Source organism: Microvirga pakistanensis, from assembly GCF_004458765.1.
Classification (GTDB): Bacteria; Pseudomonadota; Alphaproteobacteria; order Rhizobiales; family Beijerinckiaceae; genus Microvirga; species Microvirga pakistanensis.
This window is the reverse complement of the sequence record NZ_SPJX01000491.1, coordinates 1-56,065: the sequence shown is the minus strand read 5'-3', so window position 1 is coordinate 56,065 and position 56,065 is coordinate 1. Positions and strand designations below refer to the sequence as shown.

The following is a 56,065-nucleotide window of genomic DNA, read 5'->3' as shown; positions in this document are numbered from 1 at the left end:
CCGACATCACGGCGTAACTCATTGAACCTCTTAGGCTCACCCCCAAGCTGCACCACAACCTGGACGCTCCACTTGTCGCCGACCCGGGAGAGAATTTCCGTGACCGTGCGGCAGTCGGTGGGCACATGGATGTGACTGGGTGTCATGAAAGTGCCTCCTTGCAAGGAACCCGGCAAGTTACCTAATGAGCCTCGGTTACGTAAGGTAACCTAAGGCCTGTTCCCGCCGCTTGCAAATTCAGGATATCAGATGACGCTCAAGCTTCACACCATCGTGGCCAGCACGCGCCCCGGCCGCATCGGTCCCGGCATCGCGCAGTGGTTCAACGACTTTGCCGCCGAGCACGGCAAGTTCGACCCTGTCCTGGTTGATCTCGCTGAGTTCAACTTGCCCGTCTTCGACGAGCCTGAGCATCCGCGTCTGAGACATTATCACCATGCCCATACCAAGGCCTGGAGCGAAAGCGTCGCCTCTGCGGATGCGTTCGTGTTCGTCACGCCCGAATACAATTTCGGACCGCCGCCGTCGCTCCTGAATGCCCTGAACTATCTGGCGCTTGAGTGGAACTACACGCCCGCCGGCTTCGTGAGCTATGGCGGCATCTCGGGCGGCATGCGCGCCGTCCAGATGACCAAGCAGATTCTCTCAACGTTCAAGGTGATGCCGATTCCGGAAGGCGTGCCGATGCCGATGGTGTTCCAGAACCTGGAGAACGGGAAACTGAAGCCCGCCGACATCTACAATACCTCTGCCGCCACGATGCTGGACGAGTTGCACCGGTGGGCTGAAGGCCTGAAGGCTCTTCGCCGACAGCACAAGGCGTCTCTGGAAACCAAGGCTCAGGCGGCTTGACGCAGCCATCGACATGCAAGGCGTAAGAGGCCTCGCTGACGCGTCAGCGAGGCCTTTTCACGATCAAACCCGCCCGGCGAGTGCATCATCGAAGAGCTTGCGGGCGCTGTCCCTGGTGATCGGCACCGGGTTTCCGCCAGCCGTGGGATCGTTGGGCGCCATTTCCGACATCTCGTCGAAGCGTGCGCTGTCGACTTTCAAGCCCTCGAGCGTGTGGGGCACGCCGAGATCCTTGCGCAGTTGCAGCACCCAGTCGAGGAAAGCCTGGAACGAGGGCTCGAGACCGATATAGGCGGCGAGGCGCTCGATCCTCTTTTCGATGGCCTGGCGGTTATAGACCAGCACATAGGGCATGAAGACCGCGTTAGTCAGTCCGTGATGCGTGTCGTAGAGCGCCCCGGTCGGATGCGAGAGCGCATGGATCGCGCCAAGCCCCTTCTGGAACGCGGTGGCGCCCATGGCGGCGGCCGACATCATCTGCGCCCGTGCCTCGATGTCCTTGCCGTCCCTGTAGGCGCGCGGGAGATATTCCTTCACGAGGCGAATCCCCTCGACGGCGATGCCGTCCGCCATCGGGTGATAGCCCGGTGCGCAATACGCCTCGATGCAATGGGCGAGCGCGTCGAGACCGGTGCCGGCTGTGATGTGCGGCGGCATTCCGACGGTGAGCTCCGGGTCGCAGATCACGATCTTCGGCATCATGAGCGGATGGAAGATCACCTTCTTGGTGTGGGTGGCCTCCTGCGTGATCACGCCCGCGCGCCCGACTTCGGAGCCTGTGCCTGCGGTGGTCGGCACGGCGATGATCGGCTGGATCCCCTTGGGGTCAGCCCGGGTCCACCAGTCGCCGATATCCTCGAAATCCCACATGGGACGGGTCTGGCCCGCCATGAAGGCGATGACCTTGCCGGCATCCAGCGCCGAGCCGCCGCCGAAGGCCACGACACCGTCATGACCGCCCGCCTTCAAGGCCTCGAGACCCCTGTAGACGTTCGTTTCGACCGGGTTCGGCTTGATGTCCGAGAAGATCGCAGCCTTCAGGCCTGCGCCGGTCAGCTGATCCAACGCCGCCTTCGTCATGGTTTGCGTGGCGAGAAACGGATCCGTGACGATGAGCGGGGCCTGCATGCCCACGGCCTTGCAGGCCTCGGCCAGTTCCGCAATGCGGCCTGCGCCGAAGCGGACGGCGGTGGGGTAGTTCCAGTTGGAGCGGGGAGAGGTGGTCATGATGGGTTCGATCAGATCTGACGGAGGTGGTAGGATTTCGGACGGGTGAGCGACTCGTAGGCCAGCCGCGACAGGCTTGCGCCGCGGCCCGTATCCTTCACGCCGGTCCAAGCGAGAGCGGGATCGAGATAGTCGCAGCGGTTCATGAAGACGGTGCCGGTCTCGAGCTTCTCGCCGATGGCTTCGGCCGCATCCACGTCGGAGGTCCAGATCGCCGCCGAGAGGCCATACGCCGAGTCGTTCATGAGGCGGATCGCCTCCTCGTCACCCTTCACCTTCATGATACCGACGGTGGGGCCGAAGCTCTCCTCGCGCATCACGCTCATGGCGTGATCGACGTTGGTCAGAACCTGCGGCGCGAGATAGGCCGTGCCGCCCACGTCCGCCGGGAATTTTCTGGCATCGATATGCGCCGTCGCGCCCTTCGCGACGGCTTCCGCGTTCTGTTCCCGCACGAGATCGGCGAAGCGCTTGTGCGCCATCGGCCCGAGGGTCGTTGCCTCATCCAGCGGATTGCCGAGCACGTATTGGCTCACGAGATCGACGGCGCCTTCGACGAACCGGTCATAATGCTTCTCATGCACATAGATGCGCTCGATTCCGCAGCAGCATTGGCCCGAATTGAAGAAGGCGCCGTCGACCAGGTTCTCGATGGCATGATCGATGTTCGCATCCTCGCGCACGTAAGCCGGGTCCTTGCCGCCGAGTTCGAGGCCAAGCGACGTGAAGGTTCCGGCCGCCGCACGCTCGATGGCGCGACCGCCGCCCACGGAGCCGGTGAAATTGCAGTGATCGACGAGGCCGCCGCTCAGGATGCGAGCCGTCTGATCGTGACTGAGATGCAGGTTCTGGAACAGGCCCTTCGGCAGCCCCGCGCGATCCATCGCCATCTGGAAGCGCTCGCCCGCCAGAACGGTCTGCGAGGCATGCTTCAGAAGCACCGCGTTACCGGCCATGAGAGCCGGCACGATGGTGTTGATCGCCGTGAGATACGGGTAGTTCCAGGGTGCGATCACGAGCACGAGACCGACGGGCTCGCGCTTGATCATGCGGCGGAAGCCCGGCTTCTCGTCGTCCGCGGGGATGCTCTGGAGGCTCCTCTCCGCGATGCGGATCATGTAGCGGGCGCGCTCCTCCACGCCGCGGAACTCGCCGCCATAGCGCACCGGACGTCCCATCATCTGGGCAATCTCGGGCACGACCTCCTGGTTCATGGCGAGCAGCGCGTCGAGGAAGGCCGAAACCTTGCTCGCACGCTCCGCCAGCGGCACGTTGCGCCATGCCACTTGCGCGCTGCGGGCGGAGGAGATCGCCGTATCGATGGCGGCCTCGGACATGACGGGGCGCCGAACCAGCTCGCGCCCGTCGACGGGGGAAATACAGACGATATCGGTATCAGCCATGATCTTTGCATTGAAGGACGATGGTTCGGTGAGAACCATCGTCTTCTCCTGTGTTGAACGTCAAAAAGGCTTTTAGATGATTTCGAAGTAACGGGCGAGCTGCCAGTCGGTGATGGCCTTGCGCGCCTCCCGCTCCTCCCATTCGCGCGTTGCCGCGTAATGATCCACGAAGGTATCGCCGAAGAGCTGGCGCGCGGCCTGCGAGTTCCTCAGCCGCTCGGCGGCCTCGCCCAGGGAGCGCGGCAGGGCCCGCTCTTTGGGGTGTTCCACCGTATAGGCATTGCCCTGGATCGGCTCGCCGGGATCGACGCGGTTCTCAATGCCCCAGAGGCCGGAGCCGATGGCGGCGGCAAGGGCGATATAGGGATTGATGTCGGCGGCGGCGACCCGGTACTCCACGCGCTGCGACTTCTCGGAACCGGGGATGACGCGCAGCGCCGTAGTGCGGTTTTCCACCCCCCAGGCGGAGTCGGTGGGAGCCCAGAAACCCGGAATGAGACGGGTGTAGCTGTTCACCGTGCAGGCCACCATGGCGAGGATCTCGGGCATCAGCTGCTGCTGGCCTCCCACATACCAGCGCATGGTGTCGGACATGCCGTGCTTCGCCTGCCCGTCATAGAACGCGCCCTTGCCCGTCAAGCGGTCGCGCAACGACGAATGCAGGTGGCCCGACTGGCCGGGCCAGTCAGAAGACCATTTGGCCATGAATGTGGCCATCCAGCCGCGCCGCTGGGCCAGGATCTTCGTATAGGTCTTGAACAGAACCGCCTTGTCGGCCGCACGCAGCGCATCGTCGACCCGGATCGCGGCTTCGAGCACGCCGGGGCCGGTTTCGGTGTGCAGACCCTCGATCTCGAAATCCATCCTGTTCGCAAGATCGAGGAGCTCATGGTAGAAATCCGCGTGCACGCCCGAGCGCAGCACCGAATAGCCGAAGAAGCCTGGGGTGATGTTCTTCAGGTTCCGGTAGTCCTTCTCGCGGACGGAATGAGGCGTTTCCTCGAAGAGGAAGAACTCGAACTCCGCTGCGGCCGACACGGCAAAGCCCATATCCTCCGCCTTCTTCAGCACGCGCCGCAGCACGCCGCGTGGACAGGCGGGCTCCGCATAGCCGTCGAACTCCGCCAGGAAGAACGGCAGGTCGTTCTCGAACGGGATGAGGCGCATCGTCTCGGGCAGAACGCGCGCGGTCGCGTCCGGATAGGCGGTGTGCCAGCCGGTCAGCGTGGTGTTGTCGTAGAGCTGATCGTTGGAGTCCCAGCCGAGAACCACGTCGCAGAAGCCGAATCCTTTCTCGAGCGCGGATTCGAACTTGTCGCGGGCCATGTATTTGCCGCGCATGATGCCGTCGACATCGGTCAGCCCGATCTTCACGAAAGGCAGGTCGCGGCTGCGCACATATTCCACGGCATCGGCAGCGTTCTTGATTGTGGGAGCGGTCATGCTCGAAAATCCCAACGAAAAGGTGGAGGGAGCGCACATCGTGCGCGCTCCCGGACTGCGATCAATAGGACCTGTACTCGGCCTCGCCCTTTGTGAGAGCGAACTCCTCCTCCGGCGAGAGGATGAGCTTATGGCGCCCGATCAGCAGGAAATAGGCCATCATCACGGCGTAGTAGATCGCCACGCCGAACACGGCTGTCCGGAACACCGGATCGGTGAACTGGAAGTACAGGGTGACGGCGGCGATCACCATGCAGACGACCGCGCCTGCGATGCCGAACGGGCTCCTGTAGGGCCGCGCCAGATGCGGGAACTTCTTCTTGAGGACGACGTAGGACATGCCCTGCATGAAATAGGCCAGCATGGCGCCTGCGACAGCCATGTTGAGCAATGTGCCGCCGATGACCGTGGCGCCGGCCTCCGATCCCCTGACGAACCAGATGATCAGCATCACGGCAAGGCCCAGCAGCGCACCCGTGATGAGCGCCACATGCGGCGACTTGCGTGTCCCGTGGGTGACCGACAGGAAGGACGGGAAGTAGCCGGCCCGCGAGAGCGAGTAGATCTGCCGCCCGAAGGCGAAGATGATCGTGTGGAACGAGGCGATGAGGCCGATCACGGCGACAGCCGCCAGGATCTTCGCGATATCCGTTCCGAAGAGGGTGCGGAAGCCATCGAGCAGCGGCTCGCCGGATTTCGCGATCCCGAACGACCCCGGTGCGATGCCCGAGTTCAGGAACACCACGCAGAAGGCGGAGACGATCAGCGTGAGGATACCGGCGATGATGCCCTTGGGCATGTCGCGCTGCGGATCGTGGGATTCCTCGGCCGCCAGCGGCAGCTGCTCGATGGCGAGGAACAGCCACACGGCGAACGGCATGGTGGCGAAGATGCCGGCGATGCCCATCGGCAGGAACGGCCCGCCGCCGTTCGGCAGCTCGGCGCCATCGGGGCCGATGTTGAGCGCCCAGCGCGAGAAGTCGAACTGCCCCGAGAGCAGCACCGACACGTAGAACACCACGAGGCATGCCAGGGCCAGCACCGTCACCGTGACGGTCACCTTGAACGAGAGCTCGACGCCGACGATGTTGAGGCCCACGAACAAGGCATAGCAGAGCACCCAGTAGACCGGCTGGAACTCCGGGGCCGTGCCGAAGATCGCCGACAGATACGAGCCGATGAAGAACACGATCACCGCCGGGGTGAGCACGAACTCGATGTTCTCGGCGATACCCGTGATGTATCCCGCCCAGGGCCCCATGGAGGTGCGCGCGAAGGAATAGGCGCCGCCCGTATGCGGCAGGGCCGGCGACATCTCGGCGATCGAGAAGGTGAGGCCCAGATACATGATGGCGATGATGATGGTGGCGAAGAACATGGAGCCGAAACCATTGGCCAACCCGAGGTTCCAGCCTGAGTAATGGCCCGAGATCACGGCCCCGACGCCCAGCGCCCAGAGCGACCAGACGCGCGCGTGGCGCTTGAGACGCCGCGCCTCGAAATAGGTTTCATCCACGGTCGTATAGGTGACGCCGGCGGCATTCTGCGCTCCGGCTGGCGGGGCATGAACCCCTGAACTTCCTTGTCCCAATGACATCGACTCTTCCTCCACGAATAGTCTGCCTCTCGAACCAAAGCGCCTCATGCGCCATGGCATTCCGTTACAGCCTTTGCGCCCCCTCCCTCAAAAGTGGCGCAAGGCGGCGAGCCCACGACGCCTGTCCGTCTTCCGTGCGGATCAGATCATTGCGGATTTCGATCATCAGCGGCGCGAGCCCGCGCCTATCGGCATGGCGCTCGAGGGTGTGGAACACCCGGTCCGCTGGCGAATAGGGTTGGTTCATGCCCACGACGAGCATCGGGTCCTGGCGCAGCCCGCCCTCCACGCTGCGCGCGAAGCGCTCGTCGCGATCGAAGATGAGGCCCACATGCCAGGGACGCGGCACATCGCGGTAAACGGGCGTGAACGAATGGATGGTGACGACGCTGCGCGTCTGCCCCGTCCCCGCGCGAGGCTCGATGAACCGGTCGACTATCCCGTGAAACGCCTCGTACACCTCTCGAACACGATAGGCGCGCTCGGCCGGGTCGAGGTTCTGGTTACCGGGGACGACCGTGCGCTCGCTCAAGGTCCAGATGGAATCGGGCGCCGCCGGATCGCGGTTCAGGTCGAGCACCAGCCGCGAAACGCCCGCATGGATCAGCGGCGCATCGAGAAGCCGCGACAGCTCCTTCGCGACCCCGAGGGCGCCCGGGTCCCAGGCGATATGGCTCTCGAGCTGTTCGGGATCGAGTCCGAGTGTGCCATAACGGCCCGGAAGATGCCTGGAGGCGTGCTCGCAGATGAGGAGAATGGGCGAGCTCCCTTCAGGGTTCTCCACCAGGGCGACCGGCTCGGCCGCCTGGGCGGGCTCGTGGCCGGCCACCATCCGACTCGCATGCATCATGCGGTGCTCCCTTGCTCTGCCGAGGCAGGCCGGTATCCCCCATTCCGACGCTTGGTACGTTTCTTACAGGTTTTGCTTGTTTGAAATTTTTGGTACAGCTTTTGGGTGGCGTCAAGGAGGGAACTGTAACAATCCATCATGAAAAGCGACAGCTCCGTTCCCCATGTCGACCCGCCGAGCCTTGCCGAGCGCATTCGCCTCGAGATGGATTCCTTCACCCCGAGCGAGAAACGGGCGGCGCACATGCTGCTCAGCCATTATCCGTTCGCCGGGCTCGACACAGTCGCGGAGTTCGCCTCCCGGGCCGGAATTTCGGCGCCGTCCGTCCTCCGTTTCGTCACGCGGCTCGGGTTCAGCGGCTTTCCGGAGTTCCAGAAGCACCTGCGCGAGGAGCTGGAGGCGCAACTCCTTTCACCGCTCGCCAAGGCGAGCCCGTCCGACAAGACTCATGGCGCCCCGGCACTGGCCTCCTTCGCCGAATCCGTCATCGGCAACCTGCGCGCGACCGTGGAGAACATCGCCCCCGCCGAGTTCGATGCCGTCGTGGAACTCCTGAGCGATCAGCGTCGCCCCATCCACTTCACGGGCGGCCGCTTCACCGGCGCGTTGGCGCGCTATGCGGAAAGCCATCTTCGCATCGTGCGCAGTCACGTGGACTACATCGAGGGCCAGCCTGTGCTCTGGCGGGACCGGATGATCGAGATCGGCAAGAAGGACGTGATCGTCGCGTTCGACATCCGCCGCTACCAGGAGGACGTGACCGCCCTGTGCGAGGCGGGGGCCAAGCAGGGCGCAACCGTCATCCTGCTGACGGACCCCTGGCTCTCGCCGATCGCCCGGGTGGCCCGCCACGTTCTGCCGGCGCATATCGTGGCGCCCTCGAACTGGGATTCGTCCGCCGGCCTTCTCCTGATCACGGAAGCTCTCGTGGCCGCCGTGACGAAGCGCCTGTGGGAGACCGCGAAGCCCAGAATGGAAGCGGTCGAGCGGCTGCGAAACGAGAAGCCGTAAGCCTCACGCGGCCTTCGTCGCAAGAGACTTGTGCTCGGAAGTCACCGATCCAGCCGATCATGCCCGCCTCTGCAGCCAGCCGATCAGAAACGGCAGAACCAGGCCGATGCCGAGGAAGCGGACGAGATGGTGGATGCCGACGTAAAGCGGATCCAGGCCGAGCACGAGCGCCAGCACGGTCATGGCTTCGAGGCCGCCGGGCGCAAAGGCCACGAGGCTGTTGGCGAAGCTCACGCCCGCGACCCAGGCCGCGAGGGCGGAGAAGATCACGGCAATGGCCATGCCGACGGAAAACGAGCCCAAGGCCGCGACGATCGCGCGCTTCAAGGTGGAGCGTCGGATGTTGCGGAAACGCTCTGCGATGAAGAGGCCGATCAGCACGAGGCCGCCGGTTGCAATCACGGGCGGAATGACGCCGGTGACGATTTCGGTTCCGTGACTGACCGAGCTGACGATCATCGCGCCCAGCAGAATGGGAGCGGCAACCTTGAGCCTCCTGAGGAGGAAACCAAGGGCGAGCCCGCCGAACAGGATGATGGCCAACCCGCCCGGGCTTTCGATAGGCATGCCCTGGCCAATCAGCGCATTCGTCTGCCCACCTCCCCCGATTGCCACGATGACGCTCGGCAGAAGCGCGATCAGCACGAAAAGACGCACGTTCTGCACAATCGCGACGGAGGGCACGTCCGCCTTGCGATTCGCGGCAACGGCGAGCACCGTCGAGAGGGCGCCGGGCACCGAGGCCAGCAGGGCATCGGCCGGCCGCCAGCCTAAGACGCGCGTCAGCCAGAGCGTGGACGTCAACGAGATCGCCGCAACGCCGGCAACCAGCAGCACGAGACTGCCCGGATAGCGCCCCATGGCGTCGATGGCGGCCGGGGTCACCCCGGCCCCCATGGCCGCCCCGGAGATGAGCATCGCCGCATCGACGAGCGCCCGCGGCATGGGGACGGAGTACCCCGACAGGCCCCACAGGGTTGCCGCGATGGCGGCGCCCGAAAGCCATGCGGCCGGCACGCCGAGCCAGTAGAAGAGGAGCCCGCCGCATCCGGCGATCAGGATCTGAGCAATATGTGCGAGAATATGAGGCATATCGTGAACGGTCGGAAGCCTTGAAAGGCCTGACCGCTCAATGAAGCCCCCCGGTCTTCAGGTCAATCGCCGGATTCGCCGACGGGGTATGCATGGCCGGCCTCCTACGCCCGGTGCTCAAGCGACGAGCTTCGGCAGGGCCGCGGCGATGCGCTTCACCGCCTCCTCGAGATCCTCGGCCTTGCGGAGATAGCACAGGCGCAGATAGCCCTCTCCCGCGTCGCCGAAGGCGTTTCCCGGGGCAAGGCCGACATTCGCCTCGTCGATGAGACGGAAGGCGATGGCCTTGGAATCGGTCGCCCCCTTGATCCTCAGGAAGGCATAGAACGCGCCGGTCGGAGCCGGCAGCTCGATCAGACCCGTCTCCGCGAGCCGCTCGACGATGCTGCGGCCGCGCTTGGCGCGGGCGATCTGGTCTGCCAGGAACTCTTCGCCCTGGTCGATGGCCGCGACGCCCGCCCGCTGGATGAAGGTGGGCGTGCCGGAGGTCTGGTACTGAACCAGGTTCTCGATCACCTGACCCAGCTCGGGCGGCGCCTCGAGCCAGCCGAGCCGCCATCCGGTCATCGCCCAGTTCTTCGAGAAGGTCTGGACGAACAGAACCCGGTCCTCCGGCGCCATGACATCGCGGAAGGACGGCGCGCGCCCCTCGACCGCCAGCACGGGGTCGTGGATGAACCGACCATAGATCTCGTCCGCCACGATCCACAATCCACGGCGGCGCGCCATGTCGAGCACGGCGCGCAGATCGTCGTGGCTTGCCGTCCACCCGGTGGGGTTGGAGGGGGAGTTCAACACGACGACGCGGGTGCGAGGGGTGATGGCCTGCTCCAGCCGCTCGACATCGAGGTGCCAGCCCCGGGCATCGATCCTCATGGGCACGGGAACCGGGCGCGCGCCCGCAATCGTGATGGCGCCGACGAAATTCGGCCAGGCGGGGGTCGGGATCAGGACCTCGTCCCCGGTGCCGCATACCATGCGGAAGGCGATCTGCATGGCTGGCATGCCGCCGGACGTGACGAAGAAACGCTCCGGATCGAACGCCTTGCGGTAAACCTTTTCATGATAGCCGGCGATGGCCTGGCGCAGTTCGGGAATGCCGCGCTGATACGTGTAAAAGGTTTCCCCGTCCTTCAGCGAGCGGGCGGCCGCCTCGCAGATGAAGGACGGCGTCGCAAGATCGCCCTCGCCCACCCAGAGCGGAATGATGCCGGGACGCCCTCGTCCATAGGAGAACACATCCACGATGCCGCTGGTGGGAGCCTGCTGGGCTTCCGGCCGGAGGTTTAAGGTCGAGGGTACCGAAACGGATGCGTTCATCTGAGGCTGGTCCTTGCCATGCGGGTGCACAGGGATGGCCCGTCCACCCGCCGAAGGCAAGCCTTCAGGGGACATCCATGACAAGAAGCGAAGAATTCCATCGAAACCTGTGATGGATCACAGGGTGCGGCCCGTTTTCATCAGATCGCGGATTTCCGTGAGCAGCTTCACGTCGGCCGGGATTTCCGGCGGCTTCTCGGCCGTGCCGGTTTTGGCATCCTCTGTGCGGCGCAGGCGGTTCATGCCCTTGACCAGCAGGAACAGAATCCAGGCAATGATGATGAAGTTGATGGCGACCGTGATGAAGTTGCCCCAGGCCAGCACGGCGCCCTGGTTCTTGGCTTCGCTCAAGGCCGTGGCGGTGACCGTGCCGGAGAGAGGCGTGAAGTAGTTCGAGAAATCGAGGCCACCCGTGACGGCTCCGATCATGGGCATGAAGATGTCGCCGACCAGGGAATCGACGATCTTGCCGAAGGCCGCGCCGATGATGATGCCGATGGCCAGATCGACTACATTGCCCCGCAAGGCGAATTGCTTGAACTCGTTCCACATGGCTGGATCCTCTTCGTATGCCTGTCAAGTGGAATAGGTGTCCGGTGGCATGAAGCCGTCAAGGTTGAGGAGCCGGGAGGCGCTGCCAACCCGAGGGCAGACGACCATCGGCAACTCCCTGCCGGCGTACGGGGCCATGGATCCTCGGTTCAGCCCGGCATGCATGGATGGTGGAACGGAGCGGTCGTCACCAGGATGGACGACCGATTCACACCGGCGGAGTGAAGCGCCTTTCCCTGCGCTGTCCTGCCAGTGGCGCTGAGCCTTTCCAGGAGGTAAAGCTGGTTTCCGGATTTCTTGTAAGGGTTCAGGGCATATGGTCGCCACCTGGGCGGTTGTCTTATCGGCGCTGGTCTATCTCTGCTTCCTGTTCACCGTCGCCTATTGGGGCGACAATGCGGGCAGGCGCTTCGTCCAGGGGCCTTGGCGCTCGACCATCTCGGCCCTGGCGCTCGCCGTCTACTGCACCTCCTGGACCTTCTTCGGCTCGGTAGGGCTCGCGAGCCGCTCCGGCCTCGATTTCCTGGCGATCTATATCGGCCCCATTCTTGTGATCACCGTCGGGCATGCTCTCGTCGGACGGGTGATCCACGTCGCCAAGACACAGAACATCTCCTCCATCGCCGACTTCGTCGCGGCCCGCTACGGCAAGAGCGAGCGCGTCGCCGCGATCGTCAGCCTGATCGCGCTCGTGGGCTCGATTCCCTATATCGCGCTCCAGTTGAAGGCGGTCTCGGCCTCGCTCGACGTGTTCATCACGAAATCCAACGGCATGCCCCCGCCGAATCTGCCGTTCATCGGCGATCTCGCGCTCGTCGTCGCTCTCGTGCTCGCAGGCTTCGCGGTCGCCTTCGGCACGCGTCATCCCGACGCCACCGAGCATCAGGACGGGCTCATCATGGCCATCTCGGTCGAGTCCGTCGTGAAGCTCGTGGCGTTTCTCACCGTCGGCGGCTACGTGACCTTCGTGATGTTCGACGGCTACGAAGGCATCACGGAGCGCCTCATCGCGCTCGGGACGACCGACAGCCTGATCGAGCGGACCTCGGGCTTCGGCAGCTACATCACGCTCATTCTTCTCTCGAGCTGCGCCACCCTACTGCTGCCGCGCCAGTTCCATGTGACCGTGGTGGAAAACCACTCCATCCGGGATCTGAAACGGGCGGCCTGGATGTTCCCGCTCTATCTCGTCCTCATCAATCTGTTCGTCATTCCCATCGCCCTTGCGGGACTTGCGATGTTCCCGAGCGACGGGATCGACCGGGACATGACCGTCTTGGCGCTGCCGCTCGCCGACCAGGCCGGCACGATCGCCGTCCTGACCTTCCTCGGCGGGTTCTCCGCCGCCACGGCAATGGTGATCGTCGATTCCGTGGCCGTGGCCGTGATGATTTCCAACCACCTCGTCATGCCGGTCGTTCTGCGCCGGAGGGCTTTCGCGGGCATCGATCCGGGCAACTTCGTCATCGTGGTGCGCCGCATCTCCATCGTGCTCGTGATCCTGCTGGGCTACGCCTATTACCGCGTCTCCGGCGAGGCGGCGCTCGCGGCCATCGGCCTTCTCTCCTTCGCCGCCGTGGCGCAGGTGGCCCCCGCCTTTCTCGGAGGCCTCATCTGGTCGCGCGGCACGGCGCTCGGTGCGAGCGCGGGCCTCATCGTCGGCTTTCTCACCTGGCTTTACACGCTCCTGCTGCCGAGCCTCGTCTGGGACGGCGTGTTCTGGTCGGATGTGGTGGTGTCCGGCCCCTTCGGCATCCAGGTCTTGAAGCCGACCGCCCTCTTCGGCGTGGACCTGCCCCAGCTCACCCACGGGGTCGTCTGGAGCCTGACCCTCAATATTATCTGCTATGTCGCCTTCTCCTTGTGGCGTCCAGCAACGGCGATGGAGCAGATCCAGGCGAATGTCTTCGTGGGCGAGCCGCATGCCTCCGCCGCTCCGAGCTTCCGGCTCTTCCGGGCCAGCGTGACCGTGGACGAGCTGCGCGCAACCGTGTCGCGCTATCTCGGCGAGGAGCGCACGACGCGCTCCTTCGAGGGCTTCAGCCACAGCCGCGGGCAGGCCCTGGAACCCAGGGCTGAGGCCGACATCCATCTCCTGCGCTATGCGGAGCACCTGCTGGCCTCCGCCATCGGCACGGCGTCCTCGCGCCTCGCGCTCTCGCTTCTCCTGCGCCGCCGCACCGTCTCGACCGAAGCCGCACTCAAGCTGCTCGATGATGCATCGGCGGCGATCCAGCACAGCCGCGACCTCCTTCAGCACGCGCTCAATTATGCCAAGCAGGGTATCACGGTGATCGACCGCGACCTGCGGCTTCTCGCCTGGAACCAGGCCTTCATCGATCTCTATGATATGCCGCCCAACTTTGTTCAGGTCGGCATCGGCATGGAGCGCATCGTCCGCTACAACGCCGCACGCGGCTCCTATGGCCCCGGCAAGATCGACGAGCAGGTGGCCGCGCGCCTGCACTCGTTCCAGCATGACGTGGAGCCGGTGCGCCTGAAGCTCTATCCGTCCGGCAAGGTGATCGAGATCCGCTCGAACCTCCTGCCCGACGGCGGTCACGTCACCACCTACACGGATGTCACCGACGCGGTTCTGGCGGAAGAAGAGAGCCGCCGCGCCAACGAGACGCTCGAGCAGCGCGTTCGTGAGCGTACGGAAGAACTGACGCGCCTCAACGAAGCGCTCCGCAGCGCGAAGGCCGAGGCCGACGAGGCCAATATCTCCAAGACACGCTTCCTCGCCGCGGCCTCGCACGACATCCTGCAACCGCTCAATGCCGCCCGCCTCTACGCGACTTCTCTCGTGGAGCGCGACCGCGAGGCTGGCGACGCCACGCTTGCCGAGAACATCGACGCCTCGCTTGATGCGGTGGAGGAAATCCTCACGGCGATTCTCGACATCTCGCGCCTCGACACGGGCGCCATGAAGCCGCAATGGTCGAGCTTCCGCATGGACGAGCTGCTCCGCCAGCTCCAGCGTGAGTTCGACCCCATCGCGAAAGAGAAGGGCCTGAAACTCACCTTCGTGCCCACGTCGCTCACGGTCCGCTCCGACCGGCGCCTGTTGCGCCGTCTGCTGCAGAACCTCATCTCCAACGCCATCAAGTACACCCCGGCCGGCCGCGTCCTCGTGGGTGCACGGCGGCGCGGCTCCCATCTCGTTCTGGAGGTTTGGGATACGGGCCTCGGCATTCCCCCCTCGAAGCAGCGGATCGTCTTCCGGGAATTCCAGCGTCTCGATCAAGGCGCGAAGGCGGCGCGGGGCCTGGGCCTCGGCCTCTCCATCGTGGAGCGCATTGGGCGCGTGATCAAGCACCCGATCAGCCTCAAATCCGAAGTCGGACGCGGCTCGGTGTTCCGCGTCGAGGTGCCGGTCGTGGCGGCGCTGCCCGAGACCGTTGCGGCACCCGAGCCACCAAAGACCATGACGACCGTCCTGTCGGGTTTGCGTGTGCTCGTGATCGACAACGAGCCGGCCATTCTGGAGGGAATGCGGCTTCTGCTCTCAGGCTGGAGCTGCGAGGTGTGGACAGCGTCAGACCTCGAGACGGCACACCAGGTCCTTCGAAACAATAAGGCTCTGCCCGAGGTGATCATCGCCGATTACCATCTCGACGACACCGATGGCCTCGAACTCATCAAGGCTTTGCGCTGGAAGACGCAGGTCAACACGCCTGCGGTTCTCGTCACTGCGGACCGGACGCCGGTGGTGCGCGACGCCGCCGCCGCCATGCACGTCCATGTCCTCAACAAGCCGCTGAAGCCTGCGGCCCTGCGCGCCTTGCTCACGCAGTGGCGCGCCACGCGCGTGGCGGCCGAGTAATCCGATGAAGGATCACGCGCCGAGCGCGTGGTCGACGGCCGCGATCGCGTGGATCGTCGTGGTGTCGAAGAGCGGCACCGCGCTGTCCTCCTCGGACACCAGAAGCATGATCTCGGTGCAGCCGAGAATGACGGCCTCGGCCCCCTTCTGGATCAGGCGCGCGATGATCGCACGGTAGGCCTCCCGGGACTTGGCGTTGATCGTGCCGAGCACGAGTTCCTTGTAGATGACGTCGTGCACCATCTGCCTGTCGGCCGCATCGGGCACGATCACCTCCAGGCCGTGCTTGGCCTGCAGGCGTCCCTTGTAGAAGTCCTGCTCCATGGTGAAGGCGGTGCCGATAAGGCCCACGCGCCTGAAGCCCGCGGCCTTGATTCTCTCGGCGGTCGGGTCGGCGATATGCAGCAGCGGGATACTGACGGACGACGTGATCGCATCCGCCAGACGATGCATCGTGTTGGTGCATAACACGATGAAATCGGCGCCTCCCCGTTCCAGGTGGAGGGCGGCAGTTTTCATCACGTCCGCGAGCTTGTCCCACTCGCCTGCGTGCTGGAGCTGCTTGATCTCGTCGAAATCGACGGACCATAGGAGGCTGCGGGCCGAATGAACGCCGCCCAGGCGCCTGTGCGTCTCCTGGTTGATGATGCGATAATACTCGGCCGAGCTCTCCCAGCTCATCCCGCCGATGAGCCCGATAATTCTCTGCTGCATGTTGGCCTCACACCGCCGGCGTATAAGGTGCGCGGCCGCTGGTCAGGGCATCGTCGAGCAGCTCGAGACGGTCCTGTCCCCAGAACACCTCGCCGTCGAGGACGTAAGCCGGTGACCCGAACACGTCGCTGGCGACGGCATTCTCCAGGTTGAGCGCATAGATCGCCTCGGTCGTGCTTCCGGTGGCGATGTCCATGAGCGCCGAGGAATCGAGGCCCGCCTGCTCGGCCAGCTCCGACAGCACGAGCGGGTCGGCAAGGTTGCGCTCCTCCTCCCAAACCGCCGAGAACGCGCGGCGCAGGAACGCATCCGGGCTTCCACCCGTGGTGGTGATCGCGATGACGTACCGGTCGGGCAGATTCACGTCGAAGGGCCAATGCTTCGGACTGATGTTGAAGGACAGGCCGCGCTTCTCGCGCCAGCGCTGGAGTTCCAAAAGCCTATACCGCTGCCGGGCCGGATGGCGCTGCGCGAGGGGCAAGCCGCCGGTCTCGGAAAAGACGCGCCCCAGGAACACGGGCTTGAAATTCACCTCGATCCCGTGCCGCTGCGCGATCTCAATGAAGGGTGCATGGCCGATATAGGCCCAGGGGCTCACGAGTGAAAAATAGTAGTCGATGACACGAGGCATAGGTCTTAAGCTTCCCTGTTGAGGGCTGGTGGCGTAACCTTGGACCATCACGCCGCTCTCTTCAACGTTTCTTCTGCGTGAAGAAAGGCCTCGACTTCGGGCGCGGCAACCGGCGGTTCGGCCCGGAGACCGATTTCCCCCAGCAAGCGCCTCACGGCGACGAAGCTGCGCCCCTTCCGGTCGTAGAGACCTGCCTTCACGAGCGCGATGGCGTTGAGAATCGCCTGTCCGTCCCTGGTCGCCGAGATCAGCCGATGCTCCATCACCACATGGGTTTCGGACCAGGTGAGGATGCGTGTCTCCAGAGTGAAAGACTGGAACAGCCGCATCTCGCGCCGGAAGCGGATCTGGCCGGCGCTCACCACCGGTACCCAGCCATGCTTGAAGATGGGCCGCCACAGCCCTGAGCGGATCATGACATCGGTGCGCCCCAGATCCATTAGGGTCCAATAGCGCCCGTTGTTCATATGCAGCGACGTGTCGAGATCGTGCGGCCACACGCGAAATGTCAGGCGCGAGACATCTCCCACCGGATCGATCTTCGGCCTGAAGAGCGACACGATGACGAGGTGAAGAATGCGCAGCCAGAGATTCATGTCATGCCCATGCCGCTCGCACGCTGGAATGCGACGAGGTCGAGAACGGGCGCATCGAGACCAAGACCCGTCAACAGGCCATGAACCTGTCCACGATGATGGGTCTGGTGGTTGAAGAAATGGGCCAGGACGGGACCAAGCGGCTGCTCGATCTCGGTAGGATTCGTGAGGCTACGGTAGCGAATCGGACTTGCGAAATCGGTCTCGGACAGGCTTTCGACATAGGCAATGATCCGCCTGTCTTCAGTCCGGCGCGCCGCCAGAAGATCGGCGAAGCTCTCGAACAGGATTGCATCGAGCCGATCCGGGGCCTCGCCCTCGGCCGTGAAACGCTTGAGCCAGATCCGGTCTGCGGCGAGAAGATGGTTGAGCGTTCCGCTCACCGACTTGAAGAACGCTCCCCGGTCCGCGTGGTAATCCGCCTCGGACAATTGCGCGGCAGCCGTGTAGATGCGTTCGTTGCACCACGCGTTGTAAGCCGCCATCATGGCAAAGTGCTGCTTCATGAGCAGGCTCCGTCGTCACTGTTTCCTCTGTGATGCGACGCGGCACAGCATGGGTCAAGGCTGTGTCTTCATATGCTCTTTGGTCATGACCATCGCGGTTGAAGAAACCTCGTGCATCTCGAATTGAAATCCCCGGCGCAAGGCCGGGGATGACGAAGCCCGATGATGCTCACGCTGCCTTCTTCGCCGCGGCGCGGCCGTAGAAGGTCTCTCCGGACGCCGCCATGTCGAGGAGCAGGCGCGGAGGGGCGAAGCGGTCGCCATGCGTGGCCTGCAGCGTCTGGCAGAGTTCGACGAAGGCCTTCGCGCCCATGAAGTCGATGTAGGACAAGGCGCCGCCCGTGTAGGGCGCAAAGCCGAATCCAAGAATGGAGCCCACATCCGCCTCTCGCGGATCGGTGATCACGCCCTCCTCGACCGTTCGCGCAGCCTCGAGCGCTTGGGTGACCAGAAGGCGCTGCTTCAGCTCCTCCATGCTCACGAATTCAGGCTCCACACGGGCGGTCTGCAGGTCCTTGAGGCCAGGCCAGAGACGCTTCTGGCCCGCTTCCGGGTAATCGTAGAAGCCCTTCCGATTCTTGCGGCCGAGACGACCTTCCTTCTCCACCAGACGGGTGAGCAGTTCCTCCTGCTGGGGAACGATCGCCGTTTCTCCGAGCTGTGCCTTCGTGGCCTTCAGGATCTTGAGGCCCAGATCGACACCCACCTCGTCATTCAGCGAGAGCGGCCCCACCGGCATGCCGGCCTGCTTGCCCGCCTGCTCGATCATGGATGCGGGCAGGCCTTCAGTAAACATCAGATGCCCTTCGAGGATGTAGGCCAGCACGCAGCGATTGGCGAAGAAGCCGCGGGAATCATTGACGACGATGGGCGTCTTCCTGATCAGGCGCACGTAATCGAGCGCGGCTGCGAGCGCCTTGTCGCCCGTTTCCTTGCCAAGGATGATCTCTACGAGCATCATCTTCTCGACCGGCGAGAAGAAGTGGATGCCGATAAACTGGCCCGCATTCCGCGCGCTCTTGGCAAGGCCCGAGATCGGGAGCGTCGAGGTGTTGGACGCGAAGATGCAATCCGGACGGATGGCGGCCTCGACCTTCTGAATCACCTCGGCCTTCACGGCCGGATCCTCGAACACAGCCTCGATGACGAGGTCGCAATCGGCGAGGTCGTTGTAATCGGCACTCGTTTTGATGCGCTCGAGCAGCGCATCCCGGTCCGCCGTTTTGGCGCGTCCCTTCATGATTTGATCGGACATGAGCTTATGAGAATGGGCTTTGCCCTTTTCCGCCGCCTCCACGTCGCGGTCAATCAGCACGACTTCGAGGCCTGCATTGGCCGTGACATAGGCGACGCTCGCGCCCATGAAGCCTGCACCGACCACGCCCACCTTCCTGATCGCGGTCGGCGGCACGTCTTTGGGGCGGCGCGCGCCCTTGTTGAGATCCTGCATGGAGATGAAGAGCGTGCGGATCATCGCCGCCGCCTCCTTCGACCGCAGGATCTTGGCGAACCAGCGCGATTCGACCTTCAGGGCCAGATCCATCGGGAGCTGAAGACCCTGATACACCGATTCTAGGATTGCACGGATCGCCGGGTAATTGTCCTGCGTCTCGCGGCGGTAGATGGCGTTGGCGGGAGGCCAGATCTGCATGCCGGCGGCGGAATAGACCTTGTTCGACGGCAGCTTGAAGCCTTTCTGGTCCCACGGCGCGACAGCCGAACCGCCGTTCCTGATCCAGTCCTTTGCGGTCTGCACGATCTGATCGCGCGGGGCGACCGCGTGGGCGAGGCCCATGTTGCGTGCCATGAGCGGGCGGATCTGCTCGCCCTTGAAGAGCATCTGCAGCGCGTCGCCCGTCTGCATCAGCCGCGCCACGCGCTGCGTGCCGCCCGCGCCCGGGAAAAGCCCTACCTTCACCTCCGGCAGGCCGACGCGCGTGGAATCCACATCCGACAGAACACGGAAGTGACAGGCGAGCGCCAGCTCGAAAGCGCCGCCGAGGCAGACGCCATGAACGGCGGCCGCGAAGGGCTTGCCGCAGGTCTCAAGACGACGATAGAGCAGCGAGAGCTTGCGGGACTCCTCGAAAAGGAAGGACGTGGCCGCCTCCTCGCCCTTGTCCTTGGCCACGCGCATGTACTCCGCGTTGGAGGCCTGGAGCATGGTGAGGTCGGCGCCGCCCGAGAAGGATTCCTTGCCCGACGTGATGACGCAGCCCTTGATGGCCTCGTCGGACGCGACCGTCTCGATGATCTGGGACAGTTCGTCCATCACCTGATTGGTGATGACGTTCATGGAACGGTCCTTCATGTCCCAGGTGACGAGCGCAATACCGTCGGCATCGACCTCGAAGCGGAAATTGGTGAAATTCGTCATGGATTGTCTCCCCTTTCCGCCGTTCTCAAACCCGCTCGATGATCGCGGCCGTGCCCATGCCAGCCGCCACGCACAGGGTGATGAGGGCCGTCTGCTTGTTCGTGCGCTCCAGCTCATCGAGAACCGTGCCGAGAATCATGGCGCCGGTGGCTCCGAGCGGATGGCCCAGGGCAATGGCGCCGCCGTTCACGTTGACCTTCGCGGGATCGAGATCGAGTGCCTGAATGTAGCGCAGCACCACGGCCGAGAACGCTTCGTTGATCTCGAAGAGGTCGATGTCGTCCTTCGTCATGCCTGCCTTGCGGAGCGCAAGCTCCGACACGTCGATGGGGCCGGTGAGCATGAGGGCGAGATCGGATCCGATGGACGCGAAGCCCTTGATGCGCGCGCGGGGCTTTGCTCCGATCTTCGCGCCGCCCTCCTTCGAGCCGACCAGGACGGCCGCGGCACCGTCCACGATGCCGGAGGAGTTGCCCGCATGGTGCACGTGGTCGATGAACTCCACGTCCGGATGCGCCGCGATCGCCACCGCGTCGAAGCCGCCCATCTCGCCCATCTGCACGAAGGCGGCCTTGAGTTGGCCCAGCGACTGCATGTCGGTGCCCGGCCGCATGTGCTCGTCTTTGGCCAAGATGGTAAGGCCGTTGACGTCCTTCACCGGCACCACGGACTTGGCGAAGCGGCCCTCGTCCCAGGCCTTCGCGGCGCGCTTCTGCGACTCGACCGCATAGGCGTCGACATCGTCGCGCGTGAAGCCGTATTTCGTGGCGATCAGGTCCGCCGAGATGCCTTGCGGCAGGAAGTAGTTGGGGATGGCGAGACCGGGATCGACCGGCCATGCGCCGCCGGACGCGCCCATGCCTACCCGGCTCATGGACTCGACACCGCCGCCGATGGTGATGTCCTTCATGCCGGACATCACCTGTGCCGCCGCGAGGTTCACCGCGTCGAGGCCCGAGGCGCAGAACCGGTTGATCTGCACGCCGGGCACTTCCTTTCCAAACCCGGCCTTCAACGCCGCCGCGCGCGCGATGTCGCCGCCCGCCTCGCCGACGGGATCGACGCAACCGAGCACCACGTCCTCCACCAACACCGGATCGAGATCGTTGCGGCGGCGGATCGCATCGAGCGCCGTGACAGCCAGGTCGACGGAGGGCACTTCGTGAAGAGAGCCGTCCGGCTTGCCACGTCCGCGCGGCGTGCGAACGGCGTCATAGATGAAAGCATCGGCCATGGGGGCCTCCTGGTCTAGGTGTCCTCCGGAAGCAACGCGCTCCGGGACGGTGTTCAGAACTGGGCTCGTCGCCCGCCTCGCGAATCCCTGCCCCGTGCACGGCACGGGGCAGGACGAAACTGCACAATCAGAACGCTTCCACCGGCATCGCCATGGTGATATCCGCGCCGGACGAGATGCGGGCCAATCGCATGCCGGTTTCCGGCATCATCCGCTCCATGAAGAAGCGGCCCGTCAGCAGCTTGGCATCCATCCTCTCGGCGACACCATTGCCTTGAGCTTTCTTGGCATGAGCCGCCTTCGCCATCCTGGCCCACATGTAGCCCATCGCGACGATGCCGAAGAGGTGCATGTAATCGGTGGCGCCCGCGCCCGCATTGTCGGGTTTCGCCATGGCGTTTTGCATGAACCACATGGTGGCCTGCTGCAGATGTCCGAGCCCCTGCTGCAAGGGTGCGACGAAGCCCTTCAGAGTGTCGTCGGCCGCGTTCTCCTGGCAGAATGAGCCGACCTCGTTGAAGAAGCCCATGATCGCGCGGCCGCCGTCCTTGCCGAGCTTGCGGCCGACGAGGTCCATCGCCTGGATGCCGTTCGCGCCTTCGTAGATCATCGCAATGCGGGCATCGCGCACGAACTGCGACATCCCCCATTCCTCGATATAGCCGTGGCCGCCGAACAATTGCTGAGCCTTCACGGCGTTCTCGAAGCCGAGGTCGGTGAGCACGCCCTTCACCACCGGCGTCATCAGGCCCATGTGGTCGTCCGCCGACTGGCGCTCCGCCTCGTCGGAGGAGCGATGCGCGATGTCGCTGTTCAGCGCCGTCCAGACGAGGAGCGCGCGGGCCGCCTCGTTGAAGGAGCGGATGGAGAGAAGGGTGCGGCGCACGTCCGGATGCACGATGATCGGATCGGCGGGCTTGTCCGGGAACTTCGCGCCCGTCAGCGAGCGTCCCTGCAGGCGGTCTTTCGCATAGGCCACCGCGTTCTGGTAGGCGACCTCGGATTGCGAGAGCCCCTGCACGCCGACTGCAAGGCGGGCCTCGTTCATCATCACGAACATGGCGTTGAGGCCGCGGTTCTCCTCGCCTACGAGCCAGCCCTTAGCGCCGTCATAGTTCATGACGCAGGTGGCATTGCCGTGAATGCCCATCTTGTGCTCCAGCGAGCCGCAGGCGACGCCGTTCCTCTCGCCCAGCGAACCGTCTTCGTTGACGAGGAACTTGGGCACGACGAACAGCGAAATGCCCTTGGTGCCGGCAGGAGCGCCTTCGATGCGGGCCAGGACGAGATGCACGATGTTCTCCGCCATGTCGTGCTCGCCGGCGGAGATGAAGATCTTTGTGCCCGAAACAGCATAGGAGCCGTCGCCGTTCGGAACGGCCTTCGTCTTGAGCAGGCCCAGATCCGTGCCGCAATGGGGCTCGGTGAGGTTCATCGTGCCGGTCCAGGCGCCCTCCACCATCTTCGGCACGTAGATCTTCTTCTGTTGCTCGGTGCCATGAACCAGGAAGGCCGCGATGGCGCCTTGCGTCAGCCCCGGATACATGCCAAGCGACAGGTTGGCGGAGGAGACGAACTCCTGCATGACGGTGTTCAGGGTCGATGGCAGCCCCTGGCCGCCATATTCCTCCGGCATCGACAGGCCCATCCAGCCGCCGGCCGCATAAGCCTCATAGGCCTCCTTGAAGCCCTTCGGAGTGGTCACGGAGCCGTCCGGGTTGCGGGTGCAGCCCTCGAGGTCGCCCGAGCGGTTCAGGGGAGCGAAGATCTCCTCGCAGAGCTTGGCGCCCTCGGTGAGGATCGCCTCCACCACGTCGGGGGTGGCATCGGCGAAACCCGGCAGATTATTGTGACGCTCGATCGAGAAGACATCGTTCAAGAGGAACATGACGTCTTCGACGGGGGCCTTGTAAACCGGCATTCGCTCTTCCTCCAGAATCGGCGGCCAGTCGCAGCCTTCAGGTGCGCGAACCGGCCCAGCAGATAGTTCATATATAAACTATCTCGGTCTTTTGGAAAGAGGTAGGGCGTAAAATCTCCCAGAACACAGACGAACGCTCAGGGTTCGGCCAGACTCCCGCGGCCGCTCGCCCATCGGGCTGTTTCTACAACACGCCGCGTGATCGCAGCCGCTTATCAAATAGCGGAACACCCACAAGGCGACGGGCGGCAACCGCCCTCGCCCGTTTCAGGCGCTCTGTCAGGCTCGGAAAAGGAGGAGCTTCGAGACGGCCGCCGGCCTTTAGGCCGCGATGGCCAGAGTGGCGCGGCGTGCCTTGAGTTCCTCAAGCGCTTCCGCGATCTCGGCCTTCTGCTGCTCGAGATGGCGGATTTGATCCTCGATCTGATCGAGGGAAAGCCTGAGATCCATGGCGGGCCCCTCGGCGGAGCGCTCCTCGGCCAACATGGCGCGGATCTCCGTCAGGGTGAAGCCAAGCTGCTTGCCCTTCAGGATGACGGACAGGCGTTCACGGTCGCGGGCATCGTAGATCCGGGCAGTGCCGTCGCGCCGGGGGGAAAGAAGACCCCGGTCCTCGTAGAAGCGCAAGGTGCGCAGCGTCACGCCGAACTCCCTGGCCAGGTCACCGATCGAATAGAACTTCACACCCTCACCCATTTCATTGGGATTGGAACTCGTCTTGTCTTGGTGCATCGAATACCCCGTCGTAAATGTCGCTGTGAATCAGCATCTCCGTTCGTAACGTTATGATAGAACACTGAACATGCTGGTTGCAAGTCCTCCAGGGCATGCTCGATCTGTAGGCAAGGCAGGCGGTTTTTCTTGCGCTTTTCCCTAGTGGAACCTGTCCGTCCGGAGGGGCTCTCTCGAGCTAAGCCAAAGCGGCTTAACGGGTTTTTTACTACGTTCGCCGAAAGCTTCACGGGCGGCCGGATGACGTGGCGGACAAGTGATTCGCTTCAACCCCAGGTTTCACGACCGCCACGGTGGGCCTAAGCGGGGGCTTATGGCTGGCCGGGAGTGCAAAGTACCCCCTGAGCGCGACCATGCGACACCACGTCCCTTCGAACCTCGACGAGCCGGATCTCGACGCCCGTGACCTGGCCCGAGCCGCCGCCCGCCGGGCAGGACTGAGCCTTGAGGAATGGGCGGCTGCCATTCGGGCCGCAAAGGAGGAGGGAAGTCTGCCCCCAGCCCGCGAGCGAGAGCCTTCGGGCCATAAGCCACCCGGGGCCACGTCGCTCCGATCCGGACCCGCTCGGCCCGAAATCGAGCGGACGTTCGAGACCCTCATGACGGCCGTTTCGACCCAGAACGAGCGTCAGGCTCGGGATGATGCCTCGCGCACCGCCATCGCGCTCGAGTCGATGGCAAGCTGGATCGAGCAGACCGAGGAGCGCCTGAACGAGACTGCCCGCGCCTCGGCGGACCACCAAGACCGCATCGCCGCCGCCCTTTCGCAGGCGCTTTCCAGCCTGAGGGAGCGGCTCGACTCCGCTGAGCGCCAAGCGACGGCCGAGCGGCCCCCTCAGACCGACAGGACGTGCGCGCCCGCGATCGGCGTGATCCGCAGCGAGATCGAACGGCTTCGCGCGACCATGGATCACCTAGCCACGCGCGAGCAGGTTGCCGCCCTCGACCAGGCCCTCAAGGACATCGCCCGGGAGATGGGGCACGAGCCCCCCAACAAGGACCTCCTGATCCTCGCCCAGGCCACGGCCGCCGTGTACCGGCAGATCCAAGCTCTGACCGAAGAGGTGAGCGAGGGTGTCTATGGGCGTATCGGCCGCGAGATCGATGCCCTGAAGGGCAAGATCGACCGGATCGCGGAGACCGGCGTGGACCGCACCGTGATCGAGTTTCTCAGTAGCCAGATCGTGGACATGCGTCACGACCTCTCGCAGCGCGCCGAGCCGCGCCAGATCGAGCAGCTGTCGGAGGAGGTGACTACACTCGGCCGGCAGATTGCCGACCTGCGCCTTCATCAGGCAAGCCGCAGCGACTTCTCCGCTCTCAAGACCTCTCTCGAGAATGTCTGCGCAGCCCTGAACCGGACCATCGCCATGCAGGAGGCAAGCGACCTGCCGTCGCAGATCGACAGCATGAGCCGTGATATCGCGGCCCTCGCGCGCCGTCCCACGCCCGAGCCCGTCAACCTCGACCCGATCACCGATCAACTGGCGGTTCTGACCGAGCGCATGGCCGGTTTGCCCGAGAGCCGCCTGCCGCCGAGCCAGGCGCTGGGCGAGATGATCGAGCGGTTGTCCGCCCAGGTCCAAGCCGCCATCGACAGGGAGGCTCTCTCGCAGGAACCGCTGATGCGGCGGTTCGACAGGATCGAGGAGGAGCTCCGCCAGGTCGGCCAGCAGGCGGACACCTCGTCGGTGGCGGATAAGCTGCGCAGCATCGACGAGAAACTCGACCGCGTCCCGCTCAAACCCTTGAGCCTCGACGTGCTGGACGAGCAGATCGCCTCCCTTGCGGAGCGGCTGGCGCAGCAATCCGACGAATCCCTGCACCAGGTTCTCGACGAGGCTACGAGCCATCTCCGCAACCTTCAGAACGATGCGGCCGGAATTGCCGAACGCGCCGCGAAGGCCGCCCTGAAGGACCTTCAGGTGAACTTGCCCGATGCCACCGATCTCGATGCCCTCAAGCAGGGTTTCGTGGAGCTGAAGGCGCTGCAGACCCGAACCGACAGGACAACCCAGGAAACGCTGCGCGCTGTCCAGACTGCCCTCGAGACGCTCGTTTCCCGCTTCGCGGAACAGGGCGGGCCTGCGCCCCGGTCGGGTCCGATATCCCATGCTCTTCGCGAGATTTCACCTGAGCCGATGGCTCCCGCGGACCGGCTCGAAGCGGCGGTGCGCCGCCTCCATGCCGTCACCCTTCCGCAGATCGAAGAGGCTGCCACGACGCGCCCTGACGGGAATCCGGAACCCGCGACGTCCGGACCCGTCGTGACGGCGCCTGTCGACGAGGCGGATCGCGGCAGCCTGCGGGCGGACCTCATCGCAGCCGCTCGCCGCGCGGCGCAGGCGGATCAGGCCGCCGCCCCACGCGATGTCGAGGAGGGCCGCGATGCCGAAGAGGACCTGGCGCCCGACATGTTCGGACCGCCCGATGTGGACGAGACGTCGCCCGCGTCCCTCATGGAGCGCATCCGGCGAAAGCTCCACAGACATCGTGGCTCGCTCCTGCTCGGCCTTGGCTTCGTGCTCCTGGCGATGGGAACGGCACACGTCATCTCGACCGGCTTCGTCCCCTCCCCACTCTCGCTGATCGCATCCGGCAGCCCATCGCAGCCGGCCCCGGATGCGCAGGCGCAGACTCCCGCGGACGCCGCCGCGACGGGCGGCATTCCGGCAGACGCCGAGAAGGCGAACCTCTTCCAGCCGTCGAGCTTCGCCACGACGGTTGAGCCAGCTCCAATTGCGACGCCGAAGTTCCTTGTCGATGCCGCAAGCGTCGGGGATATTCCGGCCATCGTTCCGCCTGCTCTCCGGAAGGCCGCGCTGGCAGGCGACGCGAGCGCGATTTACGAGATTGCATCCCGGGCCGCCGAAGGACGCGACATCCCGCAGGACATGAGCTTGGCGCTTCGTCTTTATGAGCGCGCGGCTCAGGCAGGGCTCCCTCCGGCGCAGGAGAAGCTCGCCATGCTGATGGAAAAAGGCATCGGCACCGAGCGCGATACGAGGCAGGCGGCCCTTTGGTACGAACGCGCCGCACAGGGCGGCAACGTGCGCGCCATGCACAATCTCGCCACGCTTCTCGCCTCGGGCTCGAACGGCAAGCCGGACTATCCGGCGGCTCTGCGCTGGTACGGCGAAGCCGCCCAGTCCGGCTTTGCGGACAGCCAGTTCAACATGGGGGTTCTCCTCGCCCGCGGCATCGGCACCAGGCAGGATCTTGCAAAGGCGTATCTATGGCTCGCTCTCGCGGCCGCCCAGGGCGATGACGATGCCGCCAAGAAGCGCGACGAGCTCGCCGGCCGCCTCGGCGCTGCCGAATTGAAGGCCCTGCAGGCCTCCATCAAGCAATGGCGTCCCCGCCCCGTCGATCCCATCGCCAACGAGACTCCCTCTTCCGCCGGCGCGCAATCGGCGGCTCTGGCGGGAACTCAAGACAAAAGGAGTTGATGGCTGAACCCAAAGCGGTCAGCTTACGTTCATCGCTCGTCAGCTAAACCGCTCCGCGCATCAATCTCCCCGCGTCATGGCTGCACCGGCCAGGAGGATCCGGATTGCAAATCTATCTGCCCATCGCCGAGATGCCTGTAAGCGTTCTTCTCATTCTCGGAATGGGTGCGGCGGTGGGTTTCATCTCGGGCCTCTTCGGCATCGGCGGCGGCTTCCTGATGACGCCGCTGCTCATCTTTCTCGGCATTCCTCCTGCCGTTGCCGTGGCGACCCAATCGGCCCAGATCGTCGCCTCCTCCACCACGAGCGTGCTCGGCGCGATCCGCCGCAACGCCCTCGACCGCAAGCTCGGCGCGATCCTCGTCGGCGGCGGCCTCGTCGGATCGGCCCTCGGCGTCTGGTTCTTCGCCGCCGCACGACGCGCCGGCCAACTCGATCTCGTGATCGTCCTCTCCTACGTGACGCTCTTTTCCGTGGTGGGAAGCCTGATGCTCAAGGAAAGCATCCGGGAGTTCTGGACCAAGCGGCGCGGGGGCACGGTGCGCCTGCGGCGGCAAGCGGGCGAGCATGCGCCGTATCTGGGCTGGCCCCTGCGGATGCGGTTTTACCGCTCCAAACTCTATGTGAGCGTGATCCCGATCCTGCTGCTGTCACTCTTCATCGGCTTCGCGGGCGCCGTGCTCGGCATCGGCGGCGGCTTCATCGTGGTGCCCGCCCTGCTCTATATCTTCCGCGTCCCTACCAACGTGGTCGTGGGCACCTCGCAGTTCCAGATCGTCTGCACGACCCTGGTCGCCCTGATCCTGCATGCGGTGATGAACCAGGCCGTCGACATGGTGCTGGCGCTCCTGCTGATCGTCGGCGGCGTGTTCGGCGCCCAGTTCGGCGCGCGCATCGGCCGCAACCTCCGTGCGGAGCTGTTCCGTTTCCTGCTGGCCATCCTGCTGCTGGCCGTGGGCCTGCGGTTCGGTCTCGAACTCGTCCTTCAGCCCGAGGAGCCGTTCTCGCTCACCGCGCAGGAGCAGCGCCAGTGAAACGCCTCCGCCTCGTCCTGATGGGCCTCATGCTGATGGTGCCTGCCTGGTCGGGTCCGGTCTCGGCCGAGACCCTGATCACCTCGCTGTCGAACCACCGGGTGCTGATCAACTCCAACTATACGGGCACATCCATCGCCGTGTTCGGCGCCATCGAGCGGGATGCGCAGACCATCGCCCGCGCCACGGGCTATGACGTGGTGGTCACGGTACGCGGTCCGCGCCAGCTTCTCACCGTGCGCGAGAAGCAGAAGGTGGGGCCGATCTGGATCAACCAGGAACAGCAGAAGTTCCCCAGCGCTCCGGCTTACTTGAGCGTTCTGACCTCGAAACCCATCGCCGAGATCACGAGCGATCAGCTGCGCCAGCGCCAGAAGATCGGCCTGCGGGCGATCATCAGCGCCCCGGACTTCACCTACGTGCGCGGCGGCGGCGCCGACAGGGAGTTCCGCGAGGCGCTTTATCGCCTCAAGGCGCAGGAGGGGCTGTACCTGGAGGAGGAGCGCGGGGTGACGTTCCTGACCCCGGACATCTTCCGCGCCAGCATCCCGCTGCCGGCGACGGCCCCGCCGGGCGAATACGACGTTCAGGTGGTGCTGTTCGCCGACACGGTGATCCTGGCGAGCACGACCACCCATTTCGAACTGGTCAAGACCGGGTTCGAGGAGCAGGTCGGCGCCGTCGCGCGCGACTGGTCGCTCCTCTACGGCCTTGCCACCGCCCTGCTCGCCCTCGCGTTCGGATGGCTCGCCAACATCATCTTCCGAAGGGACTGAGGCCTCAATCCCGGCAGAGCATCGTCTTCGCGATTGCGAAGATGCGCTCCGTTCCGATGAGATGCGCGGTAAATCCGTTCGGAAAGAGCGGCTTGAAAGCGGCATCGCAGGCGTTGAGCCCACCGGCATAGGCCCCGAGGGCAGGCATGATGCAGCGGGTGCCGTCGGTCAGGAAGCAGCGGCGGCGCGTCGCGCGCCCGCGCATCACCACCTTGCCGACGGGATGCAGATGCCCGGCCACCTCCGCCTGGTCTCCGGCGACGGGCTCATGGCGCAGGGTGAGCGAGCCGAGCGTCATCTCCTCCACGACCTGGCCGCCGATGGTTTCGGGCAGGATGCGGTCGTGATTGCCCGTCACCCAGATCCACTCGCGCCCGGCCTGAACGCCCGCGAGGGTGGAGCGCTCCTCGTCGCCGAGCCGTTCCGGCCCGCCGATATCGTGAAAGCTGTCTCCCAGCGCGATGACGACGCGCGGATCGAGGCGCGACACCACGTCGGCGAGGGCGTCCAGGGTCTCGCGCGTGTCATAGGGCGGCAGCATCATGCCCCGGCGAGCGAAGGAGGAGCCCTTCTCGAAATGCAGGTCGGCCACGAGCAGGGCATCGTGCGCCGGCAGGTAAAGGCCGCCGGACAGGTCCAGGATGGCCAGTTGTCCCGCCAGCTCGATTTCGTGGGTTGTCTGTTTGTTCTTTCGCAAAGCCGTCACGCCAAAGCCTCGTCGAGAAGCGCCGCCTCCGCCTCGGCCAGAATCTCGTCCGCATTGTCGCTATAGACGCGCTCGCGGCCGATCTCCAGCATGACGGACACGCTTAAGGGAGATACCCGGTCGAGCGGCTTGTGGATGATTCGCCCCCGGATGCGCTGAAGCATCACGCCGAGGCGCCTGACGTCCAGGAGTCCCGTTGCCGCATCCGCGCGGGCGGCGCGCAGGAGCACGTGATCGGGCTCGTGCTTGCGCAGCACGTCATAGACGAGGTCGGTGGAGATCGTGACCTGCCGCCCGGTCTTCTGCTCCCCCGGGAAGCGGCGTTCAATCAACCCCGCGATCACGGCGCATTGGCGGAACGTGCGCTTCATGAGGGAGGATTCCGCCAGCCAGTCCTCCAGGTCGTCGCCCAGCATGTCCTCCGAGAACAGCTCGTCCATGAAGCCGGGCTCCCGCGCCGCCCGGGTGGCGATGTCGCCCGAGGCATAGACGGCGATCCCGTAATCGTTCGCCACGAAGCCGAGAGGCTTCAGCCGCGCACGCTCCAGGCGCCGGGTGAGCAGCATGCCGAGCGTCTGATGCGCGAGGCGTCCCTCGAAGGGAAAGCACGTCATGTAGAAGCGGTTGCCGCGCGGAAAGGTCTCGACCAGAAGGTCTCTGGCCCCTGGCAGAAGAGAGCGACGGCGCTGCTGCAGCAGCCATTCCGTCATCTGCGGCGGCAGCCGGTCCCATTCGAAGGGATCGGCCAGGATTTCGCGGACCCGGGCGGCCAGAAAGGTGGACAGGGGGAACTTGCCGCCCTCGTAGGACGGGATCATCGGGTCCGTTCCGGATCCCGCGCGCGTGACCAGCACTTCGTCCTCGGCAATGGCCTCGAAGCGCAGCACCTCGCCCGCGAAGAGAAAGGTGTCGCCGGGCGTCAGCGTTTCGGCGAAGTATTCCTCGATCTCGCCGAGAAGACGCCCGCGCGGCAGCACCGTTCCGGGCCTTGAGCGCGACGTCTTGCCGAGCCGGACCTTGATCATGGTGGATTCCACGATGGTGCCCACATTCAGCCGGTATTGCTGCGCGACCCTGCCGTCGCGCACGCGCCACAAGCCGTCGTTGCCCTTCACGATCTTGGCGAAGCGCTCGTAGGCGCGAAGCGCGTAGCCGCCGGTGGCCACGAAGGCGACGCAGGCCTCGAAATCCTCATAAGAAAGACCCGCATAAGGCGCGGCCGAGCGGACTTCCTCGTAGAGATCCTCGAGCCTGAACGGATCGGCGCAGGCGCGCCCGAGAATGTGCTGGCAGAGCACGTCGAGCGCGCCGGTCCGGGCGTCGGGCGTGTCCTGCGCGGCTTCATGCACGGCGTCCAGCGCAGCGCGGCATTCCAGGATCTCGAAGCGGTTGGCCGGCACGAGATAGGCCTGCGACGGCTCGTCCATGCGGTGGTTCGACCGACCGATGCGCTGCATGATGCGGGATGCGCCTTTCGGCGCGCCCACATTGACCACGAGGTCCACATCGCCCCAATCGATGCCGAGATCGAGGGTCGCCGTACAGACCACCGCCTTGAGCCGTCCCGCCGCCATGGCCTCCTCGACGCGGCGGCGCTGCGCCACGTCGAGGGAGCCGTGATGAAGCGCGATCGCCAGACCGTCATCGTTGAGCTTCCAGAGTTCCTGGAACGTGTATTCGGCCTGCAGACGCGTGTTGACGAAGACCAGCGTCGTCTTGTGCTGCTTGATCAGTTCATAGATCGCCGGCATCGAGAGAGAGGCCGTATGACCCGCAAGCGGCAGGCGCTCGTCGAGCTCCAGCATGCGGATGTCGGGCTGTGCGCCGCCCTTCACCACGACGAGGTCGGCGAGGGTACCATTTGCATCTGTTTGCCCGGCAGCCTCCATTCTGCGCAACGTTTCCCCCTCCCCCTTGTGGGGAGGGTGGGGGTGCCGGCGCTTTCCTGGTTCCAGATTGGCGCTTACACCCCCCTCTCCATCTCTCCCCCACAAGGGGGGAGAGGGTTCATGGCGCTGCGGCACCAGGTAGCGCCGGAGATCGTCGGGCTCGCGCACCGTGGCCGACAGGCCGACCGCGGTCGCCTGGGGAGCGAGGCTCATGAGCCGGGCGAGCCCAAGCGCCAAAAGGTCCCCGCGCTTGGAGGTGACGAGGGAATGCAGTTCGTCCAGGACGACGCGGCGCAGGTCCTGGAAGAACTCCGTCGCCTCGCGATGGGCGAGAAGAAGCGCCAGCTGTTCCGGTGTGGTCAGCAGAATGTCCGGCGGCCGCTCGATCTGTCGCGCGCGCTTATGGGACGGCGTGTCGCCGGTGCGGGTCTCGATCCGGATGGGAAGGCCCATCTCCTGCACGGGCGTCTCGAGATTGCGGGCGACGTCGGTGGCGAGCGCCTTCAGGGGCGAAATATAGAGGGTGTGAAGCCCCCGCTTGTCTTTGGCCGTGCCGCGGCCCGGCCCCCGCTCCGCGAGTTCGACGAGGCTCGGCAGGAAGCCCGCGAGGGTCTTGCCGGCTCCCGTGGGCGCCACGAGCAGCACCGAGCGGCCTGCTTTCGCCTTGGCCAGGAGCTGCAGCTGATGCTCGCGGGGCTCCCAGCCTCGACTCTCGAACCAGTCCCGGAAGGTTTTAGGAAGACGGGATGCGGACGTTTTGGACATGCCTCTCCAAGATAGGCTCCGTTGGAGAGTTTCGCCACGGCGGATGAAAGCCGGGCCTTGACCGTGATGCTCCCCTCCCCTTAGCTCGGATGACCGGAGGGCATCATGGGCGATGGCATCAGAACGGCTCGACGGGATGAGCTCAAGGAGATCGGCCAGCTCTACCACGCGGTTTGGCGAGAAACCCAGGCCTCCCTCCAGCCGGCCAGCGTGGCTGCGTATCGCGACGAGGCATTTTTCGTTGCACGGGCAAGGCGGTTCCCGACTGCTCCCTTGGTCGCGCTGTCCCAAGGGAGGATCCTGGGCTTCGCCGCCTGGACCGGCTGCCGTCTCGGTCAGCTTTATGTCCTGCCCGAAGGACGGAGCCTGGGGATCGGCCGAGCCCTCTTGGAGCGCAGCGAAAACGCCATCCGGGCCGGGGGCTTCGAGTGTGCCGAGCTCCATTGCCTGGTCGGCAACGACAGCGCTCGGCGCTTCTACGAGCGTTGTGGCTGGCGCCACACGGCCACCCTGATGGAAGAAGCCGAAACCCTGAACGGGCCGGTCGAGGTCGCCTGCTGGGAGATGACGAAGGAACTGGTGAGGGCCTGAAGGTGTGAACCGCTTCCTTTGCCGACTTGCTATCCGGCGCAAGATCATTTCAGCTCGGGCCAACTGAAAACTCAAAAAAGGGGAACGCCATGTCCAATCCAGCCCAGTTCAGGAACGCCATTGCCGTCGTGACCGGGGGCACGCAGGGTGTCGGCGAGGCGATTGCGCGCGTGCTCGCCGAGCGGGGCGCGGCCGGGCTCGTCATCTGCGGGCGCAATGCCGAGCGGGGCGCGGCGGTCGCGAAGGAGATCACGGCTCAGGGCTGCCGCACGGAATTCGTGCAGGCTGACCTTGCCAGCGTCGACGAGGCCCGCGCGGTCACGGCACGGGCGGAACAGGCGTTCGGACGGATGGATGTTTTGGTCAACGCGGCCGGCATGACCGACCGCGGCACGATCTTCGACACGAGCCCGGAGCTGTTCGACCGCATGTTCGCCGTGAACGTGCGCGCGCCCTTCTTCCTCATGCAGGAGGCCGCCAAGATCATGCGACGCGAGCGCATCGAGGGTGCGATGGTCAATATCCTGTCCATGTCGGCTCATGGCGGACAGCCCTTCATTTCCGCCTATTGCGGCTCGAAGGGCGCGCTCGCGACGCTGACCAGGAACGCAGCCTTCAGCCTCATGCCCTGGCGCATCCGGGTGAACGGCCTCAACATCGGCTGGATGAACACGCCAGGCGAGGACCGTATCATGCGCACCTATCACGGAGCGCAGGACGGCTGGCTCGACAAAGCCGCGAAGGAGCAGCCCTTCGGCCGTCTGCTCGATCCGGCGGAAGTCGCGCGGGCCGTGGCGTTCCTCGCCAGCCCCGAGTCCGGGATGATGACGGGATCGATCATCGATTTCGATCAATCGGTGCTGGGCTGCTGGGAATCCGCGCCCCATCCGTCGATGCCGGCGGCTTGAGCGATCAGCGCTGCATCACGGCCAGCAGTCCGGGAACCGGCACGCCGCGGTCCTCCCGGGTCGAGACCGGCTCCAGGACCACCGGCGTCAAAGCATTTGCGTCGGCAAGGGCGCGCAGGTAACGTTCGGCATGGGCGTAGCGCGCATCCTGGCCGAGCAAGAAACCATCGCCTTCATGCGCCTGCACCGTGAAGGCGAAGAGCCCCTCGCGCCTCAGTACGCGATGCGCCTCACGGAAGACGTCATCGAGGGCAGCCATGTAGACGAACACGTCCGCCGCCACCACGAGGTCGGCCTCCGCATCCGCGCGGCCTTTCAGGAACGAGACGAGCTCCCCTTCGTGAAGGCCGTCATAGAGCTTCGTCCGTTCCGCCTTCTCGAGCATGCGCGGCGACAGATCGACCCCGATGAGCGACGCGCATAATCCGTCGAGCGCCTGCCCCATCAGCCCCGTGCCGCAGCCGAGATCCAGCGTCAATCCGAACCGGTACTCCCTGATCCGCTTGGAGCACGCGCGGCGCAGCGCATCCGCGATGAGCTCCGGCCCGCAATAGGACAGGCTCCTGGTGAGGTGCCGCTCGAACTTGGGAGCGTATTCGTCGAACAGCGCCCGCACATAAGCATCGGTCATCGCCCCATCGGCCGGCAGATCGCCGAGGCGGGCCAGATCGATGCGCACGCCCAGGACATCCTCCGGCTCGAGGCCGAGCGCCTGGCGCAGGGCCTGCACGGCTTCGTCCCGCGCTCCGAGTTCGGCCAATGAGCGCCCCAGGAGGGCGTGGGCCGGGGCGAAACCGGGCGCCAGCTCCAGCACCTGCCGGGCCAGATCCGCGGCAGCCTCGAAGTCGCGCTCGTCGAAGGCGGCGCTGGCATATTCGTAGCGGCGGTCGGCCAGAACATCGCCGGAGGAGCGGAAAGACGGGGGCAGCAGCATTGCCTTGCCATGCGGGAGAGACGAGGGCCTGTCAATGGGAGGAGGGAGATCCGTTTGGATCTATGGGTTGCGCAGAAACTGTCATGCCCGACCGTCGCGAGACGGGGGAAATCCCCGACTCAACGCGTGGGAGTGGATCCTTCGGACCCAGCGGCCCGCCGGGGATGACAGATGCCCATGCCGTCGAGCCTGACATCGGCCGATCGAACACTATATTTTGACCCATGGCGTTGCGCTCCACCGATATCCTGACCCAGACCCCGCAAGGGCTCTATTGTCCCCTCGGCGACTTTCACATCGATCCGGTCCGGCCCGTGAAACGGGCACTCATTACCCACGGCCATTCCGACCATGCGCGCTCCGGCCACAGAGCCGTGCTGGCAACCCGCGAGACCCTGCGCATCATGGGCGTGCGCTACGGCGAGGACTTCGCCGGAGGCACGCAGGAAGCCTCGCTCGGTGAGAGCCTCCGGCTCGGGGACGTGAGCGTGCGCTTCACGCCGGCTGGGCACGTGCTGGGCTCGGCCCAGATTTCCATCGAGGCAGGCGGCACCCGCGTGGTGGTGTCGGGCGACTACAAGCGCGCCGAGGATCCCACCTGCCTGCCCTACGAGCTCGTATCCTGCGATGTGTTCATCACGGAGGCGACCTTCGGCCTTCCCGTTTTCCGCCACCCCGACACACGGGCCGAGGTGCGCAAGCTCCTCGATTCCGTTGCGCTCTTTCCCGAGCGGGCCCACATCGTCGGCGCCTACGCGCTGGGCAAGGCGCAGCGGGTGATGGCGCTCCTGCGGGAGGAGGGCTACGACAGGCCGATCTATCTGCACGGGGCCATGGAGCGCCTGACGGAATTCTACAAGTCGGAAGGCATCCCCCTCGGCGAGACGCCCAAGGTCGCAGCCTCCGAACGCTCGAAGCTCGCGGGCGCCATCGTGGTCTGCCCGCCCTCCTCGATCCAGGATCTCTGGTCCCGCCGCTTCCCCGATCCCGTCACATGCTTCGCGTCCGGCTGGATGCGCGTGCGGGCGCGGGCGCGCCAGAAGGGTGTGGAGCTGCCGCTCGTGATCTCCGATCATTCCGACTGGGACGATCTGTGCCGCACGATCCGCGAAACCGGCGCAGGCGAAGTCTGGGTCACCCATGGCCAGGAGGATGCGCTCGTCCATTGGTGCACCACGCACGGCATCAAGGCACGTCCGCTCCACATGCTCGGCTACGGCGACGAGGGTGAGGTGGAGGAAGCACCGCAGGCGGGAGGCGACGCATGAACCGCTTTGCCGCCCTCCTCGACCGGCTGGCCTACGAGCCGCGCCGCAATGCCAAGCTGCGGCTCATCATGGATTACTTCCGGCATACCCCGGACCCGGAGCGCGGCTATGCGCTCGCCGCCATGACCAATGCGCTGATGTTCAAGGAAGCCAAGCCCGGCCTGATCCGCGGCCTCGTGGAGGAGCGCACGGATCCGGAGCTTTTCCGCATGTCCTATCACTATGTGGGCGATCTCGCGGAAACGGCGGCGCTCATCTGGCCCGCACCGGGGCACGAGAGCGTCGCGCCCGCGTCCGCCGGCACCCCCGCCATCGGCCACAACAATCCGCCCCCTCATGTCCCCACCCTCACGGAAGTGGTGGAGACGCTCGCCACCACAAGCAAGAGCGACCTCCCCGCGAAGGTCGCAGGCTGGCTCGACGCCCTCGACGAGACGGGACGCTGGGCGCTGTTGAAGCTCATCACGCGCGAGCTGCGCGTGGGCGTTTCGGCCCGGCTGGCGAAAACGGCCGTCGCCCAGCTCGGCGGGATGGAGCCCGACGAGGTCGAGCTGATCTGGCACGGCCTGGAGGCTCCTTATGAAGACCTTTTCGCCTGGGTCGAGGGTCGCGGACCCAAGCCGGAATCCGGCAATCCGGCGCCGTTTCGGCCGCCGATGCTGTCGCATCCGCTCGAGGACGAGGATTTCGAGAAGCTCGACGCGGCCGATTTCCTGGCCGAGTGGAAATGGGACGGCATTCGTCTGCAGGCGGTTGCCGGCCATGACGGCCATGGACGTCCGGTGCGGCGCATCTATTCGCGCACGGGCGAGGATGTGTCCCGTGCCTTTCCCGACCTCGTCGAGGCCTTGACCTTCGAGGGGGCCATCGACGGGGAGCTGCTGATCGTGCGCGACGGGCTGGTGCAGAGCTTCAACGTGCTGCAGCAGCGCCTCAACCGAAAAGCCGTGACGCCGAAGCTCGTCGCCGAGTTCCCGGCCCATCTGCGGGTCTACGACATTCTCACCGAAGGCGGCGAGGATTTGCGCGATCTTCCGTTCATCGAGCGGCGCAGGCGCCTGGAGGCGCTCGTGGCCCGCATCGGCGATCCCCGCATCGATCTGTCTCCCATGGTGCCGTTCGGGACCTGGGAGGATCTGGCCGCCGCCCGCGCCGATCCGACCTCCGTCGGCGCAGGCCCCGATGCGGACGCGATCGAGGGCTGCATGGTGAAGCGGGCCAATAGCCCTTACCTGCCCGGCCGTCCCAAGGGGCATTGGTACAAGTGGAAGCGCGACCCCTACCTCGTCGACGCGGTGATGATGTATGGCCAGCGCGGGCACGGGAAGCGCTCGTCCTTTTATTCCGATTACACCTTCGGCGTCTGGCGCGACGGGCCCCGTGGCGAGGAGCTCGTCCCCGTGGGCAAGGCCTATCACGGCTTTACCGATGAGGAGCTGGTGAAGCTCGACCGCTATGTCCGCAATCACACGGTCAACCGCTTCGGTCCCGTGCGGGAGGTGGAATACGGCAAGGATCGCGGCCTCGTGCTGGAGGTCGCCTTCGAGGGCCTGCAGCGTTCGACCCGGCACAAATCGGGCGTGGCCATGCGCTTTCCCCGCATCAACCGCATTCGCTGGGACAAGCCCGCGGCGGAAGCCGATCGGATCGAGACCCTGGAAAAGATCCTGGAACGGGGTGAAAAGGAGGTTCATCCCCTCAAGGATCAGGAGGCCTGACGATGCTGAATGTGGAAACCCTTTCCGAAGGCAGCGTGACGCAGCAGGTCAATGGACGCCTGCTGGTCGACACCGAAGGTCAGGGCCTCATCGAGATCACCGATGCGGTCTCCCGCTGGGTTTTCGCCACGGGCCTCCTCCATGGCCTGCTGACGATCTTCTGCCGCCATACGTCGGCCTCCCTGCTCATCCAGGAGAACGCCGATCCCGATGTCCGCCTCGACCTGATGACCGCCTTCGACCGGCTCGCGCCCCGGGATGCGGGCTATGTGCATTCGACGGAGGGACCGGACGACATGCCGGCCCACATCCGCACCGTTCTGTCAGGCGTTTCCCTGAGCATTCCCGTCATGGAGGGGCAGATGGCCCTCGGGACCTGGCAGGGCCTGTATCTCGTCGAGCACCGCGATAGGCCCCACCGGCGGGACCTCATTCTGCACCTCATCGGGGCATAACTCACGGGCCCCGTATGTTTGCGTATGTTATCCGCTTATCTTTCCAGATAGATTGGCCGTGGCCTTCTATTGCCGCCTTGCTATTTCATGAGAGATGCGGCTAAGGCTCACCAAAGCTCTCGTGGGAGAAGGCAGCAGTGCAGGGTCAAAACACCACGATCATCATCGCCGATGACCACCCGCTGTTTCGCGGCGCGTTGAGACAGTCCGTCGCTTCCATCATGCCCGAGGCCCGGGTGATCGAGGCCAGCGGCATGGATGACCTCAATGCCTCCCTGGCCCAGGAACGGGACGTCGATCTGATCCTGCTCGACCTGACGATGCCGGGGGTCCAGGGCTTCTCCGGCCTCATGTCCCTTAGGGCCCAATATCCCGAACTGCCGGTCGTCATCGTGTCCGCCACGGAGGAGCCCAACGTGATCCGGCGGGCCATGGATTTCGGGGCCTCGGGCTTCATTCCGAAATCGATCGACATCGACAATATCGGCGGCGCCATCCAGGCGGTGCTGGCGGGCGACACCTGGACCCCGCCGGACGTGGACCTTTCCGCCGCAGAGGACGTCGAGACTGCCGATCTGGTCCGGCGTCTGGGCACCCTCACCCCGCAGCAGGTCCGCGTTCTGACCATGCTCTCGGAGGGCCTTCTCAACAAGCAGATCGCCTATGAGCTCGGTGTGTCCGAGGCGACCGTGAAGGCCCACGTGTCCGCCATTCTCGACAAGCTCGGCGTCGACAGCCGCACCCAGGCCGTGATCGCGGCCTCCAGGATCGGCGTGACCCAGCGCCCCTCCCCGGCCGGGGCGGATTGAGCCTAACGCTGCCTTCCCCTAGAGCCTCGCCCTTCGAGACGCCGCTTCGCGGCTCCTCAGGATGAGGTGTGTACTGTCAAAACTCAAAGCGCCTCGATGAAGGCGTCGATCCGGGACAGCGCCTGCTCGCTCATGGCGCTGTCGAAGCGGATGAACACGTGGCAGCCGCCCGGCCACAGGGCGAGATCGGTCCTGTTGCCGGCCGCCGCATAGCGGGAGGCCATGAAGAGCGTGTCATCGAGCAGCATGTCCTTCGTGCCGACCGAGAAGAGAGCCGGCGGCAATCCCCTGAGGTCCGCATGAAGCGGCGAGATGTCCGGATTGGTGCGGTCGCTCGCATGACCGACGAAGTTGTCGGCAAAAACCCTCACGTCGTTGGTGTTGAGGATCAGCCGCTCAGGGCCCCAGTGCCGCACGCTGGGAGTCAGGTTGAGATCGTAGCAGCCGGCGAACAGGTTCGCGCCCCGGAAAGGCGTAAGGCCGTGCCTGTCGCGCAGGCGCAGGAGCGTCACCGCGGACAGATGCGCGCCCGCCGATTCGCCCCCGATGAACAGGCGGGAGGTGCCGAACCGGCTCTCGGCCTCCCGGACAGCCCAGAGGGCGGCCGCCTCGCAATCGTCGGGACCGGCAGGGTAAGGATCCTCCGGCGCGAGCCGGTATTCCACCGAGACCACGGCGAGGCCGCAGCGCTCGGCCAAACGGTCGAGCCAGGGATCCTGCTCGTCCGCGGTGCCCCAGGTCCAGCCGCCGCCGTGGATGTGAAGATAGACGCCCCGCGGCCTTTCGGGAGCGATGATCCGCAGCGGGATCGGGCCTGCGGGCCCGTCGATCTCGATGACCTTGGCCCCGGGGCTCAGGGGCAGCAGCGGAAACGGCCCGAGCCCCTGGCGGCGCCGCTCCCGCACGACGGCCGGCGGCACGGACATGGGATCGGGAAGAGCCGAGAGCTTGGCGATGATGTCCGCGTTCTGGGCGCGGATCTCCTCGCTGATGGCGGCAGGGTCGAAGAGAGCGGGATCGATCATGGAAGGCTCGACAGGGTTGCGTTCATCATCGGCCCTTGCGATGAAGCACACGCTAATCCCCGCGTCCAGTGACGCTTTCTGACGAGATTGACGATATGTCCAACCTGACCCGGTTTCTCGGCGGCTCGCCCGGCTCCGTGCTGGCCAAGCTCATTTTCCTGTCGCTCCTCGTCGGCGCCTTCATGCACTACCTCGACATCACGCCGCTTGGGCTGATCGAGGGCCTGTTCAACTGGATCAGCTCCGTCCTCGACCTGAGCCTTGACACGGTGAAGGAGGTCGGCCTCTGGGTGGTCTACGGGGCCGTGATCGTGGTGCCGCTCTGGCTCCTGTCCAGGCTGTTCGGCCAGCGCTGACCAGAACGCAGCAACATGGACGGCTCGCTCAACGTCGCGCAGATCAAGGTCTCCCACCGGCGCCTGCTGGCCCTCGCCCTGCCCATGACCCTGTCGCATGTCACGACGCCCCTGCTGGGGCTCGTCGACGCGACGGTGATCGGGCGGCTGGGCGAAGCGCATCTTCTGGGGGCCGTGGCCTTGGGCGCCGTCATCTTCGACTTCGTGTTCTGGAGCTTCGGCTCTCTGCGCATGGCAACGGCGGGCCTCACCGCCCAGGCGACCGGCGCCGGTGACCGGCACGAGGTCGATCTGACGCTGGCCCGCGCCTTCCTGGTGGCAGGGATCACGGGCCTTCTCCTGATCCTGCTGCAATGGCCCATCGCGACCGCCGCCTTTTCCTTCGCCGGGGCGAGCGAAGCCGTCACGGATGCGCTCGCCATCTATTTCTACATTCGCATCTGGGCCGCACCGTTCACGCTGGCGAATTACGTCATCCTCGGCTCGACTCTGGGACGCGGGCGGACCGATCTCGGCCTGCTCCTGCAGGTGGCGATCAATGTCGCCAACGTCCTGCTCACCGCCGGCCTCGTGCTGATCTTCCACCTCGGCATCGCGGGTGCGGCCATCGGGACGGCCATCGCGGAGGTGCTGGGCGTGGGCCTCGGCATTTTGGTTCTGCGCCGCCTCGGCTCGAACCCGCTTTCCGTGACACGGGCCGAGGTGCTGAACCGCACCGCGATCCTGCAGACGCTCGCCATGAATCGGGACATCATAATCCGCAACGTGGCGCTGATCCTGGCCTTCTCGATCTTCAGCGCCTTGGGCGCACGTTCCGGCGATGTGACGCTCGCCGCGAACGCGGTGCTCTACAACATGTTTCTGATCGGCGGCTATTTCCTCGACGGCTTCGCCACCGCCGCCGAGACGCTCTGCGGCCAGAGCATCGGCGCACGCGACGAGCGCGGCTTCCGGCGCGCCATTCACCTGAGCCTCGGCTGGAGCCTCGGTTTCGGCCTCGCCGTCTCGGCGATCCTCCTGATCGGTGGCGGGCTGTTCATCGACTTCGTGTCGACCAATCCGGACGTGCGGGCCTATGCCCGCGAGTATCTGGTCTTCGCCGCCTTGACGCCCTTCGTCGGCGCTGCGGCTTTCGCCTTCGACGGCATCTATACGGGAGCGACGTGGACCAAGGCGATGCGCGATCTCATGGTCATCGCCTTCGCGGCCTATGGCCTCATCCTGCTGGCTGCGGGAAGCCTCGGCAACACCGCACTCTGGATTGCGCTGCTCATCTTCCTGGGCGCACGCGGCATCGGCCAAGCCGTTCTCTATCCGAAGCTGGCGAAGAAGACCTTCGCCAGCCTCCCTGAGGGTCGTCGGGATCAGAAGCGTCCCTGAGCCATCGCCGATGCATCGCGGCCGACGGCCTGCGGCAGCGACATCCTGTCCTGCGCGAGCTTTTCCAGAAGCCCGCGCTTGATGTCGCCGATCAGGCCGGGACCCTTGTAGACCATCGCGGAATAGAGCTGAACGAGGCTCGCTCCGGCGCGGATCTTGGCCCATGCCGCATCGGCGGAATCCACGCCACCGACGCCGATGAGCGGGATCCTGCGCTCGACCCGCAGGAAGGTTTCCGCGAGAATCCTGGTGGAGGGCACGAAGAGCGGCCTGCCGGACAGACCTCCGGTCTCGGCAGCAAGCGCCTTTTCCTTCAGGGTCTCGGGGCGCGCCACGGTGGTGTTGGAGACGGTGAGCCCGTCGATGTTGCGCTTGAGCGCCGTCGCCACGATGGCATCGAGGGTCTCGAGCGAGAGATCCGGGGCGATCTTCAGGAGAATGATCGTTTTCTTGCGGCCCTCGTCGGCCTTGTCACGGGCCTCGACGCTGCGGGCGAGCAGGTCGTCGAGGAACGCCTCCCCCTGCAGATCGCGCAGGCCGGGCGTATTGGGCGACGACACGTTGATGGTCAGGAAGTCGACAAGCCCGCAGAGTGTCTCGATGCAGGCGACGTAATCGGCAATGCGATCCGCCGAATCCTTGTTCGCGCCGATGTTCACGCCGACTACGCCGGGACGTCCCAGACGACGGGAGAGGCGTTCGCGCGCAACGTCCAGCCCGTCGCTGTTCAGACCGAAGCGATTGATGACGGCCTCATCGCGCGAAAGCCGGAACACGCGCGGGCGCGGATTGCCTTCCTGAGGCCTCGGCACGACGCCGCCGAGTTCCACGAAACCAAAGCCGAGGGACAGGAGCTGATCGGGCACCTCGCATTGCTTGTCGAAGCCCGCCGCAAGCCCCACGGGATTAGGGAAGCGGCGACCGAACACATCGACAGCCAATCGTGCATCGTCCCTCGGTGCGGGCGTCACGGGCATCAACGAGAGTGAGCGGATCGTCAGTTGGTGCGCCGTCTCCGCATCGAGTGCGTGCAGGGCAGGTCGTGCAAGTGAGAAAAGCGCACCGATCATGAATCGAGATCCGGAAAAACATGACGGCCGTCGGGACCGATCGGTAGCGGCTTTACCCACAGGACGTCGGATAAGGCAAGCGGCGCATACAGATGCGGGAAAAGATCGCCGCCCCGGGAAGGCTCATAGCGCAGAGCCGGACCGACTTTCTCGGCGTCGACCGCAATCAACAGGAGATCGCGCTGCCCCGCGAAGTGCCTATCCGCAGTTTCCCGAACCTGTTCCGCAGTGGAAAAATGGAGGTATCCATCCTGGATATCGATGGGCGCTCCCCTGAAGAAATGGGCTGCTTGCGCTTCGTGCCAAAGACTTTCCGGGCAAATTTTGTAGATGATCTGCATTGAATTCATGTGCCTAACCTCTGCTTCCGGAGCAACTCCTATTCGCCGGCATGCCTTGACTGGATCTTCCATGTTGCAAGAGTCATAGAACAACCTTAATTCCTAGGCATAAGTTCGCTTTCAGATTTATTCGCTTTTTGCGAAGGTTTGTACAATGTTATCTCACGAGCGCGTTTGGGCTGCCATTGATGCACTTGCCGCCCGCCATGGAATGACTGCATCCGGGTTGGCGCGCAAAGCCGGTCTCGATGCCACAAGTTTCAACAAATCAAAACGTGTCAGCCCTGAAGGCCGCGAGCGGTGGCCTTCGACGGAATCCATCTCCAAGATCCTTCGCGCCACGGGGGCAACGCTGGAGGATTTTCTGCGTCTCGTGGAACCTTCCGGATCATTGCGCCGCTCCATGCTCCCGATGATCGGCATGACTCAGGCCAGCGCCGGCAAGATCCTGACCGATGAGGGCCTTCCAACGGGCGGGCCGGGCTGGGATGAAATCGAATTCCCTGATTTCGGGCAGGAGAAGGTGTTTGCTCTCGAGGTGACGGGCGACACGATGGCGCCGCTCTATCGCGACGGCGATGTTCTCATCGTCTCGCCGACCGCGAGCCTGCGCAAGGGCGATCGCGTGGTGGTGTGCACGGCCACCGGTGAAATCGTCGCGCAGGAGCTCAAACGCCGCTCCGCCAAGACCCTGGAACTGTCGTCGCTGACCAAAGGGAGTGAAGACCGGGCGATCTCCACGGAGGAGATCGCCTGGATGGCCCGGATCATGTGGGCCCGTCAGTAAAGGCTCATTCTCGCGTCGTTTCCAGAGCATCGTTCCCTCTTCAGGATTGATGCGCTCTCCCGAAAGCGAGGCCACTTTTCACGTCCGATGCCCTAGCCCCGCGCTTTCAGAAAGGCCTCGTGCTCGCGCACGAGGTCGCCCGCCAGCGCCTTGGCGATGAGCGCGCGCGTTTCCCTCACCCCGTAGAGGGCCACGAACGAGCCGAAGCGCGGACCGCGCGGCTCGCCGAGCAGCACCTGATAGATCGTGTTGAACCACTCGATGGACACACCGGGACGCTCGGGTGTGGCCCCCTTGGCCTTGAGGTCCTGATAGCGCGGCTCGGCACGGCCCACGTTGTAGATCTCTTCCTGGATCGCCTCGGCGGTCGCGGGACGCTCGCCGCTTTCGAACGAGGCCAGTACGTCGCTCAGACGCTTCAGGGAAGCCGCCTCCACCTCGTCTGCCAGACGATAGGTCTTCTGCGGCTTCACGAAATCCTCGAAGTAGCGCACGGCGCGCTTCACGAGGCTGTCGAGGCGCGGGTGCGTCTCGGGCGACACGCCCGGCGCATAGCGGCGGATGAAGCCCCAGAGCACCGCCGGGTCTTCCGAGTTCGCCACGGCCACGAGGTTGAGGAGCATCGAGAACGAGATCGTCGTGCCGGGCTGATTGGCCCCGCCGGACGAAACGAGTTCGGGCGCGGGCGGCTCACCGGCATGGAGGTGCCAGACCGGATTCATCAGGCGTGTCTTGGCGTCCTGAGCCCGATACTTCTCCAGGAAGGTGAGGTAATCGTCCACCTGGCGCGGGATCACGTCGAAATAGAGCTTCTTCGCCTCGCGCGGCTTGTTGAACATGAAGAGCGCGAGACTGTCGGGTGTGCCGTAGGTCAGCCACTCGTCGATGGTGAGGCCATTGCCCTTGGACTTCGAGATCTTCTGGCCCTTCTCGTCGAGGAAGAGCTCGTAGTTGAAACCCTCCGGCGGAAGGCCGCCGAGCGCCTTGGCGATCTCACCGGAAAGCTTCACGCTGTCGATGAGATCCTTGCCGGCCATCTCGTAATCGACCCCGAGCGCCACCCAGCGCATGGCCCAATCGGGCTTCCACTGCAGCTTGGCATGGCCGCCCGTGACGGGCGTCTCGAAACGCTCGCCCGTGTCGGGATCCCGCCAGACGATCGTGCCGGCATCGAGCTTGCGCTCGTCGATTGCCACCTGCATCACGATGCCGGTCTTCGGGTGGACCGGCAGGAACGGCGAGTAGGATTGCTGACGCTCCTCGCGCAGGGACGGCAGCATGATCGCCATCACCGCATCATAGCGCTCGAGCACCGTGAGCAGCGTCCTGTCGAAAACGCCCGACCTGTAGCATTCGGTGGCCGACTTGAACTCGTAATCGAAACCGAAGGCATCCAGGAATTCGCGCAGGCGCGCATTGTTGTGATGGGCGAAGCTCTCATGCGTGCCGAACGGATCCGGCACCTGGGTCAGGGGCTTGCCGAGAGCGGACGCCACCAGTTCCTTGTTCGGGATGTTGTCCGGGACCTTGCGCAGGCCGTCCATGTCGTCCGAGAAGGCGACGAGGCGGGTCGGGATGCTGTCCCCGGTCAGAACGCGGAAGGCATGGCGCACCATGCTGGTCCGGGCCACCTCGCCGAAGGTGCCGATATGCGGCAGGCCCGAGGGCCCGTAGCCCGTTTCGAACAGAGCCTCCTTCTTGCCCGTCCGTTTGAGGCGCTCCACGAGCTTGCGGGCCTCTTCGAAAGGCCAGGCGGTCGCGGTCTGAGCGGCTTCAATCAGGGCAGGGTCGAGAGAAAGAGGTCGGGACATGGGCCTTGCTTCAAGGAGAACTGCTTCCGGAAGCGCGGCACACTAGAGCATCGGACCCGAAAGTGGAATGCACTTTCGGGACCCCACGACGCTCAGTCCCGCAACGGCGTATCTTGGAGCGGAGAAGGTTCGCAGAGGCCTCCGGAGCGCTGCAACGAGCCCTTGTGTCAGAAGGGACTGATCGGGAAGAACCGGAGGTAAAGCTCCGCATATTTGCCCTCCCTCCAGAGCTGCTGCAGGGCATAATCCAGCGCGCGGCGCAGGTTGTCGTCCTCGCTGCGCAGGACGAAGCCGATCCCCTCCCCGAAGAACCGGCTCTCGAGATAGGGCCCGCCTGCGAAGACGCAGCACCCGTCCGCATCCTCACCGCCGATCCACAAGGCGAGGCTGAGCCCATCGGCGAAGACGTAATCGATGCCGCCGGCCTTGAGAGCCGCCTCGGCCGCCGTGAGCTCCTGATAGGTCTTGAGGGTGGAGGATGGCATGAAGGCTTTGGCGAAGGCCTCGTGCGCCGTCCCCTCGACGACGCCGACGGTCTTGCCCTGGAGAGCCTTGGGCGAGAACGACGGCATGTCCTTGATCAGGGCGGACTTCGCGACGAGCCGCGCCGGAATTCTGAAGTAAGGGGCGGTCACCGAGAAGCGCCGGCGCAGATCCGCCGTCACCGGGACGGCTGCCGCGACCACATCGCCCTGCTTCTCGGCCAAGGCATCAAGCAGGGTATCGAAGCGGCGGACCTGAACGGTGCAGCTCAGGCTCAGCCTTTCGCAGGCCGCCCGCGCGAGTTCGACGGAGAAGCCGGTCGGGGCGCTGTCGAGGCCCGGGAAATGCAACGGCGGAAAATCGTCGTCGACCAGGAAGCGGATTGTGCGGTTGGCAGGGATGTCAGGGCGATCGAGCTGGGATTTGGGATCCCAGAAATTGGGCACCGTGACCGTCTGGGCCTGTGCGACGCCGCCCAGCGACAGGAGTGCCATCGCCCCCCAGGTCGAGACGTGAGCCCTGGTCCAGGGAAGCGTCTTGATCTTGCGCGAGAAGCGGGCGATCATCGATACAATGTAACACATCTTGAAGACGATACTCTCTTGCCCGTTGCTTCGCCAGTTTCACGAATACGCTGCGGGGGCGTTCATCGCCCATGAGGCAGGGTCTAGCGGAGCCGGCCCGGCAGTCAACAGCACTTCCTGTCGAGATCGGTTTTCTGGCGCATCACGGCTTGGCGCCCGCCACTCTGCAAAGGGCGGCTGCGATTGCCAAAGCGACCGGGGTCACAGCCGACGAAGCGCTTCTGAAGTATGGGCTCGTCGAGGAGCCGGTCTTCTACCGGGCTCTTGCCGCCGAGCTGCACCTTCCCTTTCTGGCCACCCCTCGCCTGTCGCCCGGAGCCCGCTATCCCGAAAGCATCCTGACAGGGCTTGCCCTATTGGCCGGCGGCAGCGGGTTCGTCATGGCTCCGCGAGGCGAGAGGCTGGCACGGCTTCTCAAAAATCCCCAGCCGCCGGGCGCCCTTGCGATCACCACACCGTCATCCCTGACCAAGTCCGTCCTGCGGACTCACGGCCGTCTGATCGCGCGTCGTGCGGCCCTTGAACTCCCTCATGTGGCCCCTGGCCTGTCCAGCTACAGCGGCGCGAGCACTCCACAGGTGGCGGCAGCCGTCCTGGTCGCCCTCTTCGCATCCTTCAGCATCGTCGCCAGCCCTCACGCCACCCTCGCCCTGCTCTGCTTGCTCGCGAGCCCGCTGTTTCTCTGCATCGTCGTGCTGCGCCTGGCGTCGTCGGTTCTCAGCAATCCCTTGCCTCCGCCTTGTTCCCAGGAACGGGCGAAGGACGCGTCGTTACCCGTCTATACGATCATCGCGGCGCTCTACCGGGAGAAGCAAGTTGCCGCGCGCCTTGTGGAAGCCCTCAAGCGGCTCGATTATCCCGCCGCCAAGCTCGATATCAAACTCGTGCTCGAGGCCGATGATCGCGAAACCATGGACGCCCTCAAGCGAGCAGAGCTGCCCGGAAACATCGAGATCATTGTCGCGCCCCCGGGTCAGCCGCGCACCAAGCCCCGCGCCCTCAACGTCGCCCTGCCGCTCGCCCGCGGTCGCTTCACGGTCGTCTACGATGCGGAGGATGTGCCGGATCGCGACCAATTGCGGCTGGCCGTTTCCTCGTTCTCGACCATGCCCGTGGATGTGGCCTGTCTCCAGGCGCGCCTGACGATCGACAACACGTACGATTCCTGGATCACGCGCCTTTTCACCATCGAATACGCGGCTTTGTTCGACGTGTTCAATCCTGGCCTGGCGGACATCGGCAGCCCGATCCCGCTTGGCGGCACGTCCAACCACTTCCGCACGGCGGTCCTCAGGAGGGTTCATGGATGGGATGCCTGGAACGTGACGGAGGATGCGGATCTCGGCCTGCGCCTGGCTCGGCTGGGGTATCGCGTGGCCGATCTTCCGTCCTCGACCCTCGAGGAGGCACCAAGCACGCTTGGCCGATGGTTTCGGCAACGCACGCGCTGGATGAAGGGATTTCTGCAGACCGGCATCTGCCACTCCCGCGATATGGCTTCGAGTCTTTCGCAGTTCGGCTTCTGGAGGTTTTATGCCGGAATGGCTCTGACCGCGGGAGCGATGTTGAGCGCCCTCGTCTATCCCGTTTGCACAGGGCTCTTCATCGTGCTGTGGCTGTCCGAGAGATCCTCCTCGCCATGGGCGGGCATCTGGTACGCGGGAAGCCTGACGATGTTCCTGTCGGGCATGAGCTCCATCTTTGTTCCGGCGCTGGTGGCGCTGCACCGCCGTGGCCTGTGGCGGCTCCTTCCCTGGCTCGCCCTGCTGCCGTTCTATTATGGCCTCGTCAGCCTTGCCGCATGGCGTGGTCTATGGGAATTCGGCACTGATCCCTTTCGCTGGAACAAGACCAGCCATGGCCTTGCGCGCACGTCGCGCTCCGGGACACTTCAGAAACACCAGGCCAAGGCGGCCGAGACCATGTCCTCGAAGATGGCGCCGCCGTAGCGCCACCAGAGCAATCCCCCCGATGCCGCGAGGCAGATGATCGCGGCCGCCACGAGAGCAAGGCCCGTGCGCCGCTCCGAGGTCGTGGGTTGCTCCGTGCCGATGCTCATCCGTGCCCATCCTCTCATGTCCGGGCCATGATCATAAGCCGAGTTCGCATGAAAAACGAGGCGGCTGATGCCGCCTCGCCGGAATGGAGAGCCTTAAGCCGCAGCCGCCTTCTTGGTCGGCCAGCCCAGCTCCACGAGCCGTGCCTTGGCGAAGTCGCGGATCTCGTCGCGAATGCCTTCCGGCAGGCCGGAGAGGAGCTTCTGCGTGTCGGCGTGAAGCATGAGATCCGTGACGGCGTTGATGGTCTTCGCCTTCTTGATCTTCTGCTTCAGCTCCTCTTCCCCATGGCCGTCGGCGGTCACCTCGACCTTGGTCTTCTCGGCCTCGGGGCGCTCGATCTCGGCAGGCTGCTCGGCGTATCCGGGACGGCTCTGCTTGAACTCGTCGGCCTCTTCCTCCGAATAGACGAAGCCATGCAGCTCGATGAGCTTGAGGATGACCCGGTCCTTCGCGCGCTTCTCGGCCATGGCGTAGACATAGGCCGCCTGCTTGCCGGAGACCCTGTAATTCACGCCGATCAGAGCCTCGCCGATCGACCATTCCACCCGCTCGCCCATGCGGCCCGTCACCTGGATGACGGCCTCGTCGCGCTCGGCGCGGATGATCTTCGGCTCGTCGAAGCTGATCTTCGCCTGGGCGGCAATGCGCTCGAGCGTCTTGTGATAAATCACCGCCGTGCCCTGGACGCGCCAGACGTTGCCGGCCATCGGCTCGTCGAATTTTGCAAGCACCTCGGCAATCTTCTTGTCTGCTGTATTCATCTCGTTCCTATCTCTCATTTGCCCGCAAAACCGGTACCACGCTCTTCTTCAGGCCTCCTCCGAAAGGCAGGGCGTTCGTTGTTTGTTCTATAGCAGATTCGACCCTCCGGGTCCAACCTACGCCCCCTGAACGGAGCGATAAAACCCTTTGACTTCAAAGGCTTAGTACCGGCGTCATTTTGCCTCAATACCTCCTTCGGCAGCGCTGGCGGTAAGGCTTTCGATGGATCGGGCCTGCCTCTTTGTGATTTGACTTCAAGGTCCATGTTCCATATTTGTTCTTTTGCCGGAGAGTAAAACTTGATCGAGCGCAAACGGCGCATTGTCCTCTCCTGCCGATCCATCACCCACAGGAGGCCCGATGTCAGCGCCAGCGATCCTCGACTTGTCCGACCGCCGCCCCGAGCGGCGCCAGGGGTCCCGGCGTGCGCAGAAGCGCCCGTCGACGCCGCTCAATCGCAACAGCCTCATTGCCGACTTTCTCGCGATCTGCGAGCTCGATCCCGAGATCGAGTCGCTAAGTGCGCCGGCCGATCCCGCGGAATTCGAGATCGGGGAGCGCAGGATCGAGCATATCGCCGATTTCGAGATCGTCCGGGACGGACAATCCCTTCTCGTCGACGTGCTGACGGACGAGGATCTTCTCACCCATCCCCTTCGCACAGCGGCGATCCACGGCCTCGTTTCCGAGGACGGGCGCCACTTCTCCATCGAGACGGCCGCGAGCATCCGCGCGGAGCCGCGCTTTACGACCGTGCGTCTCATTACGGCCTGCAAGCGCACGCCTGTAACGGCCGGCGACCGGGTTCGCATTCTTCACCAGCTCGACGAGGTCGGCACCATGCGTCTGGTGGATTGCGCAGGCGCGGTCATGAACACCCAGGACGGCGTCGCAGCCGTTTTGGCGCTTGCCTGCGAGGGATTGATCGCCGTCGATATCAGCTGCCCGATCCTGCCTGAAACGCAGGTTCGCAGGCGCCGCCTTCCCTACACGGATCCCTTTGCGTTCTAGAGCATTCTTCGGCGAAGTGGATCCGGCTCGCCGACCGAAAAATGCGGTACACCCAGGAAGGGAGATGATTCCACGCCAGTGGAACAGCTCTAAGACCCGGCGTGCCGCTCCACCGCCTCGCTCAGGAGCGAGCGCACGATGGCGCGCACGGCATCCGGCGTCTGGTCCTCGGCGAACTTCGCCTCGATCTCATCCCGCACGATGGAGCCGTCGCCGCTGCGTTTCAGCTCGGTCGAGGATTCCGCCTGCAGCAGCGTCACGAAGGCACTCTCCACCGCCCGCGCCACCGCGCCACCATCGGCGGCCTCCACGATCCGTCCCGTGAGGTCGAACACGTTGCGCTCGTGCGGCAGCTCCTGGGCTTCCAGGTCCCCGCCCGCGTCGAGGATCCAGGCGCGCGGAACGTGGTCTGCGAGATCCACCGACTGACGGTTGATGTTGCCGGGGTTCAGCCAGCGCGTGCGCCCGGCCAGCACGGCCTTCTGCGTCTTGTGGATGTGCCCGTTGATGAGCACGTCGCAGCCCTCCACCGCGAAGGGCGGCACTGCGCCCGGATAGCCGCCGTCGAAGGCGATGTCGTGATGGGTGAACCAGGCGTGCAGGTCGACCCCCGTGAAGGAGCCGCGCGCATCCGTGGGGATCGCCTGGCCGTAGGGCGTCATGCCCACGCCCAGACGCCGTCCGCCGATGTGGAACTCCGCCACGGGAGCGGACGTGGCCACCACATCGACCACGTCGCAGATCCCGAGCAGCGACAGGGTATCGCCGTCGGTGAGCGTTGTGTGCTGGATGTCGTGGTTGCCCACATTCACGAGCGGCCGGCGGCGAAAGCTCTTGAGAATGCGGATGAGCTGGTTCTTCAGCGCCTCGTCCGGCTCCACGGGCCGGTCGAACAGGTCTCCCAGGATGACAGGCGCCAGATCGCGCTCGTTGGCGATGGCGACGCAACGGTCGAGCTTGGCGAGCACGGCCTGCGGCCACACGGTGTCCCTGCGCCGCCCCGGGCGTCTTGATCCCACATGCGGGTCCCCGATGACGAGAAGCCCGTTGCAGGAAACGGGCGAGAGACGATCTCCGGACAGGATCATGCGGTCAGCCGCTCCGACGGCGAGGGATGAGAGGAATGGGCGTGGTGGTCCAGGAGGTTCTCCGGGCTCACCGGAGAGCCGCAGGTCGGGCACAGCCCGCCGGTCTCCTCGACGAAGCGCGCCATCTCGGCCTGCACGGATGCGATTCCTTCATCGATCTGCGCCACACGGCTTCTCGCGATGAGAGCGGCGCTGCGCAGATCGGCAAGGCGCTTCATCATGTTTTGTGCGTGGACCGTGCTTTCAAGAGCCGGGGCTTCATCGGGCAAGGAGCGGAGCGCGGCCAAGCGTGTCTGGCCCGAGGCCAGCTCCCTGCCGAGCTGAAGAACCTGGCGGCCGATCCGCTCCCGTTCACGGGCATGCTCGATCCGGCGCGTGAGATCGGCGATCCGATCCGGCGACGGCAGCGCACGGGTCGCCTCCACACGGGCCCGGGCCGCCGCGAGCTGACGGGCAAGCTGCGCCAGCCGCATCGCATGATCCTGCAGGTTCCGCAGACGGTCCGACCCGGCCGCGATCTGCCGCGCCTGCTCCCTCAGAGCGCTCAACCGGCCCTTCAGCGCACCGATGCCCTCGAGGCTTGCGAGCGTCTCCTGGAGAGAAGCCAGCTCCCGCTCGCCGTTGCGGACGGTGGCATTGTCGCGGGTGCAGCGCTCGCGATGGATCATCAGCATGTCGCGGATGTAGCTCGCCTCCTGCCCGATGGAGAGAACGGCCGAGCGTCGCGAAGCGGTTTCACCCAGGAGGAACACCGGAAACTTCTGATGCGCGATATGAACGTCGAGATCCTCCACCTTGGTGATGCGCATGAGATCGCCGACCCAGTCGGGCACATTGCGCCCGCCGGTTTCGTAGCGCATGCCCTTCTCCTCCACGATAGATCCATCCGCCTCGTGCAGGGACCAGATGTTCACAGGCGATCGGCGCGGCTGACGGGTGAAGCGCAAGATCCGCCTGCCCGCGACGCCGATCTCGACGATCGCGGATTTCGCGCCAGCCCGCACCAGGCTGTCGCGCGCCTCGCCGTAGAACACGGCCCGCAGCGCGCGGATGAAGGTGGATTTGCCGCGGTTGTTGGGTCCGATCAGCGCATTGACACCGGGGCTCAAGGGAAGCGTGGTGTCCCGGTAGGCCTGAACATTGACGAGGCGAATGAAGCGCAGGCCCGGCTGCGTGTCGTCCCAGGCCCCGCTGCAATCGGCGGATTGCACGTCGACGCCGCCGACCGGCTCGCCAACGATCCGCGCGATGTGAAATTTGTCGGAGAACTGGGACAGGTCGTGGTGGGACACGGCGAAGCACTGCACGCCGAGGCGTGCCGCCCCGTCCTCGAGGACCCTGTAGAAAGAGGAGACCCGATCCGGCGCGATCCAGCAATCGGCCTCGTCCAAGGCGAGGAAGCGCGCAACGTCCGCCTTGACGACCGCGATGAGCCGCAGCGCCATGCCGACCACGTTGGTGAGCGCGCCGCCGTTGTCCTCCAGCACATCCTCGAGCGTTCCGTCCGGGCGGCGCACGCAGATGTCGAGAGAGGCCAGGCCGCGCTCGGTCGACAGCTCCAGCGCGACCGGCTTCTCTCCGGGCAGCACCTCCTGCACGAGCGCCGTCAGCAAGGTCTCGAAGGCCGCAAGGTTGCGGCGGCTGGCGCTGCCGTGCACGGCCTCGATGAAGCCCTCGACCTCGTCCTTGACCGCAAGCCGCCCTTTCGCGAGCTCGATCTCGCGTGTCAGCTCCGCGAGGCGCAGCGCCATCGCATCGCGCCGCCCCTCCAGCCGCGCGAGAGAGGACCCTACACGGGCGAGGTCGTGTTCGATCGAGCGCTCCATCAACGCTCGTCTCCGAGCCGCCGCAGGCTCGTCTCGACGTCACGCAACGCGGCGTCGAATTCGTCGACGAGCTTCGCATTCTGCGCGGTGGCTGCTTCGATGAGGGCGCGGATCTCTACCTCGTCGTCGGTGCCGAGCTCGGCCCTTGCGAGCGCTTTCGCCTCGTCGAGATCGCGCGCCAGGCGCTCGACCTCGCCTTCCGCACGAATCCTGTCCGCCCGGAGCTTGTCGAAGGTTTTGCGCAGGGTTTCGAGACGCCTGAGGCTGTCCGATTCCAGGCGTGTCTGGCTCGTCATAGGCAAAAGCTCCGCTGTAGATGAATGGTCCAGCTTCAGTTTAGAACGGCGATATTTCGTCGCAACGTCTTCGTCTTATTTCGCTCTGGATTGAGGACCATCTCTTCAATCCCGCCATCCAGACCTCCACATAGGAGCGGTTACTCCAAGATTACAGTCCCAGCCAACGAACTTTGCTTGACACGCCACCGTCTGGCATTATGTTCTTGTTTTGTTCGCTCATCAAGCAGATGCTGCTTCGTGGGCAGCGCCCTTGGGCCGACGAAGCTCCAGGGCCAAGCAGGTTTCTGGACCAAGCAGGTTCTCGGGCCAAGTAGGCTCCGCGCCGGAAGGATGATGGTATGAGCGCCATGACGGATGTTCGCCCGATCTTCGAGAACGAGGAATGGCTCGTGACGGAGGATGGGCTCGAGCACAAGACGACCGGCTACTTCATCGAGCGCGAGAGTCTCGGCCAACGCCGGGAGGACGGCCTGTGGACGTGGCCGCTGCACATGGCCGAGAAAAGCTGGTGTGCCATGGCACCATTCGCGGAAGCCTTCTCCTGCGCGGCTTCCGTCTACCATGTCGAAACGGGCGCGGAGCTCGCACAGACATTCAAGGTGGCGCGCCGCGACATTTCAGCTTGGCCGCACGTGAGCCGCAACCTCGACCGCACCTCGCGAAACTCCTCTCCCGGGATGACGGAAGCCTTGCGAAATGAGGGTCAAACACCCATCTTCGTGGAGCCGGGTTTTACGGAGAAGTCCTTGCAGGACGAGGGTTTTCGCAAGCTCGACGATAGCTGGCGCATCCGCACTCCATCAGGCGCGCGCCCATTTTCGACAACCACACGCATCCGCTCTGCACGCTATGCCATGGAGAAGGCTCCGGCTCTCGCACGGCAGGCACCGTATCGAATTCGCAGGACGGGAACGAAGCTCGTTCGACTGCTGCAGGCAGCCTGGAACATAAGGTGATGTGAATGCCAAGCCTATGGCACGATGAGAGGTCCCTGCCCGGTTGGAGCGCTCCGCAAGGGGATGCTTCCCGCATGGATCTCTGCGCGCCCGAGACGGCCGAGGCGTTTGCCGAAAGCGTGATCGCCACCATCTGCCATGCGAGCGTCACGCCGAGCGTCGGCCGTCGCACGTTCGAGCGCTGCATGCGCGCGCTTGCATGCGGCTCGACCGCTCGCGTCGGCTTCCGCCACCCGGCCAAGGCTGACGCCATCGATCAGGTGTGGCGCGAGCGCGAGCAGCTCTTTCAAGACTACGCCGAAGCCGCGGACAAGCTGCGTTTCCTGAGCGCGCTTCCGGGGATCGGGCCGGTGACGAAACACTCCCTGGCGCGCCGCCTCGGCCTTCATGGCGAGCTTCGCGACAAGGCCGTTGCTTGAGCAAGAAACAACAAGAAGAAGAGGTTCAATTCATGTCGAAGGTCCGTGCAAGCGATGTCGGCTTCTGTGTTGTGGACGGCAACGCGAATGTCATCGCCGACACTCTCGTCCACCGTATCCGCGAAGCTGCCGTCGATATGGAAAGCCAGGTCAATCGCCTCTACCGGGGCCGTGAGGCCTATGATCTCAGCCAGGGCACGAAGGCCGATCTCGACAAGGCCATCGAGCAGCTGACCTACATGGCCCGCACCCTGCGCGAGGTTCAGAGCGAGCAGTCCAAGGTGGTCTATCTTCAGGCTGCCGAGTAACGGCAGGATCCACGGCAAGATCCGAGGAGCGGCGAACCTTCGCCGCTCTTTTCGTTTGGGACATGTGCTCCCCCCTTCTCCGCGCAGCCATCCCCCTCCCGTTCTTTAATCCTTGAGTTTTTTCAAGAACAAATGTAGAACAATAGGCGATGCCCGTTCGGGCAGGAGAGTGCAGCAGACCCGAACCGCGTTCGGGAGAGACGAACAGGAGGATGTCCGATGGCGGGCAGTGTGAACAAGGTGATCTTGGTGGGCAATCTGGGGCGTGACCCGGAGGTGCGGCGCCTGAACAACGGGGAGCCGGTGGTGAACC

The 56,065-nt window shown here is 64.9% G+C and carries 51 protein-coding genes (1 of these 51 cut by a window edge); 21 read left to right on the top strand and 30 right to left on the bottom strand.

Going from position 1 to position 56,065, the window contains the following annotated elements; translation table 11 throughout:
• Nucleotides 1–146: the start of a winged helix-turn-helix transcriptional regulator gene (locus E4K09_RS22270; RefSeq protein WP_134499892.1), read on the bottom strand. Its footprint begins 247 nt before the window's first position; only the first 146 of its 393 coding nucleotides appear in the window; the start codon lies at nucleotides 144–146; the stop codon falls past the left edge of the window.
• A 103-nt stretch (nucleotides 147–249) separates the two neighbouring features.
• Here E4K09_RS22270 and E4K09_RS22265 point away from each other — a divergent pair, with 103 nt between their 5' ends.
• Nucleotides 250–852, top strand: coding sequence for an NADPH-dependent FMN reductase (locus E4K09_RS22265; RefSeq protein ID WP_134499891.1), 603 nt, complete (start codon nucleotides 250–252; stop codon nucleotides 850–852).
• 63 nt (nucleotides 853–915) lie between these two features.
• On the opposite strand, the gene E4K09_RS22260 is transcribed toward E4K09_RS22265, so the two are convergent.
• From E4K09_RS22260 to E4K09_RS22240, 5 genes are all read right to left on the bottom strand, one after another.
• Entirely contained in the window at nucleotides 916–2,079 is a 1,164-nt protein-coding gene (locus E4K09_RS22260; RefSeq protein ID WP_134499890.1) for an iron-containing alcohol dehydrogenase, read from the bottom strand.
• 11 nt (nucleotides 2,080–2,090) lie between these two features.
• Nucleotides 2,091–3,482 carry an aldehyde dehydrogenase family protein gene (locus tag E4K09_RS22255; RefSeq protein WP_134499907.1) on the bottom strand — a complete coding sequence of 464 codons (1,392 nt, stop codon included), beginning with the start codon at nucleotides 3,480–3,482 and terminating at the stop codon, nucleotides 2,091–2,093.
• 72 nt (nucleotides 3,483–3,554) lie between these two features.
• Complete coding sequence (locus E4K09_RS22250; RefSeq protein WP_134499889.1) at nucleotides 3,555–4,925, bottom strand: glutamine synthetase family protein; 1,371 nt, start codon at nucleotides 4,923–4,925, stop codon at nucleotides 3,555–3,557.
• A gap of 61 nt (nucleotides 4,926–4,986) precedes the next feature.
• Nucleotides 4,987–6,522 carry an amino acid permease gene (locus E4K09_RS22245; protein ID WP_134499888.1) on the bottom strand — a complete coding sequence of 512 codons (1,536 nt, stop codon included), beginning with the start codon at nucleotides 6,520–6,522 and terminating at the stop codon, nucleotides 4,987–4,989.
• 64 nt (nucleotides 6,523–6,586) lie between these two features.
• Nucleotides 6,587–7,372, bottom strand: coding sequence for an N-formylglutamate amidohydrolase (locus E4K09_RS22240; RefSeq protein WP_134499887.1), 786 nt, complete (start codon nucleotides 7,370–7,372; stop codon nucleotides 6,587–6,589).
• Nucleotides 7,373–7,510: 138 nt separating this feature from the next.
• On the opposite strand from E4K09_RS22240, the gene E4K09_RS22235 reads away from it, so the two are divergent.
• Nucleotides 7,511–8,383: a MurR/RpiR family transcriptional regulator gene (locus E4K09_RS22235; RefSeq protein ID WP_134499886.1), complete on the top strand. Its 873-nt coding sequence runs from the start codon at nucleotides 7,511–7,513 to the stop codon at nucleotides 8,381–8,383.
• Between the two features lie 57 nt (nucleotides 8,384–8,440).
• On the opposite strand, the gene E4K09_RS22230 is transcribed toward E4K09_RS22235, so the two are convergent.
• The 3 genes from E4K09_RS22230 to mscL all read right to left on the bottom strand — a co-directional run bounded on the left by E4K09_RS22230 (nucleotide 8,441) and on the right by mscL (nucleotide 11,347).
• Nucleotides 8,441–9,475 carry an AbrB family transcriptional regulator gene (locus E4K09_RS22230; RefSeq protein WP_134499885.1) on the bottom strand — a complete coding sequence of 345 codons (1,035 nt, stop codon included), beginning with the start codon at nucleotides 9,473–9,475 and terminating at the stop codon, nucleotides 8,441–8,443.
• 117 nt (nucleotides 9,476–9,592) lie between these two features.
• Nucleotides 9,593–10,795 (bottom strand): pyridoxal phosphate-dependent aminotransferase, encoded by a 1,203-nt coding sequence (locus E4K09_RS22225; protein ID WP_134499884.1) that lies wholly within the window; start codon nucleotides 10,793–10,795, stop codon nucleotides 9,593–9,595.
• Nucleotides 10,796–10,912: 117 nt separating this feature from the next.
• Nucleotides 10,913–11,347, bottom strand: a complete 435-nt coding sequence (gene mscL, locus E4K09_RS22220; RefSeq protein WP_134499883.1) for a large conductance mechanosensitive channel protein MscL — start codon at nucleotides 11,345–11,347, stop codon at nucleotides 10,913–10,915.
• Between the two features lie 316 nt (nucleotides 11,348–11,663).
• Between mscL and E4K09_RS22215 the strand changes: the two genes are divergently transcribed.
• Nucleotides 11,664–15,173, top strand: coding sequence for a PAS domain-containing hybrid sensor histidine kinase/response regulator (locus E4K09_RS22215; RefSeq protein WP_134499882.1), 3,510 nt, complete (start codon nucleotides 11,664–11,666; stop codon nucleotides 15,171–15,173).
• 12 nt (nucleotides 15,174–15,185) lie between these two features.
• Here E4K09_RS22215 and E4K09_RS22210 read toward each other — a convergent pair whose 3' ends face one another.
• The 8 genes from E4K09_RS22210 to E4K09_RS22175 all read right to left on the bottom strand — a co-directional run bounded on the left by E4K09_RS22210 (nucleotide 15,186) and on the right by E4K09_RS22175 (nucleotide 23,884).
• Entirely contained in the window at nucleotides 15,186–15,887 is a 702-nt protein-coding gene (locus E4K09_RS22210) for an aspartate/glutamate racemase family protein (protein ID WP_134499881.1), read from the bottom strand.
• 7 nt (nucleotides 15,888–15,894) lie between these two features.
• A complete protein-coding gene (locus tag E4K09_RS22205; protein ID WP_134499880.1) occupies nucleotides 15,895–16,518 on the bottom strand; it encodes a 2-hydroxychromene-2-carboxylate isomerase in 624 nt (207 codons plus the stop codon).
• A 47-nt stretch (nucleotides 16,519–16,565) separates the two neighbouring features.
• Nucleotides 16,566–17,114, bottom strand: coding sequence for an acyl-CoA thioesterase (locus E4K09_RS22200; protein ID WP_134499879.1), 549 nt, complete (start codon nucleotides 17,112–17,114; stop codon nucleotides 16,566–16,568).
• On the bottom strand, nucleotides 17,111–17,620 hold the full coding sequence (locus tag E4K09_RS22195; RefSeq protein WP_134499878.1) for a DinB family protein: 510 nt from the start codon (nucleotides 17,618–17,620) through the stop codon (nucleotides 17,111–17,113). The genes E4K09_RS22200 and E4K09_RS22195 overlap by 4 nt, the downstream gene beginning before the upstream one ends.
• Before the next feature lie 169 nt (nucleotides 17,621–17,789).
• Nucleotides 17,790–19,997 carry an FAD-dependent oxidoreductase gene (locus tag E4K09_RS22190; RefSeq protein WP_134499877.1) on the bottom strand — a complete coding sequence of 736 codons (2,208 nt, stop codon included), beginning with the start codon at nucleotides 19,995–19,997 and terminating at the stop codon, nucleotides 17,790–17,792.
• Nucleotides 19,998–20,022: 25 nt separating this feature from the next.
• Nucleotides 20,023–21,231, bottom strand: coding sequence for an acetyl-CoA C-acetyltransferase (locus E4K09_RS22185; protein ID WP_134499876.1), 1,209 nt, complete (start codon nucleotides 21,229–21,231; stop codon nucleotides 20,023–20,025).
• A 127-nt stretch (nucleotides 21,232–21,358) separates the two neighbouring features.
• Entirely contained in the window at nucleotides 21,359–23,152 is a 1,794-nt protein-coding gene (locus E4K09_RS22180; RefSeq protein WP_134499875.1) for an acyl-CoA dehydrogenase C-terminal domain-containing protein, read from the bottom strand.
• A gap of 321 nt (nucleotides 23,153–23,473) precedes the next feature.
• Complete coding sequence (locus E4K09_RS22175; RefSeq protein WP_134499874.1) at nucleotides 23,474–23,884, bottom strand: MerR family transcriptional regulator; 411 nt, start codon at nucleotides 23,882–23,884, stop codon at nucleotides 23,474–23,476.
• Between the two features lie 353 nt (nucleotides 23,885–24,237).
• On the opposite strand from E4K09_RS22175, the gene E4K09_RS22170 reads away from it, so the two are divergent.
• The 3 genes from E4K09_RS22170 (at nucleotide 24,238) to E4K09_RS22160 (ending at nucleotide 29,143) form a co-directional block, all read left to right on the top strand.
• The gene (locus tag E4K09_RS22170) at nucleotides 24,238–27,333 is read left to right on the top strand and encodes an SEL1-like repeat protein (RefSeq protein WP_134499873.1); all 3,096 of its coding nucleotides are present in this window, start codon (nucleotides 24,238–24,240) and stop codon (nucleotides 27,331–27,333) included.
• Between the two features lie 104 nt (nucleotides 27,334–27,437).
• Nucleotides 27,438–28,367, top strand: coding sequence for a sulfite exporter TauE/SafE family protein (locus tag E4K09_RS22165; protein WP_134499872.1), 930 nt, complete (start codon nucleotides 27,438–27,440; stop codon nucleotides 28,365–28,367).
• On the top strand, nucleotides 28,364–29,143 hold the full coding sequence (locus E4K09_RS22160) for a TIGR02186 family protein (RefSeq protein ID WP_244610636.1): 780 nt from the start codon (nucleotides 28,364–28,366) through the stop codon (nucleotides 29,141–29,143). Before E4K09_RS22165 ends, E4K09_RS22160 begins: the two co-directional genes overlap by 4 nt.
• A gap of 4 nt (nucleotides 29,144–29,147) precedes the next feature.
• On the opposite strand, the gene pdeM is transcribed toward E4K09_RS22160, so the two are convergent.
• Both pdeM and E4K09_RS22150 read right to left on the bottom strand, forming a co-directional pair.
• Complete coding sequence (gene pdeM / locus E4K09_RS22155; protein WP_134499871.1) at nucleotides 29,148–29,849, bottom strand: ligase-associated DNA damage response endonuclease PdeM; 702 nt, start codon at nucleotides 29,847–29,849, stop codon at nucleotides 29,148–29,150.
• The gene (locus tag E4K09_RS22150) at nucleotides 29,846–32,503 is read right to left on the bottom strand and encodes a ligase-associated DNA damage response DEXH box helicase (protein ID WP_134499870.1); all 2,658 of its coding nucleotides are present in this window, start codon (nucleotides 32,501–32,503) and stop codon (nucleotides 29,846–29,848) included. The genes pdeM and E4K09_RS22150 overlap by 4 nt, the downstream gene beginning before the upstream one ends.
• 105 nt (nucleotides 32,504–32,608) lie before the next feature.
• Between E4K09_RS22150 and E4K09_RS22145 the strand changes: the two genes are divergently transcribed.
• Both E4K09_RS22145 and E4K09_RS22140 read left to right on the top strand, forming a co-directional pair.
• A complete protein-coding gene (locus E4K09_RS22145; RefSeq protein ID WP_134499869.1) occupies nucleotides 32,609–33,094 on the top strand; it encodes a GNAT family N-acetyltransferase in 486 nt (161 codons plus the stop codon).
• An 89-nt stretch (nucleotides 33,095–33,183) separates the two neighbouring features.
• A complete protein-coding gene (locus tag E4K09_RS22140) occupies nucleotides 33,184–34,002 on the top strand; it encodes an SDR family oxidoreductase (protein WP_134499868.1) in 819 nt (272 codons plus the stop codon).
• A 4-nt stretch (nucleotides 34,003–34,006) separates the two neighbouring features.
• Here E4K09_RS22140 and E4K09_RS22135 read toward each other — a convergent pair whose 3' ends face one another.
• Nucleotides 34,007–34,936: a class I SAM-dependent DNA methyltransferase gene (locus tag E4K09_RS22135; RefSeq protein ID WP_134499867.1), complete on the bottom strand. Its 930-nt coding sequence runs from the start codon at nucleotides 34,934–34,936 to the stop codon at nucleotides 34,007–34,009.
• Between the two features lie 224 nt (nucleotides 34,937–35,160).
• On the opposite strand from E4K09_RS22135, the gene E4K09_RS22130 reads away from it, so the two are divergent.
• The 4 genes from E4K09_RS22130 to E4K09_RS22115 all read left to right on the top strand — a co-directional run bounded on the left by E4K09_RS22130 (nucleotide 35,161) and on the right by E4K09_RS22115 (nucleotide 39,186).
• The gene (locus E4K09_RS22130) at nucleotides 35,161–36,204 is read left to right on the top strand and encodes a ligase-associated DNA damage response exonuclease (RefSeq protein WP_134499866.1); all 1,044 of its coding nucleotides are present in this window, start codon (nucleotides 35,161–35,163) and stop codon (nucleotides 36,202–36,204) included.
• A complete protein-coding gene (locus E4K09_RS22125; protein WP_134499865.1) occupies nucleotides 36,201–37,922 on the top strand; it encodes a cisplatin damage response ATP-dependent DNA ligase in 1,722 nt (573 codons plus the stop codon). The genes E4K09_RS22130 and E4K09_RS22125 overlap by 4 nt, the downstream gene beginning before the upstream one ends.
• Before the next feature lie 2 nt (nucleotides 37,923–37,924).
• Entirely contained in the window at nucleotides 37,925–38,377 is a 453-nt protein-coding gene (locus E4K09_RS22120; protein WP_134499864.1) for a secondary thiamine-phosphate synthase enzyme YjbQ, read from the top strand.
• Nucleotides 38,378–38,514: 137 nt separating this feature from the next.
• Nucleotides 38,515–39,186, top strand: a complete 672-nt coding sequence (locus E4K09_RS22115; RefSeq protein WP_134499863.1) for a response regulator — start codon at nucleotides 38,515–38,517, stop codon at nucleotides 39,184–39,186.
• A gap of 83 nt (nucleotides 39,187–39,269) precedes the next feature.
• Here the strand turns inward: E4K09_RS22115 and E4K09_RS22110 are convergent, their stop codons facing one another.
• Complete coding sequence (locus E4K09_RS22110) at nucleotides 39,270–40,211, bottom strand: alpha/beta hydrolase (RefSeq protein WP_134499862.1); 942 nt, start codon at nucleotides 40,209–40,211, stop codon at nucleotides 39,270–39,272.
• Nucleotides 40,212–40,306: 95 nt separating this feature from the next.
• Here E4K09_RS22110 and E4K09_RS22105 point away from each other — a divergent pair, with 95 nt between their 5' ends.
• On the top strand, nucleotides 40,307–40,567 hold the full coding sequence (locus E4K09_RS22105) for a DUF6460 domain-containing protein (RefSeq protein ID WP_134499861.1): 261 nt from the start codon (nucleotides 40,307–40,309) through the stop codon (nucleotides 40,565–40,567).
• Nucleotides 40,568–40,582: 15 nt separating this feature from the next.
• On the top strand, nucleotides 40,583–41,947 hold the full coding sequence (locus tag E4K09_RS22100; protein ID WP_134499860.1) for an MATE family efflux transporter: 1,365 nt from the start codon (nucleotides 40,583–40,585) through the stop codon (nucleotides 41,945–41,947).
• Here the strand turns inward: E4K09_RS22100 and E4K09_RS22095 are convergent.
• Both E4K09_RS22095 and E4K09_RS22090 read right to left on the bottom strand, forming a co-directional pair.
• A complete protein-coding gene (locus E4K09_RS22095) occupies nucleotides 41,932–43,017 on the bottom strand; it encodes a quinone-dependent dihydroorotate dehydrogenase (RefSeq protein WP_134499859.1) in 1,086 nt (361 codons plus the stop codon). The two genes, E4K09_RS22100 and E4K09_RS22095, sit on opposite strands and share 16 nt — an antisense overlap.
• A complete protein-coding gene (locus tag E4K09_RS22090; protein ID WP_134499905.1) occupies nucleotides 43,014–43,358 on the bottom strand; it encodes a DUF952 domain-containing protein in 345 nt (114 codons plus the stop codon). The genes E4K09_RS22095 and E4K09_RS22090 overlap by 4 nt, the downstream gene beginning before the upstream one ends.
• 154 nt (nucleotides 43,359–43,512) lie before the next feature.
• On the opposite strand from E4K09_RS22090, the gene E4K09_RS22085 reads away from it, so the two are divergent.
• Nucleotides 43,513–44,145: a S24 family peptidase gene (locus E4K09_RS22085; RefSeq protein ID WP_134499858.1), complete on the top strand. Its 633-nt coding sequence runs from the start codon at nucleotides 43,513–43,515 to the stop codon at nucleotides 44,143–44,145.
• A 92-nt stretch (nucleotides 44,146–44,237) separates the two neighbouring features.
• On the opposite strand, the gene E4K09_RS22080 is transcribed toward E4K09_RS22085, so the two are convergent.
• Nucleotides 44,238–45,956: a lysine--tRNA ligase gene (locus tag E4K09_RS22080; RefSeq protein ID WP_134499857.1), complete on the bottom strand. Its 1,719-nt coding sequence runs from the start codon at nucleotides 45,954–45,956 to the stop codon at nucleotides 44,238–44,240.
• Nucleotides 45,957–46,123: 167 nt separating this feature from the next.
• Nucleotides 46,124–46,933, bottom strand: coding sequence for a transporter substrate-binding domain-containing protein (locus tag E4K09_RS22075; RefSeq protein ID WP_244610637.1), 810 nt, complete (start codon nucleotides 46,931–46,933; stop codon nucleotides 46,124–46,126).
• Nucleotides 46,934–47,094: 161 nt separating this feature from the next.
• Between E4K09_RS22075 and E4K09_RS22070 the strand changes: the two genes are divergently transcribed.
• Nucleotides 47,095–48,972 (top strand): glycosyltransferase, encoded by a 1,878-nt coding sequence (locus E4K09_RS22070; RefSeq protein ID WP_134499856.1) that lies wholly within the window; start codon nucleotides 47,095–47,097, stop codon nucleotides 48,970–48,972.
• Here the strand turns inward: E4K09_RS22070 and E4K09_RS29340 are convergent.
• Nucleotides 48,915–49,082 (bottom strand): hypothetical protein, encoded by a 168-nt coding sequence (locus E4K09_RS29340; RefSeq protein WP_166802445.1) that lies wholly within the window; start codon nucleotides 49,080–49,082, stop codon nucleotides 48,915–48,917. The genes E4K09_RS22070 and E4K09_RS29340 overlap by 58 nt on opposite strands.
• A gap of 93 nt (nucleotides 49,083–49,175) precedes the next feature.
• Nucleotides 49,176–49,844, bottom strand: a complete 669-nt coding sequence (locus tag E4K09_RS22065) for a trna delta -isopentenylpyrophosphate transferase (protein ID WP_134499855.1) — start codon at nucleotides 49,842–49,844, stop codon at nucleotides 49,176–49,178.
• A gap of 361 nt (nucleotides 49,845–50,205) precedes the next feature.
• Here E4K09_RS22065 and E4K09_RS22060 point away from each other — a divergent pair, with 361 nt between their 5' ends.
• A complete protein-coding gene (locus E4K09_RS22060) occupies nucleotides 50,206–50,856 on the top strand; it encodes a hypothetical protein (RefSeq protein WP_134499854.1) in 651 nt (216 codons plus the stop codon).
• Between the two features lie 89 nt (nucleotides 50,857–50,945).
• Here the strand turns inward: E4K09_RS22060 and E4K09_RS22055 are convergent, their stop codons facing one another.
• The 3 genes from E4K09_RS22055 to E4K09_RS22045 are packed head-to-tail and all read right to left on the bottom strand — an operon-like array spanning nucleotide 50,946 to nucleotide 54,066.
• On the bottom strand, nucleotides 50,946–51,944 hold the full coding sequence (locus E4K09_RS22055; protein ID WP_134499853.1) for a metallophosphoesterase family protein: 999 nt from the start codon (nucleotides 51,942–51,944) through the stop codon (nucleotides 50,946–50,948).
• Nucleotides 51,941–53,770, bottom strand: a complete 1,830-nt coding sequence (locus E4K09_RS22050) for an AAA family ATPase (RefSeq protein ID WP_134499852.1) — start codon at nucleotides 53,768–53,770, stop codon at nucleotides 51,941–51,943. The genes E4K09_RS22055 and E4K09_RS22050 overlap by 4 nt, the downstream gene beginning before the upstream one ends.
• On the bottom strand, nucleotides 53,770–54,066 hold the full coding sequence (locus E4K09_RS22045) for a hypothetical protein (RefSeq protein ID WP_134499851.1): 297 nt from the start codon (nucleotides 54,064–54,066) through the stop codon (nucleotides 53,770–53,772). Before E4K09_RS22045 ends, E4K09_RS22050 begins: the two co-directional genes overlap by 1 nt.
• A 341-nt stretch (nucleotides 54,067–54,407) precedes the next feature.
• Between E4K09_RS22045 and E4K09_RS22040 the strand changes: the two genes are divergently transcribed.
• The 4 genes from E4K09_RS22040 to E4K09_RS22025 all read left to right on the top strand — a co-directional run.
• Nucleotides 54,408–55,025 carry a hypothetical protein gene (locus tag E4K09_RS22040; protein WP_134499850.1) on the top strand — a complete coding sequence of 206 codons (618 nt, stop codon included), beginning with the start codon at nucleotides 54,408–54,410 and terminating at the stop codon, nucleotides 55,023–55,025.
• A 74-nt stretch (nucleotides 55,026–55,099) separates the two neighbouring features.
• Nucleotides 55,100–55,444, top strand: coding sequence for a hypothetical protein (locus E4K09_RS22035; protein WP_134499849.1), 345 nt, complete (start codon nucleotides 55,100–55,102; stop codon nucleotides 55,442–55,444).
• A 32-nt stretch (nucleotides 55,445–55,476) separates the two neighbouring features.
• On the top strand, nucleotides 55,477–55,752 hold the full coding sequence (locus tag E4K09_RS22030) for a hypothetical protein (RefSeq protein ID WP_134499848.1): 276 nt from the start codon (nucleotides 55,477–55,479) through the stop codon (nucleotides 55,750–55,752).
• Between the two features lie 219 nt (nucleotides 55,753–55,971).
• Nucleotides 55,972–56,065: single-stranded DNA-binding protein (locus tag E4K09_RS22025; RefSeq protein ID WP_166802353.1), on the top strand; the 94-nt coding region annotated here is incomplete at its 3' end.

Coding starts and splice junctions, on each gene's coding strand:
- E4K09_RS22265 (WP_134499891.1), top strand. CDS start 250: ATGACGCTCAAGCTTCACACCATCGTGGCCAGCACGCGCCCCGGCCGC.
- E4K09_RS22260 (WP_134499890.1), bottom strand. CDS start 2,079: ATGACCACCTCTCCCCGCTCCAACTGGAACTACCCCACCGCCGTCCGC.
- E4K09_RS22255 (WP_134499907.1), bottom strand. CDS start 3,482: ATGGCTGATACCGATATCGTCTGTATTTCCCCCGTCGACGGGCGCGAG.
- E4K09_RS22250 (WP_134499889.1), bottom strand. CDS start 4,925: ATGACCGCTCCCACAATCAAGAACGCTGCCGATGCCGTGGAATATGTG.
- E4K09_RS22245 (WP_134499888.1), bottom strand. CDS start 6,522: ATGTCATTGGGACAAGGAAGTTCAGGGGTTCATGCCCCGCCAGCCGGA.
- E4K09_RS22240 (WP_134499887.1), bottom strand. CDS start 7,372: ATGATGCATGCGAGTCGGATGGTGGCCGGCCACGAGCCCGCCCAGGCG.
- E4K09_RS22235 (WP_134499886.1), top strand. CDS start 7,511: ATGAAAAGCGACAGCTCCGTTCCCCATGTCGACCCGCCGAGCCTTGCC.
- E4K09_RS22230 (WP_134499885.1), bottom strand. CDS start 9,475: ATGCCTCATATTCTCGCACATATTGCTCAGATCCTGATCGCCGGATGC.
- E4K09_RS22225 (WP_134499884.1), bottom strand. CDS start 10,795: ATGAACGCATCCGTTTCGGTACCCTCGACCTTAAACCTCCGGCCGGAA.
- mscL (WP_134499883.1), bottom strand. CDS start 11,347: ATGTGGAACGAGTTCAAGCAATTCGCCTTGCGGGGCAATGTAGTCGAT.
- E4K09_RS22215 (WP_134499882.1), top strand. CDS start 11,664: ATGGTCGCCACCTGGGCGGTTGTCTTATCGGCGCTGGTCTATCTCTGC.
- E4K09_RS22210 (WP_134499881.1), bottom strand. CDS start 15,887: ATGCAGCAGAGAATTATCGGGCTCATCGGCGGGATGAGCTGGGAGAGC.
- E4K09_RS22205 (WP_134499880.1), bottom strand. CDS start 16,518: ATGCCTCGTGTCATCGACTACTATTTTTCACTCGTGAGCCCCTGGGCC.
- E4K09_RS22200 (WP_134499879.1), bottom strand. CDS start 17,114: ATGAATCTCTGGCTGCGCATTCTTCACCTCGTCATCGTGTCGCTCTTC.
- E4K09_RS22195 (WP_134499878.1), bottom strand. CDS start 17,620: ATGAAGCAGCACTTTGCCATGATGGCGGCTTACAACGCGTGGTGCAAC.
- E4K09_RS22190 (WP_134499877.1), bottom strand. CDS start 19,997: ATGACGAATTTCACCAATTTCCGCTTCGAGGTCGATGCCGACGGTATT.
- E4K09_RS22185 (WP_134499876.1), bottom strand. CDS start 21,231: ATGGCCGATGCTTTCATCTATGACGCCGTTCGCACGCCGCGCGGACGT.
- E4K09_RS22180 (WP_134499875.1), bottom strand. CDS start 23,152: ATGCCGGTTTACAAGGCCCCCGTCGAAGACGTCATGTTCCTCTTGAAC.
- E4K09_RS22175 (WP_134499874.1), bottom strand. CDS start 23,884: ATGCACCAAGACAAGACGAGTTCCAATCCCAATGAAATGGGTGAGGGT.
- E4K09_RS22170 (WP_134499873.1), top strand. CDS start 24,238: ATGCGACACCACGTCCCTTCGAACCTCGACGAGCCGGATCTCGACGCC.
- E4K09_RS22150 (WP_134499870.1), bottom strand. CDS start 32,503: ATGTCCAAAACGTCCGCATCCCGTCTTCCTAAAACCTTCCGGGACTGG.
- E4K09_RS22145 (WP_134499869.1), top strand. CDS start 32,609: ATGGGCGATGGCATCAGAACGGCTCGACGGGATGAGCTCAAGGAGATC.
- E4K09_RS22140 (WP_134499868.1), top strand. CDS start 33,184: ATGTCCAATCCAGCCCAGTTCAGGAACGCCATTGCCGTCGTGACCGGG.
- E4K09_RS22135 (WP_134499867.1), bottom strand. CDS start 34,936: ATGCTGCTGCCCCCGTCTTTCCGCTCCTCCGGCGATGTTCTGGCCGAC.
- E4K09_RS22130 (WP_134499866.1), top strand. CDS start 35,161: ATGGCGTTGCGCTCCACCGATATCCTGACCCAGACCCCGCAAGGGCTC.
- E4K09_RS22125 (WP_134499865.1), top strand. CDS start 36,201: ATGAACCGCTTTGCCGCCCTCCTCGACCGGCTGGCCTACGAGCCGCGC.
- E4K09_RS22120 (WP_134499864.1), top strand. CDS start 37,925: ATGCTGAATGTGGAAACCCTTTCCGAAGGCAGCGTGACGCAGCAGGTC.
- E4K09_RS22110 (WP_134499862.1), bottom strand. CDS start 40,211: ATGATCGATCCCGCTCTCTTCGACCCTGCCGCCATCAGCGAGGAGATC.
- E4K09_RS22105 (WP_134499861.1), top strand. CDS start 40,307: ATGTCCAACCTGACCCGGTTTCTCGGCGGCTCGCCCGGCTCCGTGCTG.
- E4K09_RS22100 (WP_134499860.1), top strand. CDS start 40,583: ATGGACGGCTCGCTCAACGTCGCGCAGATCAAGGTCTCCCACCGGCGC.
- E4K09_RS22095 (WP_134499859.1), bottom strand. CDS start 43,017: ATGATCGGTGCGCTTTTCTCACTTGCACGACCTGCCCTGCACGCACTC.
- E4K09_RS22090 (WP_134499905.1), bottom strand. CDS start 43,358: ATGCAGATCATCTACAAAATTTGCCCGGAAAGTCTTTGGCACGAAGCG.
- E4K09_RS22085 (WP_134499858.1), top strand. CDS start 43,513: ATGTTATCTCACGAGCGCGTTTGGGCTGCCATTGATGCACTTGCCGCC.
- E4K09_RS22080 (WP_134499857.1), bottom strand. CDS start 45,956: ATGTCCCGACCTCTTTCTCTCGACCCTGCCCTGATTGAAGCCGCTCAG.
- E4K09_RS22075 (WP_244610637.1), bottom strand. CDS start 46,933: ATGGCACTCCTGTCGCTGGGCGGCGTCGCACAGGCCCAGACGGTCACG.
- E4K09_RS22070 (WP_134499856.1), top strand. CDS start 47,095: ATGAGGCAGGGTCTAGCGGAGCCGGCCCGGCAGTCAACAGCACTTCCT.
- E4K09_RS29340 (WP_166802445.1), bottom strand. CDS start 49,082: ATGAGCATCGGCACGGAGCAACCCACGACCTCGGAGCGGCGCACGGGC.
- E4K09_RS22065 (WP_134499855.1), bottom strand. CDS start 49,844: ATGAATACAGCAGACAAGAAGATTGCCGAGGTGCTTGCAAAATTCGAC.
- E4K09_RS22060 (WP_134499854.1), top strand. CDS start 50,206: ATGTCAGCGCCAGCGATCCTCGACTTGTCCGACCGCCGCCCCGAGCGG.
- E4K09_RS22055 (WP_134499853.1), bottom strand. CDS start 51,944: ATGATCCTGTCCGGAGATCGTCTCTCGCCCGTTTCCTGCAACGGGCTT.
- E4K09_RS22050 (WP_134499852.1), bottom strand. CDS start 53,770: ATGGAGCGCTCGATCGAACACGACCTCGCCCGTGTAGGGTCCTCTCTC.
- E4K09_RS22045 (WP_134499851.1), bottom strand. CDS start 54,066: ATGACGAGCCAGACACGCCTGGAATCGGACAGCCTCAGGCGTCTCGAA.
- E4K09_RS22040 (WP_134499850.1), top strand. CDS start 54,408: ATGAGCGCCATGACGGATGTTCGCCCGATCTTCGAGAACGAGGAATGG.
- E4K09_RS22035 (WP_134499849.1), top strand. CDS start 55,100: ATGGATCTCTGCGCGCCCGAGACGGCCGAGGCGTTTGCCGAAAGCGTG.
- E4K09_RS22030 (WP_134499848.1), top strand. CDS start 55,477: ATGTCGAAGGTCCGTGCAAGCGATGTCGGCTTCTGTGTTGTGGACGGC.